This is a genomic window from Flavobacterium sp. GW821-FHT11G01 (assembly GCF_058808175.1).
The window spans coordinates 29,498-87,168 of the sequence record NZ_JBXARK010000005.1; the positions used below are offsets into that span (position 1 = coordinate 29,498).

Consider the following 57,671-nt stretch of genomic DNA (forward strand, 5'->3'; position numbering starts at 1 on the left):
GAACCTAGAAAGACTGCACCAAAAACAGTTGTGTTACCATTACACCATAGACCAGCAGTGCTGTTAAGCGAGTGCAAAATTAGAAATTTATTTAGTTTACGCAAATTTCAGGAAACTTTTTTTTGCATAAAAAAAGCCTCTCGATTGAGAGGCTTTTTATGTTGGTCTACTAGGACTCGAACCTAGAAAGACTGCACCAAAAACAGTTGTGTTACCATTACACCATAGACCAGCAGTGCTGTTAAGCGAGTGCAAATTTAAAGCTTTATTTAGTTTGTGCAAATTTTTTAACTAAAAAAAATCTTTTTTTTAGGTTTTTTTAAATTTAGAATCCCGCACAACAACAGAAACTACTCACAGACAACGAATTACTTTTCACAGATAGTTTTGTAGAATTTTTTGTTAATGCTAGTTTCTTTACACAAAAAAACATTTTCTTTGTAGGATAGAAAACATACAAAATTTTAACACCTAAATATGGCACAATTCAATTTCAATAAATGGAATACAATTATTGGTTGGTTTGCATTTGCAATCGCTTTAACTACTTATACACTGACTGTCGAACCTACTATGAGCTTCTGGGATTGTGGCGAATATATTGCTACAGCCGCTAAACTAGAAGTTGGTCACCCACCCGGAGCACCTTTATTCCAGATGATGGGAGCTTTTTTTGCCATGTTTGCTATAGATAACCAACATGTGGCGGTAATGGTAAATATGATGTCTGTTTTTTCTAGCGCCTTTACTATTTTATTTATGTTTTGGTCATCTTCTATGATTTTGAAAAAAATTGTAGCTCGCTTTGCAGAAATTGACCAAAACAATTCAATTGTTATTTTAGGAAGTTCATTTGTTGGGGCTCTTGCCTACACTTTCTCTGATAGTTTTTGGTTTAATGCCGTTGAAGCCGAAGTTTATGCGATGGCATCTTTATTAATTGCATTGCTTTTCTGGCTTGGTCTTCGTTGGGAACAAGATATGGATCAACCTAAAGGAAATAAATGGTTGTTAATCATTTCACTTGTTGTCGGGCTTTCATTTGGAGTTCACTTTATGGCTTTATTGACCATTCCTGCAATTGGTTTTCTATATTATTTTAAACATTACGAAAAAGTTACAATCAAAAATTTCATCATTGCAAACGCAGTTGTAATTGCTATTTTGTTGTTTATTTTCAAATTACTTTTACCATTAACCATGGCTTTCTTTGGAAAAACTGAAGTTTTTATGGTAAACAGCATGGGACTTCCTTTTAACTCAGGAACTATATTTGTTGCATTACTTTTTATTGCTTTCTTCTATTTTGGATTAAAATACACCAAGCAAAAAGGATTAATTTTCTATAACACTATTATACTTTGTGTTTTGTTTATCCTGATTGGTTTTTCAACCTGGATAATGCTGCCTGTACGTGCAAATGCCAACACTGTAATCAATGAAAACAAACCTTCTGATGCAACTGAGGTTTTAGCTTATTACAACCGTGAACAATATGGTGTAAACCCATTATTTTATGGCCCTCAATACACTGAAGTTTTCTCAGGACTGGACGAAAAAACGCCTTATTTAGATAAAAAACCAAATTACGAAAGAGATTACAAAACAGGTAAATACATCATTACCAACAATTATAAAAACGCAGATCAAAATTCTGATGACAATCAAAAAACCATACTGCCAAGAATGTGGAGTACAGAAACAGGACATATTCAAAACTATATCAGCTTTACAAATCCTCCTGCATTTAAAATTAATCCTAATTATCCTTATGAAGATGATTTAGCGAAATACGGAATCGATGCCAGTCAATTAAGTGAAGAGGAATACAATAAAGCTACAGCTCAATTAAGAAATGAAGTTGAAAAAACAGTTTCTGAATTCAGAAAAGCTTACGCTCAAAAACAAATTGACAACGAAGGTTATGTTAAGTTCTTAAATAGCTATAAAGATTATTTAATCATTGAAAAACCTTCAACTGCAGACAACTTCAGCTTTATGTTCGAATATCAATTTGGATATATGTATTGGAGATATCTAATGTGGAACTTCGTAGGACGTCAAAGCGACGAACAAGGTAAATATGATAATTTAGACGGAAACTGGATCAGCGGAATCAAAGCTCTTGATTCGTTACATTTGGGTTCTCAGGATAATTTACCTTCAGATGTTTTAAACAACAAAGGAAGAAATGTTTACTTTTTCCTTCCATTTATCTTAGGACTAATCGGAATAATGTATCATGCTAATAAAGATCTTAAAAGCTTTTATGTGCTTTTAGCATTGTTTTTATTTACCGGTATTGCATTGAAAATTTATTTGAACGAAAGACCTTTTGAGCCTCGCGAAAGAGATTATGCACTTGTAGGATCATTTTATGTATTTGCGATCTGGATAGGCTTTGGAGTTTATTCATTATACGAAAGCATCCAAAAATATATTGCTCCAAAAATTGCCGGACCAATTATTATTACCGCAAGTTTATTAGCTGCACCTATTTTAATGGCTTCTCAAAACTGGGATGATCATGACAGATCTAACAAATATACAGCAGTTGCAATGGCAAAAGCTTATTTGAATTCGTGCGACAAAAATGCTATTTTATTTACCATTGGTGACAATGATACTTTCCCATTGTGGTATGCACAAGAAATCGAAGGCATCAGAACAGATGTGAAAATTGTAAATACAAGTCTATTCATGACAGATTGGTATATTGATCAAATGAAAGCAAAATCATATGAATCTGCTCCTTTACCAATATCATTTAACCACGATGAATATGTGGGTGACAAATTAGATTATGTGGCTTATATTCAGAAAATTGATACACGTTGGAACATTAATGACTTTATTAGTTTTATTAAGAATCCAAAATCGACTGTTGGTTTGCAAAACGGGCAAACAATTCATTTTTACCCAACTAATAAAATCAGAGTTCCAGTTGATAAAAATCTAATCATCAAGAACAAAGTTGTTAATCCTAGATATAATGATTCTATCGTTCCGTATATGGATATCGATATAAAAGGAAGTGCAATCTACAAAAATCGCTTGATGATGCTTGACATCTTAGCTAATAACAATTGGAAAAGGCCAATCTATTTTAGCGGTGGTGCTTTTGACGATGAAGATTATTTATGGCTAAAAGATTATTTACAATTAGACGGAATGGTTTACAAATTAGTTCCGATTAGAAATGTCCCTTCAAAAGAAGGCGGACCAATGGATATGGGACAAATTGATGCCGATAAAATGTATGATATTGTAATGAAATGGGATTGGGGCAACAGTGATAGTGATAAAATTTACCACGATCCTGAAACCAGAAGAAACAGTATTACATACCGCACTAATTTATCTCGTTTAAGCGATCAATTAATTGCAGAAGGTAAAATAGACAAAGCTAAAAATGTAATTAATTTGGCAATGACAAAATTACCTGTGGATAAATTTGGATACTATTCACTAGTAGAACCTTTTGCTAATGGATATTACAAAGTAGGAGAAACCGCAAAAGCACATGACTTGTTAAATAAATTAGTTCAGAAATACAAAGAGAACTTAAATTATTATGCAACATTGACTCCAGGTGACCAAACCGATTTAGCAATGGATATCATTACTGACATCGAGCGTTACAGAAGTCTTTTACAGGTTATGGAACATAACAAAGACAAAGCATTCTACGAAAAACATAAAGTCACTTTTAATACTTATGTAAATGTTTTTGAACGTTTTGGACGCGAAAAAGAATAATAATATACGAAAAATATACTGATTAAAAAAATGCAGCGCTTCTAGTTAAATAGCGCTGCATTTTTTATTTTTACATATCTCTAAATCATCTCGCAAATGAGCTTTTATTGGGTAAAAACAAATTCATTTATAAAAAGGGTGTTTTCTAAGTATTGTTGGGATATTCCAAATCAAGAAAAGAAAATATATCTCACTTTTGATGATGGCCCAACTCCCGAAGTTACGGATTGGGTTTTATCTGAATTAAAGAAATTTGATGCAAAAGCAACCTTCTTTTGTATTGGAAAAAACATCAATGCAAATTCGTCTTTGTTTGAAAGATTAATAACAGAAGGTCATTCTATTGGAAATCACACCATGAACCATATAAACGGATGGAAAAGCCAAACAAGTGACTATATTGAGAATGTAAAACACTGCGCTTCTATTTTATCAAATGAAAAAAGACTGAACGGCTTATTATTTCGTCCGCCTTACGGAAAAATTAAAAAAGCACAATCTAAAATATTAAGAAATCTGGGATATAAAATAGTGATGTGGGATGTTTTAAGTGCTGATTTTGACCAAAGCATTACACCTGAAAAATGTCTTGAAAACGTAACAAAAAATGTGCAATCAGGGAGTGTAATCGTTTTTCATGACAGTATAAAAGCATCGCATAATTTAAAATTTGCGCTACCTAAAACTTTGCATTTTTTAAAAGAAAACGGATATACTTTTGATATTATTCATTAAACAATACCAACTAAAGAGGAAAGTTTTATTTACGGATTGAATTGATCCTGAACAATTCCGATAATGGTATTTGCATCAAGTTCTCCTGATTGTCTCCATATCATTTGTCCTTCTTTATAAATCATTAAAGTAGGAAGTCCCTTTATACGTAAGGCTTCAGCAAGTTCCTGATTTTTATCTACATCAATTTTAATTACTTTGGCTTTATCGCCTAGCGCAGCAGCTACATCCTTAATAACAGGATGCATTGATACAGATGATTCGTTCCAATCTGTGTAAAAGTCTATTAACACTGGAACTTGGGCATTTATAAGTTCTCCAAATTTTGACATAAACCAAAAATTTAATTCTTTTAATCTATTAAAAAGAGATAATTAATACAAATGTAGCATTTTTAACGAATTAAGCCACATTCTTACCTTTTTTTAGTTCAATGACTGTTATTTCAGGCATGATACCAACTCGTCCCGGGTACGCATGGAAACCAAATCCGCGATTTACGTAAACGTATCGGCCCACATTTTCATACAATCCAGCCCATTGTTTGTAAATATATTGTGCCAGACTCCATTTAAAATAGCCCGGAATTTCTATTCCAAATTGCATTCCATGGGTATGGCCTGACAATGTTAAATGAAAGTTTTTAGGATGTTCTTTAATTTCAGCCTCCCAATGACTTGGGTCGTGACTCATTAGAACTTTAAAGTCATCCTGATGAACATTTTGAGATGCTTTATTTAAATCGCCGGCTTTTTTAAAATTAACTCCCCAATTCTCTACTCCAATTAAGGCAATTTTATCATTGCCTTTTTGAATATAGGTATGTTCATTTAGCAAAAGTTGAAATCCTATTTTCCCATAAAGACTTTTAATCTCCTGAAAGTTTTCGTCTTTTTGCTTTTCAGACGGCCATGTAACATATTCTCCATAATCATGATTCCCTAAAACAGAAAACTTACCATATTTATATTCTTTAATTCTATTAAAAGTTTCCAGCCACGGATGCATTTCTTTTGCATGTGTATTTACAATATCGCCAGTAAATAAAATCATATCTGCTTCTTGTTCATTGATCAGATCAATCGCATAATTTATTTTATCTGGATTATCAAAACTTCCACTATGAACATCTGAAATCTGAGTGATTCTAAAACCATCAAAAGCATCTGGCAAATCAGGAAAAAAGACGGTTTGTTTAAATACTTTAAAATTATATTTTCCTTCAAAAATTCCGTAGATCAGTGATAAAAAAGGAACAGCCGCTAAACCTAATGCGATTTGACTGACAAACTTTCGTCTATCTGGCATCATTTCTTTTCTTGGAGCATTGTACATGAAATAATTTAAAAGACTTGCACCTATTCTAAAAATATCTTCTCCAAACATTATAAGCGTTAATACAATTTTAGGCACATAAACCAATAACATCAAACCCATTGTAAACATAGTTTGCTTGGTTTGCCCAACAGAACGATCAAACTGTGTAAAGGAATAAATAATAAAAACCAGAAGCAGTAAGCTTATAATTTGATAACTAATCAAAGCCCATCTTAACTTGATTAACGTTCGAAAAGCCTGATAAGAATAAAACTCAATAAATAGAAATAGAGCACAAAGAATTACAAAACGAAGGATCATGTAGGTATAGTTTTAAGCAAAGTAACAAAGAATGAAAATCTTATCACTTTTTATTATCAAAAATTTAACTCAAATAACAACAAAAAAGCTGGTAAATTTCTCTACCAGCTTTTTCTCTACCAAATTTTTTAAAACCTTTTAATCCACAATAAAGTTTACAAATAAACTTATGCTTTTTTATTTTTGAGCTTTTGCCGCTTCTGGCTTGGCTTCTGCTTTTTTGGTTTTTTTATCTGCTTTTTTGTCTTTTTTAGGAGCTTTAGCTTCTTTTGCCGGAGTTGTTTGAGCTGGAGTTGTTTGAGCGCTTACCATTGCAGTTGTTCCTAAAACAGCTGCTGCTAACATTAATAATTTTTTCATGATTTAAGTTTTTATGATTACTATCTTATTATTTATAGCTCAAAGATATAATCCGAAAATGAAGACAAAATGAAGATTGAGATGGTTTTAAAAATTTAACTTTTAATTATGCAAATGCACTTCAGGAAACAAAAGTGTAAAGTTTGTTCCTTCATTTATTTCAGAAGTAACTTTAATTTCAATATGGTGAAATACTGCAATACTATCAGCTATAGCAAGTCCTAAACCCTGACCGTCCTGATCAGAACTTATTCGGGCAAATCTGTTGAATATCTTTTCTATTTGACTAGCGTTCATTCCAATACCTGAATCTTTAATAGTAATAAAATAATGATTGTTATAAAAACCATCTTCAACTATTATACTACCTTTTGTCTTGTTATACTTTATAGCATTAATTACCAGATTATAAATCAGTATATGAATCAATGTTTTATTTCCTGTAAAAATAAAATCCTGTTTTATATTGTTTGAAAACTGAATTTCTCTGTCCTCAATTCTGTCTTGTAAATCTTCCTCTAAATCTTTTAAGATATCTTTGAAATTGATTTTTTCATTAGACTCGTACTGATTGTTTTCGATTCTGGAAATCAACAATAAGTTATTGATGATTTTTTTTAGCATATCTAAGGTTCTTAAAGCGCCAGCAATTTTATCGAATGCATTATCATCTAAAGATTCATTCTGTAATAAATTTTCAAACTTATTTTTCAGTAAAGCAATTGGCGTTAGTAATTCATGAGAAACATTAGATATAAATTGTTTTTCTTTTTTGAAAAGCTCGGCAATTCTATCCATCATTTGATTTAAAACCAAATCCAGTTCACGAAAGTCTCTTGATCTTGCATTAATTGGAGTATGGTCAAAAGCTTCAGGCTCATTGACACGCCTGATCTTAGTATCAATAATTTTATAAAAAGGTTTAAGTAAATATTCGATATAAACCGTATCTGCCAGAAAGGTGACTAAAAGAATAACAACCAATACAATGATAATAAACAATCGAATAATAAAAGTAAGATCATTTACTTCACTTAAACTACTTCCAATTTCTAGCTGATAACCTTGATTTTCGTAAGTAAAATGATATTGCAAGATTCTATATTCATTTTCTTCACCTTCAATAACCCGGTAATCATTGCTGAAAATTGTTTTCTTTTGATTTGGTTTCAAAGGAATTTTAGAAAGCACTAAAAATTCACTGTGTAAGGTAGAGAACTGCGAATACGTTTCGGTAGAATCATCTGAGTTTTCGATAAAATCATTGATTTCTTTTTTGTTTAGATGATCAATAAATTTTTTCTTTTTCTCTACCAGTCCATTATTAATGTGTCTGTAAACCACATTTTCAACTAAAATGGGCAACATTAACCATAAAACAAGAATCACCAACAATCGTGTTAGTGCATTAAAAATGGCTAATTGGTGTTTTATTTTCACAGAAAATTATTTACTCGTTTATACGATAACCCACATTTCGAACCGTTTCAAACCAGTCTATTGAAGTATGTTTATCCAGTTTTTTTCGAAGATTTCGAACATGAACATCAATAAAATTTGAATCCGAATTAACCTCCAGAATATCTCCCCATATATGTTCCGTTAATTGCAATCGGGTAATTACGCGACCTTTATTCAAAACAAGATATTGAAAAATATCAAATTCTTTTTTCGTTAGATTAATAGGGATCTGATCATAAGTCACTTTATAATCCTGCAGCTGTAATAAAAACCCGTGCACTTCTAAATTGTTCAAAGTAAAACTATGAATTCTTCGAATAACCGCAAACAATCTTGCACTTAATTCGGTCAGGGCAAATGGTTTTGTCAAATAATCATCGGCACCCAAATGAAGACCATTTATTCTGTCATCTAATTCACCACGCGCTGTCAAAACAATTACAGCCATTTTAGATTTGGTTTTACGAATAGTTTTCAAAACATCAAAACCATCTCCGTCAGGCAAACCAAGATCCAGCAGCATCGCATCGTAATCGTTACTACTTACTTCTTCAAGAGCGTCACTGCAATTATTTGCTATTTTGCATATGTAACCAACATTACACAAAAAATCATAAACCTCTACAGCAAGTTCTTTATTATCTTCAACAATTAAAATATTCATAAAAACAGCGTTTAAGCGCAACTAAATTTAAGCAATAAAAAAAAGTGTTGTTGCGTATTATTAAAAAATTAACGAATCAAAAAAAGCTGACAAATTTCTTCATCAGCTTTCTCATCCACATTCCATAACCATTATTCCTGTTTTGTTTCCTTTAAAATTCTTCGAAAACAAAACAAAAGCAATACTTATTTTTTCACTTTCGGAGTTTCTGCTTTCGGAGTTTCTGCTTTCGGAGTTTCTGTTTTTGCTGATTTTGCTTTTTTATCCGTTTTGTTTTTAGGATGTTTTGTTGCTTTTACTTCTTTTGCAGGAAGCTCTTTTACTTCTTTTGCAGGACCAACTTTTACAGCAGGCGGAAATGCATGTACCATTACACTTGTTCCTAAAACTGCCACTAGTAACATCAATAAATTTCTCATGATTTCTAAAGTTTAAATTAATACTTTTTATTTTACAGATCAAAAGTACCTCTGCAAAATGAAGGAAAAATGAAGAATTACATCAGACTGAATACTTTAACTTGATATTAACTATTTAAATATTTTTCACCATATAAGTTATATCAGTTCATTAATCAATTTTGCAGAATCCAGACCTAATATATTTTTTATGATGATAAAAAATACGTTTCATGACATTTTTTCTGAGCTGAAAAGACACACGGCAGTGTGTCTCTACTAAAATGAACTTATATAACTCATATGGTGGAAAAAAAATCTTCCTAGTTTGATTTTTGAGAACCCAATTGTTTATTTTTACAGACTAATATTTTTTTTATGTCAACTCAAAAACGTCTTTTTCTTCTCGATGCTTACGCTCTAATTTTTCGTGGTTATTATGCCTTTATAAAAAACCCGAGAATTAACTCAAAAGGAATGGATACATCAGCAATCATGGGATTCATGAATTCGCTTTTGGATGTTATTAAACGTGAAAAACCAGATCATTTGGCCGTTGCTTTTGATAAAGAAGGAAGCCAAGTCAGAACCGAAATGTATTCTGACTATAAAGCCAATCGTGATGCTACGCCTGAGGCGATTAAGATTGCGATTCCGTACATTCAGGATTTATTAAGAGCAATGCATATTCCTATCATTGAAATGGCCGGATGTGAAGCAGATGATTTAATTGGAACTATTGCCAAACAAGCTGAAAAAGAAAACTACAAAGTTTTTATGGTTACTCCGGATAAGGATTTTGCGCAATTAGTTTCTGAAAATATATTCATGTACAAACCAGCCCGAATGGGGAATGGTATCGAAATTTGGGGTGTTCCCGAAGTTTTGGCAAAATTTGAAATCGAAAGACCGGATCAGGTTATCGATTTTCTTGGAATGATGGGAGATGCTGTTGATAATATTCCGGGATTGCCAGGTGTTGGTGAAGTTACAGCCAAAAAGTTCCTGAAAGAATTTGGTACGATGGAAAACCTTTTAGAAAACACACATTTACTAAAAGGTAAAATGAAAGAAAACATCGAAGCTAATAAAGAAAAAGGGATTTTATCTAAAAAACTGGCTACTATTATTTGTGATTGTGATGTTGTTTTTAATGAAGATGACTACGAACTTTCACGTCCTGATATTGAAAAAACTGATGCTATTTTTCAGGAATTAGAATTCAGAAGAATGGCAGAACAATTTGATAATTTATTTAAAATTGGTGGCGGAAATGAATTAGCAACTTCATCAACTCCAGCTTCTGATGCTAAATTATACAAAAAACCACAACCTAAAAATGAAGACCAATTTGATCTGTTTGGAGGCGGGGGAACTTCTGATGAGAATTCTGAAACTGAAAGAACTTCATTTTATAATACTTTAGAAAACACACCTCACTCCTATCAGGCTATTGAAGGTGATTTAGGAATTAAATTGCTTTTGCAGAATTTACAAAAACAGACTGAAGTTTGTTTTGACACTGAAACTACTGGTTTAGATGCTTTGCATGCGGAATTGGTTGGTATTTCATTTTCTTATGAAAAAGGAAAAGGGTATTATGTTCCATTTCCGGAAAATCAGGAAGAAGCCCATACCTTAATTGAAAAATTCAGACCTTTTTTCGAGAATGAAAACATCGAAAAAATTGGCCAGAATTTAAAATACGATTTAAAAATCCTTTCTAATTATGGCATTAATGTAAAAGGAAAACTTTTTGACACAATGATTGCGCATTATCTTATTAATCCGGATATGCGTCATAATATGGATATTTTATCTGAAACGTATTTAAAATATTCTCCAAAATCAATTGAAACTTTAATTGGTAAAAAAGGTAAAAATCAAATTACAATGCGCGATGTTGCCCTTGAAGATATCAAGGAATATGCTGCTGAAGATGCTGATGTTACTTTTCAATTAAAAGAACTCTTCACAACAGAATTAGATAAAACAGAAACCAAAAAGTTATTTGATGAAATCGAAATTCCGTTAGTAACTGTTTTGGCCGCTATGGAAACTGAAGGAATTCGTCTAGATGTTGATTTTCTGAAGCAAATGTCAACTGAAATGGAGGTTGAAATTAAATCTTTGGAACAAAAAATATACGAAACTGCCGGTGAGAAATTCAATTTGGCTTCTCCAAAACAATTAGGAGACATTTTATTTGATAAAATGAAAATTGGCGGGGCGAAACAAAAGAAAACCAAAACGGGTCAATATGCGACTGGTGAAGATGTTTTAACGTATTTAGCCAATGACAATCCAATTATAAAAGAAATTCTGGATTGGCGCCAAATGGTAAAATTACAAAGTACTTACATTTTGGCTTTGCCAGAACAAGTAGACAAAAAAACATTACGCGTTCATACCGATTATATGCAGACTGTTGCTGCAACCGGACGTTTGAGTTCTAATAATCCGAACTTACAAAATATTCCGATTCGTACAGAAAGAGGCCGTCAGATTCGTAAAGCTTTCGTTGCACGTGATGAAAACCATACTTTAATCTCTGCCGATTACTCTCAGATAGAATTAAGAATTATTGCTGCTTTAAGTGGTGAAGAAAATATGATTAAGGCTTTTCAGGACGGAGAAGATATTCACAAAGCAACTGCTGCTAAAGTTTTCAATGTTCCTTTAGAAGAAGTTTCTCGCGAACAAAGAAGTAATGCAAAAACAGTAAACTTCGGAATTATATATGGCGTTTCTGCTTTCGGATTAAGCAATCAAACTTCATTATCTCGTAGTGAAAGTGCTGCTTTAATTGAAGCGTATTACAAAACATACCCTAGATTAAAATCTTATATCAGTGAACAAATTGAATTTGCACGCGAAAAAGGATACGTACAAACGATTTTAGGTCGACGTCGTTATTTAAAAGATATAAACTCGGCAAATGCTGTAGTTCGAAGTGCTGCTGAACGAAATGCTGTTAACGCACCAATTCAGGGAAGTGCTGCCGATGTCATTAAAATTGCAATGATCAATATTCATAAAAAACTAACAGAAGAAAACTGGAAATCTAAAATGTTGCTTCAGGTTCATGATGAGCTTGTGTTTGATGTGCACAACGACGAATTAGAAAAAATCCAACCAATGATCAAACACGAAATGGAAAATGCTTTTATGATGAGCGTTCCCTTAGATGTGGAACTTGGTTTGGGTGCTGATTGGTTGGCGGCGCATTAAATAATTTTAGATTTTAATTCATAATGAATGATAGACAATTTTAAGCCCCCAATAAAAAGCAGAACCACTCAAGAGCTTTTAAATATTGTTGGTTCTCCAAAGAAATGGAACCGTGATGCTCTTTATCTTGCCAAATATGAATTGGCAAATAGAAATGTAGATACTTCGGAAATAGAGAATGCAATCAAATCAGCAAATGAAAAAGAGGAAGTAGAAAGATTAAAAAAGGCAAATAAAAGTTATCATATTTTGGATTTTATTTTAACTCCAAGAAGTACCTTATTTGAATTACTATTTACTTGGGAGTTAAAAAAAGACGGCTACATCTTAAAAGCAAAACAACAAAAGACCTTTAGAATTACTCTTTTAATTGTGATTCTTTTTGTCTACTTAATAAAATTCATTCAGGAAAACTAAAAAAAATCCATCTGCCGCGGCTGATGGATTTTTTTTACTATACTTTTCTTGTCGACTCTCGTTCTTTCAATTTTGTTTTGATAACGATAGTTTCATAATCTGAGGTTTCATCTTCAGATTCTTCCAGTCTTTCTATTAGTTTTTTGGCTGCAACTTCTCCAATTTCAATTCCGTGTTGACTTACAGTTGTTAAACTTGGAGACAAACGTCTTGAAGCTAAAATTCCGTCAGCAAAACCTATTATCGAAATATCTTCCGGAACTTTGTATCCCTTTTTTAAACTCACTCTTAAAGCGGCAACTGAATCATTTTCATCCAAAGCAAAAATCGCATCAATTTTATTATCAAAAATCGCATCAATTTTACTCTTCATATCATCTTCAGAATCGGTACGAAGAATGATTTTTTCGTTTACCGGAATATTATTATCAGCCAAAGCTTTCAAATATCCGTCAGCTCTTAATTTTCCAACACTTAAATTATCTACTGAAGAAATTAGAGCAATATTTTTACATCCTAAATTGATTAAATGCTGTGTTGAATTTAAAGCTGAATCAAAATCATCAACTACAACTTTATCACATTCTACTTCATCTGCAATTCGGTCAAACATTACAATTGGAGTTCCGTCATTAATAATAGCAGAGAAATGACTGTAATCTTGTAATTTTTGAGCTTCCTCAGAAACTGAAAGAATAAATCCGTCAATTGTTCCGTTGCTCAGCATTTCAAGCGTGTGAATTTCTTTCTCTAAAGATTCATTAGAAATACAGGTAATTACATTATATCCTTTTTTATCGGCTACTTTTTCGATACCACTAAAAACCTTTGCAAAAAAGGAATTTAATATATTAGGTATAATTACACCGATTGTTTTGGTTTTTCGATTTTTCAGATTCAGACCAATAACATTAGGCTTATAATTTTTGAGTTTGGCATACTCCTTAATCTTCACCTTCGTTTGCTCACTAATTTCCGGACTATCATTTAGCGCCTTAGACACCGTAGATACAGAAACACCAAGTTCTTTCGCAATTTGTTTTAGAGTTGCTTTAGCTTTCATCTATTAATATTTTATGTAATTAATACAAATATAGTAGAATTACCTAAAATAAAACAAAAAACACCCACCAGTATTTAAAAATATAAGGCCTTTCCGAAATAAAACAAAAATAACTCCATTTCTCAAAACCGCACTTACAAAAATCTCGTTAATACCTTAATATATGTTATTAACCTTTTAAAAGACCTTGATTATGAAAAACGAAGTTAAAATTCATGAAGTTGACCCTTCACTGAATAACAGAAGAAGCTTTCTAAAGCTCAGCGGCTTAACACTAGTTGGCGCAGGTTTGGTTTTAGCTGGCTGCAGCGACAATGATAATGAAGATAATATGCAGGACAATACCCTGCCTGGAATAAAAAATGGTGTATTTGATTTAGGCTCTGGAGATTTTGGAGTTTTGACATATGCATATGCTTTAGAACAATTAGAAGCTGATTTTTATACTAAGGTTGTAAATGCCTCAAATTTCAATACCACTTTTAACACTATTGAAAAACAAGTTCTAACTGATTTATATCATCATGAAGTAATTCACAGAGATTTTTTTAAAGCCGCTTTAACCGGAGCACTTCCTGATCCAAGTTCACAATTACTTCCTTCATTGGCTTTTAATTATGGCTCTCTAAATTTCAATAGCCGTACTGAAGTTCTTGCTACAGCAAAAGCTTTGGAAGATACCGGAGTTGCCGCCTATAACGGAGCCGGAAAACTGATTAAAAGTGCCGACTATTTATTATTGGCCGGAAAAATTGTTTCGGTAGAAGCCAGACATGCTTCAGCAATAAGAAGTTTGATTAATCCAAATTCTAATGATTTTGCGGGTGATGATATTGTAAATACTTCTACAGGTTTAGACGTTGCAAGCGATCCTTCTAAAATTTTACCAATTGCCGGAGGTTTCATTACTACAAAATTTACTGCCAAATATTTACCTTAATCCTAACTAGCTAAAAATTAGAAATTATGAATATCTTAAAATTTATAGAAACCTTCACTGACGATAGTTTAATGAGAAGCACTGGCTCAAGAAGAGACAGTTTTAATCAGTTTGGGAATATTGGAAAAAATCTGGCAATGGCTTCTATTCCATTCGGATTATCGGCCTTAGCTAATAAAGCATTAGCAAAAGACATTACTGCAACACCGGCAACTCCTATTGGAGCTTTGCAATTTGCATTAACCTTAGAATATCTTGAAAATGAATTTTATGCCATGGCGCTAGATTCAGGAGTCATTCCGGCATCTGAAAACGGCGGACGTGACAGAAAGGTTTTTCAACAAATTGCTGCACACGAATCAGATCACGTAAAATTCTTAATTGCAGGACTGGGCGGAACGATGAGTGCTAATTTTGTTCCGAAACCTACTTTTGATTTTACCGTAGGTGGTGCATTTAATCCTTTTGGAGATTACCCAACCTTTTTAGCATTGGCACAAGCCTTTGAAGATACAGGTGTCAGAGCTTACAAAGGTCAGGCGGCGAATTTAATTTCAACTCCGGATTTATTAACTGCAGCGCTACAAATTCATTCTGTTGAAGCGAGACATGCTTCAGAAGTAAGAAGATTACGTGGACTGAAAGGCTGGATTTCAAATGCAGAAAGAGGCGCCGGAATGCCTGCAGCCACACAAGCCGTATATGATGGCGAAGGCGTTACCATGCAGGCTGGCTATAATACTGCCAGTTTATTTGGAGCCGCCGCAGGATCAGAAGCTTACGACGAGCCACTTACAACACAACAAGTTGTAGATATCGCAAATTTGTTTATTGTTTAGTCAAAAATAAACTTAATTTTGAACCGCCCTCGCGTTATTGTGAGGGCGGTTTTTTTTATTGTTTTAAATAAAAAACTGAATGCCTGATTTTCAGTATATAAAATATTCTTTTCAGGTATTTGGTTTTAAAATAATTAATTGTACTTTTGCATCCCCTTTATTGGGGATGGAATGTTTAATTAAAATAATATTATGGACGCATTAAGCTACAAGACAATTTCAGCTAGCAAAGCCACTGTAACTAAAGAGTGGATTGTTGTTGACGCTGAAGGTCATAACTTAGGTCGTCTTGCTTCAAAGGTTGCGATGATCTTAAGAGGTAAGTACAAACCAAGTTACACACCACACGTTGACTGTGGAGATAACGTAATTGTTATCAACTCAGAAAAAATTAACCTTACAGGTACAAAAATGAATGACAAAATTTACATGCGTCATACAGGTTACCCAGGAGGACAAAGAACTTTAACTGCTAAAGTATTGCAATCTAAAAACCCTGCATTATTAGTAGAAAAAGCTGTAAAAGGAATGTTACCTAAAAACAAATTAGGAGCTGAACTTTTTAGAAATCTAAATGTTGTTGTAGGTGCTGAGCATACTCACGGAGCTCAAAAACCTAGAACTGTTAACCTAAACGATCTTAAGTAATGGGAGTTATTCACAAAATCGGTAGAAGAAAAACCGCTGTTGCACGTGTATATGTTTCTGAAGGAACAGGAAAAATCACTGTAAACAAAAAAGAATTCGCAACTTACTTTCCAACTGCAACTTTACAATACAAAGTTTTACAACCAATGTCTATGACAGAAAATGTAAACAACTTTGACGTAAAAGTAAACGTTTACGGAGGTGGTTCAACTGGTCAGGCAGAAGCTGTAAGAATGGCATTGGCACGCGTTATGTGTGAAGTAAATGCTGAAAACAGAGCTATCCTTAAACCAGAAGGTTTATTAACAAGAGATCCAAGAATGGTTGAACGTAAGAAATTCGGTCAGAAGAAAGCTCGTAAGAGATTCCAATTCTCTAAACGTTAATATTACCTGTCTTGTACATATGGTACAAGACATGATCAATTATTTATTGAAATTAAAAAACACAGTTGTTGTTGCTCTCCTATCGAGGTAGGAAATAGTTTAGCATCTAAATGTATAAAGCCTGGGAAACCGCCATTTATACATTGCTAATCAACAGAACGTAAACTAGTACAAAAATGGCAAACAAAATAGAAGTAAAAGACTTACTAGAAGCAGGTGTTCACTTCGGACACATGACTAGAAAATGGGATCCAAACATGGCTCCTTACATTTATATGGAGCGTAATGGTATTCACATTATCAATCTATATAAAACTGCAGCAAAAATTGAAGAAGCTAACGAAGCTTTGAAAAAAATCGCTGCATCAGGTAGAAAAATCTTATTCGTAGCTACCAAAAAACAAGCAAAAGACATCGTTGCTGATAAAGCAAAGGCTGCAAACATGCCTTACATCACTGAAAGATGGCCTGGTGGAATGCTAACTAACTTCGTAACTATCAGAAAGGCAGTTAAAAAAATGTCATCTATTGATAAAATGAAGAAAGATGGTACTTTCATGACGTTATCTAAAAAAGAGCGTTTGCAAGTTGATCGTCTACGTGCTAAATTGGAGAAAAACTTAGGTTCAATTGCTGATATGTCTAGACTACCTGCAGCATTGTTCGTAGTAGATATCAAAGCTGAACACATCGCAATAAAAGAAGCACAAAAATTAAACATTCCAGTTTTCGCAATGGTTGATACGAATTCTGACCCAAGAGAGGTTGATTACGTTATTCCTGCAAATGATGATGCTTCTAAATCAATTGACAAAATTTTATCTTTAGTAACTGCTGCTGTAATCGAAGGTCTTTCTGACAGAGGTTCTGAAAAAGAAACTGAAGCTACTGAAGAAGTTGCTGCTGCTGTTGAAGCTGCACCAGCTGCTGAAGCTGCTCCTGCAACTGAAGAATAAATCAAATTTAAATTCCAAATTTTAAGTTCCAAAATCCAAGAATAATTAAAAACGTTATGTTGATAATTTATTAAAATTGGAATTTGGAATTTAAAAGATGGAATTTTTACTTTTAACATTAAAATTCAAAATATTATGGCAACAATTACTGCTGCAGACGTAAATAAATTAAGACAAACTACAGGTGCCGGAATGATGGACTGTAAAAAAGCTTTAGTTGAAGCTGATGGAGATTTCGATAAAGCTATACAAAACCTTAGAGAAAAAGGACAAAAAGTTGCTGCTAACCGTTCTGACCGTGAGTCTTCTGAAGGAGCTGCTGTTTCTTTTATCAATGCTGACAATACTAAAGGAGCTATCATCACTTTAAACTGCGAAACTGATTTCGTAGGTAAAAATGAGGCTTTCGTAACTTTGGCTAAAGAATTAGTAGAAAGAGCTATTAACTTCTCTTCTAAAGAAGAATTTTTAGCTTCAGATTTCAACGGAATTACTGTTGCTGAAAAATTAATCGAGCAAACTGGTGTTATCGGTGAAAAAATCGAAATCGGTGGTTTTGAAATTTTAGAAGGTGCTTTCGTTGGATCATATGTTCACGTTAACAAAATTGCTGCATTAACTGCAATTTCTGCTGCAATTCCTAATGCTGACGTTTTAACTAAAGATGTTTCTATGCAAGTTGCTTCTATGGGAGCTGATACATTATCTTACAAAGATTTTGATCCTGCTTTCGTTGAATCTGAACTTGCTGCTCGTATTGCTGTAATCGAAAAGGATAATGAAGAAGCAAAACGTTTAGGGAAAACTTTAAAAAATGTTCCTAAATATATTTCTTACTCTCAATTGACTGAAGAAGTTTTAAAACAAGCTGAAGAAGATGCTAAAGCTGAATTAAAAGCTGAAGGTAAACCAGAGCAAATTTGGGACAAAATCATCCCAGGAAAAGTTCAACGTTTCATCTCTGACAATACAACTTTAGATCAGGAAAAAGCTTTACTTGACCAAAACTTCATCAAAGATGACAGTAAAAAAGTTGGCGATTATGTTAAAGGATACAATGTTGAAATCACAGGTTTCAAAAGAGTTACTTTAGGTTAATATATTATTATTTCAATATAAAAAGTCCCGAATATTCAGTTATTCGGGACTTTTTTTGTTTATGTCTTATAGCATAAAATTGAATTAAAGTAAAAAAAAATCGGAACAGTATAAAACTGTCCCGATTCCATAATTCCATTAATATTCCTTAGAACATTAATTTCTTATTTTTTATTAGTAATAGGAAAATTTCTTGCACGCATTAAAGCATCAGATTTTGGTGCTCTTCCTCTGAAGTTTTCGTACGCTTTTTCCTGATCGATCGTATTTCCGACGCTAAAAACACTTTCATAAAGTCGTTTTGCAACTGCTTTATCGTATGGTCCTTTTCCTTCTGTAAAAGCCTCCCATGCATCAGCATTGATAACATCGGCCCATAAATAACTATAATATCCGGCAGCATATCCATCACTAGAAAAAATATGTCCAAATTGTGGGATACGGTGACGCATTACAATTTCTGATGGCATATGAAGTGCATCTAAAGTTTCTTTTTCAAATTTATGAGGATCAATTTTAGTAGTGGTCAAATGCAGTTTCATATCTACTAAAGAACTCGAAATAGTTTCTACAGTAGAAAATCCTTCACCAAAATTAGCAGCTTCTTTAATTCTGTCTACAAGAACTTGTGGCAATGGCTGGTTTGTTTTGTAGTGTAAAGCAAACTTATTCAATACTTCCGGAGTTGCTAACCAGTGCTCCAACAGTTGAGATGGAAACTCTACATAATCGCGCGCAACTGATGTTCCGGCTAAACTTGGGTAGGTTACATTTGAGCATAATCCGTGCAATGCATGCCCGAACTCATGAAATAAAGTGGTTGCATCTGTCCATGAAATTAAAACCGGCTCATTTGCTGTTCCTTTAATAAAATTACAGTTATTAGATACAATAGTTAATACATCTCCATCTAGTTTTTCCTGATTACGGTATGCGTTCATCCACGCCCCAGAACGTTTTCCTGCACGCGCATAAGGATCAAAATACCACAAACCAACTTTTTTACCTGTTATTTTGTTGGTTACTTCCCAAACACGAACATCAGGGTGATAAACAGGAACATCAGTAATTTGCTTAAAGCTCAGATTAAATAATTCTCCGGCTACCCAAAACATACCTTCACGTAAGTTTTCTAACTGAAGATAAGGTTTCACTTCATTTTGATCTAAATCGTATTTTGCTTTTCTAACTTTCTCTGCATAATAACGGTAATCCCAAGGCTGAATTTTAAATTTTCCTCCTTCAGCATCAACAATCTTTTGCATTTCGGCAACATCTTTATGTACCTGAGCAACAGCCGGCTCCCAAACAGATTCCATAAGTGCTAAAGTCTTTTTAGGATCTTTTGCCATTTTGTTAGACAAACTCCAGTCTGCAAAAGTTGGGTAACCTAATAATTTTGCTTTCTGAGTACGCAATTCCAAAATAGAAACAAGTGTTGCATTGTTATCATTTTCGTTTCCGTTATCGCCACGTTTTACAAAAATATCAAATGCTTTTTCTCTTAAATCTCTGCGTGTCGAAAAAGTTAAGAAAGGCTCAATAGACGAGCGCGTGTTTGCAATACAACCCAAAGCATCAATCTTACGGTTTTTTGCTTCAGCAATTGCTGCATTTTTAACTTCTAATGGTAAACCATCAAAATCACTTTCCGTTTTTAATGCTACATACTGATTATTTTCTTCCGCTAATAAGTTTTGACTGAAACGAGTAAAAAGCGATGCCAAATCTTTATTTATTGCCGCTACTTTTACTTTATCAGCATCATTTAACTTTGCTCCCTGGCGAACAAAATTGGTATAATACAACCAAATTAAACGTTGTTGTTCACCTGTAAGTTTACTTTTTTCTTTTGAATTGTAAACCGCTTCAATTCTGGTAAACAATTTTTTATTCTGATTTATCTTGTCTGAAAACTCAGAAAACTTTGGTGATAATTCTCTATCAATTGCACTAAATTCAGGGCTGCTTAGGTTTGATCTGTAAATTCCGTAAACCGTCATAATGCTTTCAATTGTTTTCCCGGAACGCTCCAACGCAACAATAGTATTTTCAAAAGTTGCCGCTTTTGGATCATTTGCAATAGCATCTACTTCGTTTAGTTTTTCCTGAATAGCAAATTGAATTGCCGGTTTAAAATCTGACACCTTATACTCATTAAAAGCAGGAACTCCTCCGTAAGGACCAGTCCATGGTTTAAGCAATGGGTTATCAGAATTGTTTTGTGCGGTAGCCGCAAAAAAGGTTGTACCCATGATAAAAATTGACATTAATTTTTTCATTCTCATTAATTTTATTTTAAATAATAGAACTTGTTCTTGTTTCAAAAGTACCTAAAAATTACCAATCAAAAGCAAATTCAATTATCTTAAAAAAGATTGATCGCATAAACCAGCACAGTTCTCAAAGGCCATTTTTAGTTTTTAAGAAAATACCTTATAAAAAACAAAGAAAAAGTAAAATTCATAAACGAAAAGACCGCAATCTATTTTATATTTGTTTAGCAAAACCACTAAACCAACCCTCTTGAAAAAACTACTTTACATCTCATTACTAATAACTTCAGTTCTTCAGGCGCAAAACAAAAGTTTATTTTGGGAAATATCCGGTAACGGTTTAACCAAAAAATCTTATATATACGGAACTATGCATGTTAACGATAAAATTTCGTTTCATTTATCAGATTCGTTTTTTACAAATCTTCTGGGTTCTGACATTGTGGCCAATGAAAGCAATCCTGAAACATGGGGAGATTTGAATGATCTGATGAAAAGTAATGATTTTAATTCCTATAAAAAGTTTTATACAGAATTCTATTTGTTTCCGACAACAAAAGAAAATATTCAAACCATTTTTATTAATGATAATGGTAAATACTTTAGAAACATGTTATCGGGAGCTGAGGGAGATCAGGCAGATTTTCAGGAAGACACCGTATTAGATATGTTTATTTTTCAAACCGGAAAAAAATACAAAAAGAAAATTGTTGGTTTGGAAGATGCCAAAGAATCAATGCTTTCGATATTACAAATTATTGATGAAGACGCAAAACCAAAAGAAGAAAACAAACTTGCGCTAGTAAAAATATTAAAAAACAGAAATCCGCAAGAGGTTTTAAAAGAATATTACAGAGAGAAAGACATTATAATGCTTGACTCGATTTATAAATTAATATTTTCAAAAAAAGCACATGATGCCCTTATCGTTAACCGCAATAAAATAATGACCAAAAGCATTGATTCTATTGCCAAAACAGGTAGTTTATTCTCAGCAGTCGGAGCAGCACATCTTGCGGGTAACGACGGTATAATTACGCTTTTAAGACAAAAAGGTTACACAGTAAAACCTATAATTGACACTTTTACTGAAAACGGAAAAAATCAAAAGAAAACTATTGAGGCTTATTTCCCAAATCCAAATTTTACTGTTTCGAATACTAAAGACAAAATGGTACAATTGCCATTATACAAAACTACTATCGAAGAAAACGAAAGTATGGGCTCTCCAGATTTCACTAACGGTGGCGCCATTACAATAAAACGAATTCCTCTAAATTATTTTCTAAAAAATACTGGTGTTCCATATAATCCAAAATCATTGGATAGTTTGTTTTTTGAAAAAATTCCGGGAGATATTATTGAAAAAAAATATGCCGAACAGCCCAATTATTCAAGCTTTGATATAAAAAACATTACAAAGACAGGAAACGCTCAGCATTCTAAATTTTACATCACGCCTTTAGAAATCATTTCTATTTCGATGACCGGACCGGCAAATTACGTTCGACAATATGAAAATGAAGTTTTTGATAATATCAAAATAAAGCCTTTTAAAAACGAATGGGAAAAGATCAAACCTTTGAAAGGCGGTTTTGAGGCAGAAATTCCTTCATTTAATTTTGTCTTTGGAAACAGTATCGCAAAAGGAACTAATATTGATATTCAGGCATACGACAATCAGGAAAAAGCTTATTATTTTTTAAAAGAAAAAACATTGAATGATACCAGTTTTCTTGAAAATTCTGAATACGAGCAAAAGCAAATTCACTATCAATTTTATCTTCAACAAAATCAGGATTCAACCGCTACGCAATATAATAAAACAGAAAATTCTTTTGTTTCAACCTCTAAAATTGGTGACCGAAGTATCAAATTAAAAACAATTATTTCTGGTAACAAATATTATTTATTGGGTTCTGTAAATGCATCAGAAGTGAACACAAATCGATTTTTTAATTCATTTGTACTTACTCCGTTTGATTACAAATCTAAATCGAAAGTTTTGATAGATTCAACAGCGAACTATAAAATAGAAATTCCCGAAAAGGAAAACGAAAATCTATTTTTAAAGTTAAACAAAAACAAACGTGAGACAAAAAATGCATTTAAGGTTGTAAATCAGTTTCAGACATTTAATTCTGAAACAGGTAGAAAAATTAAATTAGCCTATCATAAATTCCCAAAATACGAACGAACATTATCGATTGATTCTGTTCAGCGTATGCTTAAAAAAGAATTTCTAAATCAATATGAAAATGATTCTGAACAAAATTATTTTGAAGCAGAAGATGATGAAATTTACGAAACGGCAACTTCATTACTAAGTCCTGAATTGTTTCTTAAAAAAGGATTCTCACAATCTTTATGGGATGAAATTCTTGCTGGCAAAAAAGACAATTATGAGTTTTTATCGCAAAGCACCACTTTTAATAAAGACCAAAATAGTTATACTATCAATGCCGTCATTACAAAAGCAAACGCAACTCAAGCCATCAAATACAAAGTTCTTTATAAAAATAATACGTATTATTTGCTGAATACTTTGGTAGCAAAAAACTATAAAAATGACGATCCTTTTATCGAAAAAACTTTTAACTCATTAGATCTTGTTGACAACATCAAAACTGATATAACAGAGGACAAAGTAAAACTTTTTATAGAAGACGCTAAAAGCGAAAAAGACACTATTCGCTATTCTGCTTTAAACACAATAGACAATCTGGATATTACAAAAAATGATTTTGAAACTATTACAAATTTCATCAATACTTTTAATTTTAAAGAAAGTGAAACCGATGCCATAATTTCATTGCTGGAAAAAATTGGCAAAATAGAGGATCAAAGAGTAATTCCGTATCTGGAAAATTATTATAAAAAAGAATCTACTAAAACAGATGTACAGATTAGTATCTTAAAAAGTATTTCGTACCAAAAATCAAAAGCAGCATACAAAAAAATCAATGAATTATTAGAGTATGATTTACCGATTTCCGATTTACAATATGAGATTGGAAGTCTTTTTTATACGTTTGAAAGAGACCCGGAAAACAGTAAAGAATTGTTTCCTGAAATTTTTCAGTATTACAGTATCAAAGAATACAACAAACCAATCATTAGCTTTTGTAATTCATTATTAGAGAAAAAATTGATTTCGGTTAAAAAATTAAAAGCATTCAAAAAAATAATCCTGACCAACACAAAACTTGAATACAAAAGGGTAGCAAGCTGGAATGAAAAAAACAAGGCTACACAAGCTGCTGCGACAGCAGAAGACGAAGTGACATTTTATTCTGAATCATCAAGATCATTAACTGATTTGATAAATTACACGAATTTAATTTATAATTACGCCGATGATAATGCTGTTAAAGAAGTATTGAAAAAAATAAAAACCCTCAATATTCCAGAATTAAATATAGAATTAGCCCGATTAGGAATTACACATAACACCTTAAATAAGACCGAAATTGAAGGCTTTTTAAATGATCCTAAAACGGAATTTATTACAATCAATTTATTATTAAATCAAAATAAAAAAGATTTAATTCATTTTACAGATGATGAGATTGCAAAATCTGCTGTTTTAAATTTTCAAAATCTTTCTAAAAAGGATTCTATAACTTTATTAAAAAAGCAAATTGTAGAAAAAGACAATCATGAAATTTCGTTTTATTTTTATCAAATCCAAAGGAAAAATGACGAAACAAAAACGATTAAAAAGCAATTGTACACTATTGCCTTTTTAAATGAAAACAAAAAAATAAATCCTTTGGCTTATACTACCTCTCCAATAAAAACAATAGATATAGAAGCGGATCCCGAGAAAACATACGCTCTTATTATCAATGAAACTTTGAATGGCGATCATATTAGAGCCAGTTTTGAAAAAGAAAAGGAAGAAGAAGAGTTATCACTTGGTGAAGAATATTAAAGCTATTTTCAGCATAAAATAGTTAACTTTGAAGTATCAGATTTTATAGTACGTATTTATGTTCAAAACCAAAAAAGAAATTGTTTTTGTAATTCTGGCGGGAATTTTTATAACAAATGCAGTTGTCGCAGAGCTTATTGGAGGAAAATTAATTCAGATTGGGCCATTTGTAATGAGTATTGGTATTTTGCCATGGCCGGTAGTTTTCCTGACAACCGATTTAATAAATGAATATTTTGGAGAAAAAGGAGTTAAAAAACTCTCTTTTATAACAGCGTGTTTAATTGCATATGCCTTTTTAATTTTATTTATGGCAATTGTAATTCCGGCAGCAAAAGGAATAAGCCCTGTAAATGATGAACAATTTCAGGCCGTTTTTGGACAAAGTATGTGGATTATCGTCGGAAGTATTATCGCTTTTATGGTTTCGCAGCTTATAGATGTGAGTATCTTTTGGTTCTTTAAAAACCGAACAGGTGATAAGAAAATATGGCTTCGAACGACAGGATCAACTGTGATTTCGCAATTGTTTGATTCGTTTATTGTACTTGGAATAGCTTTTTGGCTTCCGGGAAAAATTGACTTTGATACCTTTCTTTCCTCAGCATTGATAGGCTATACATTTAAATTATCTATTGCCATTTTATTGACACCATTAATTTACGCAGGACATCATTTGATTAAAAAATATTTGGAAGGAGACATTTCTAATAAGGATTAAAAACATTTATTGTTATGAAAAAAACTAATTTTATATTACTATTTTCAATAAGTTGTTTCTTTTGTAGCTGTGGCAGCGATGATAAAAAACAACCAAATAAAAAAGTATATCCTGTTAGTTCTTTAAAACCTGCGCCTCAAAAACCACTCGATCCTATTCCTTCTAAAATAGTAGTCGCAGAAGACAATAGCAATGATTCACCTCTTAACAAAAACAAAGTTTTTACTGTAACTAAACCCATTGTTACAGCAGAAATTCCGATTGCAAAAACTACAGCAGAAAAAGCTCCAACTCCTCCAAAAAAGGAAGAAAACGATTTAATGAATTTTGTTAATCTCCGCAAAATCTTTTCAGGAACTAAAATTGGCCAAACCATGACTCAAAAGGATTTGACACAAAATTTTAAAATACCCGAAGAAGCGGTTAAACTGGTTAAAAGCGTTACGCGAATTGCCCACGATGAACTAGCAGTAAAATGGCGTTCGACCTGGCTTGTTGAAAAAGCATCTGATGCTGAACTTGAAGATGGCAATATGAAAGTTAGATTTCAGGCCAATAAAATGTTCATGTCAGGCAAAGCAATTGGCATTAAATACAATAGAAAAGTGTATAATGATTTAATAATCATAGGCCATTCCGCCTATATACCAAGCGTAAAAGGGTATCATTGGCAAATTGGTAAATAATGGAAAACGAAAATTTAATTCGATGTGGCTGGTGTACTTCCAGCGATTTATATAAAAAATACCACGACGAAGAATGGGGCGTTCCTGTTTACGACGATCTTACCTTGTTCGAATTTTTAATTTTAGAAACTTTTCAGGCCGGTTTAAGCTGGATAACTATTTTAAATAAAAGGGAGAATTTCAGAAATGCTTTTGATCATTTCGATTATAAAAAAATAGCTCATTATTCTGAAGATAAAATCGAAGAATTAATGCAAAATCCCGGAATCATCCGCAATAAATTAAAAATAAAAGCTGCAGTTTCTAACGCTCAGGCTTTTATGAAAGTCCAGGAAGAATTTGGCAGTTTTTCTGATTATATTTGGAAATATACCAATGGAAAACCCATTATAAATAACCTTAAAACTTCAAAAGACGCTCCGGCCACTACTCCACTTTCTGACGAAATCAGTAAAGATTTAAAAAAAAGAGGTTTTAAATTTGTTGGTTCAACCGTTATTTATGCACACATGCAAGCCACCGGAATGGTCAATGATCACGCCGAAGATTGCTGGAAAAGAACTAAATAAACAGTCGCAGTTTTCAATTTTCAAAGACAACCTGAAACCTGAAACTTGAAACTTTTTTAAACAACCAAACAAAATTTTATTACATTTGCTTCACACTTTAGGGGTGTCTGCTAAAAAAGCAGGCTGAGATTTTACCCTCTGAACCTGATCTAGTTCATACTAGCGTAGGGAAAAGTAAGATGACTTCTGCGCGCATTTTTATGCGTTTTTGTAGCCATTCCTAAGGTAGAGATTCACCGCAGTGAATCTTTATAATCTCTAAATCAGATGGAATGGAACTAAAAATCAACCAACAAATTAAAAATTTCAATGCTGAATCGCTTAGCGTTCAATCATTGCTCGATCTCGAAATTCCCAATAAACAAAACGGAATTGCTGTTGCCATTAACAACACTATTGTTCCAAGAATTAATTGGAACCAACATCTCGTACAAGAAACCGACGAAATTCTGATTATTTCTGCTACTCAGGGAGGCTAAAAATTAAATTCCAATCCCAAAGCCTCGGGATAAAATTCCAATTTCATACAGAACGTAGACGCACTGCTGTGCGTCTCTACAATAACTTATAACTCATAACTTCTTTCCTTATGACAACAGAAGAACAAATTTCCAGAACCCCTTTTCCGAATTCTAAAAAAGTTTATGTCAATGGCGAAATTCATCCCATAAAAGTGGCGATGCGTGAAGTCATTTTAAGCGACACCAAACTTTCAAATGGCGGAATTGAGAAAAATCCACCTGTAACGATTTACGACACTTCAGGTGCTTACACAGATCCAAACATTGAAATCGACATTAGAAAAGGATTGCCACGCTTACGCGAAAGCTGGATTCTAAATCGAAATGATGTCGAAATTCTAAATGAAATAACATCAGATTATGGTCAAACCCGATTGAAAGATGAAAGCCTAAATCATCTTCGTTTCGAATATTTACATCAACCAAAACGTGCTAAAAAAGGAGCAAACGTAACGCAGTTGTATTATGCCAAACAGGGAATTATAACTCCTGAAATGGAATATATCGCGATTCGTGAAAACCAACGCATCGAACTGTTAAACGAGCAAACCAAAGCGATGCAATGTCAACATGCCGGACATAGTTTTGGAGCTAATACACCAAAAAGTAAAATCACTCCTGAATTTGTTCGAAGTGAAGTTGCCTGCGGAAGAGCCATTATTCCAAACAATATTAATCATCCTGAAAGCGAACCGATGATTGTCGGTCGTAATTTTTTGGTCAAAATAAACGCCAATATTGGTAACAGCGCCGTGACTTCGAGTATTGAAGAAGAAGTTGAAAAAGCGGTTTGGGCTTGCCGTTGGGGAGCTGACACCATTATGGATTTATCGACAGGAAAAAACATTCATGAAACCAGAGAATGGATTATCCGCAATTCACCCGTTCCAATTGGTACGGTTCCTATTTATCAGGCTTTGGAAAAAGTAAAAGGAATTGCCGAAGATTTGACTTGGGAAGTTTTCCGTGATACTTTAATCGAACAGGCAGAACAAGGCGTTTCCTATTTTACAATTCACGCCGGAGTTTTATTGCGCTACATTCATTTAACTGCAGATCGTGTAACCGGGATTGTTTCGCGTGGCGGTTCAATTATGGCAAAATGGTGTTTGTTTCATCATAAAGAAAACTTCCTGTACACCCATTTTGAAGAAATCTGCGAAATCATGAAACAGTACGATGTTGCTTTTTCTTTGGGAGATGGATTACGTCCGGGTTCTATCGCAGATGCCAACGATGCTGCACAATTCGCCGAATTAGAAACGCTTGGAGAATTAACAAAAATTGCATGGAAACATGATGTTCAGGTTTTTATCGAAGGGCCAGGTCACGTACCAATGCACATGATTAAAGAGAATATGGACAAACAATTAGAGCATTGTCAGGAAGCGCCTTTCTACACTCTTGGACCATTAACAACAGATATTGCTCCGGGTTATGATCATATTACATCTGCAATTGGAGCTGCCATGATTGGCTGGTATGGCTGTGCGATGTTGTGTTATGTAACGCCAAAAGAACATCTTGGTTTACCAAATAAAAAAGACGTAAAAGATGGAGTAATCACGTATAAAATTTCAGCTCATGCTGCCGATTTGGCCAAAGGTCATCCGGGAGCACAATATCGTGACAATGCTTTAAGTAAAGCTCGATTTGAATTCCGTTGGGAAGATCAATTTAATCTTTCTCTTGATCCTGATACTGCCAGAGAATTTCATGATGAAACACTTCCGGCTGATGGTGCTAAAGTGGCGCATTTTTGCTCGATGTGTGGCCCGAAATTCTGCTCTATGAAAATATCCCAGGAAATTAGAGATGTGGCTGCCGCCGAAAAAGGAATGCAGGAGAAGTCAGAAGAATTTATTGAACAAGGGAAAGAGATTTATATATAGTAGAAAAAAGAGTCAAGAAGAAAGAAAAAAAGATATGATTGTAATTACAAATCCTTCTGTCATTTCTAACGAAATCAGCATTATTGATTCTTTATTTGAAGAAGGATTGTCTTTGCTTCATATTCGGAAACCTGAATTTTCTAAAATTGAAATGGCTCAATTTATTAATCAGATAAAAATAAAATTCAGAACTAATTTGGTTTTACACAGTCATCATCAAGTAGCAGAAGATTTTGGGATTAATCGAATTCATTTTTCTGAAAAAGAGAGAAAACATTCTCAAAACTTTCCTACAGGGTTTTCAAAACCTTGTAAGTATTCAACGTCAACTCATTCTATAGAAGATTTTAATTCCTTAGAAAAAGATTTTGAATACGCATTGCTAAGTCCTGTTTTCAAAAGCATTTCTAAAGTAGAATATTATCCCGAAAAAGATCTTTTTGAGGCTTTAAAACTAAGAACAAATTTTAATGCAAAAGTTATCGCTTTAGGCGGAATTGATGCTGAAAATATCAAAAGAACTCTTGAAAACGGTTTTGATAATGTTGCGCTTTTAGGAAGCATCTGGAATAGTAAAAACCCTGTAAAACAATTTAAATTATGTCAGCAAATCGCCCATTCGTACTTAGCATAGCAGGATTTGATCCTTGTGGTGGCGCAGGTGTTTTGGCAGATGTTAAAACATTCGAGCAACATCGGGTAACCGGTTTTGCTGTGGTAACGGCCAATACAATTCAGACAGAAAATCGCTTTTATGAAATTCAATGGACCTCTTTAAGTTTTGTAATTCGTTCGATCGAAACCTTATTTCTAAGTTATAAAATCAAAACAGTAAAAATAGGAATTATGCCAAGCCTGCATTATTTAAACCGAATTCTGTCGACGATAAAACTGTTATCTCCAACTACTAAAATTGTATGGGACCCGGTTTTAAAATCAACAACAAAATTCGAATTTTTGAAAGTCGAAGAAGATTCCGATCTTAATCAGGTACTTTCAAAAATTGAGCTAATTACGCCAAATTACAACGAAATTGAAATTTTATTTCCTGGTTTTATTCCAAACAAACTTTGGCTTCAAAATGAAATTCCAACCAACATTTTACTAAAAGGAGGACATAACGAATCGGAAATTGGCACTGATCGTTTGTTCTTAAAAAATGAAATTATTGAATTAGCCCCTTCCCAAAAAAAATGCTTTGAAAAACATGGTTCAGGCTGTGTTTTATCAGCCGCAATCGCCGCAAATCTGGCATTAGATCAAACTTTGCATGAAGCTTGTAAAAATGCTAAAACCTACATAGAAAAATACCTGAGTTCAACATCAACTTTAATTGGATATCACTATGTACAATAAACTGCAATACATTTCGCAAGGAAATACAATCGAAGAACAATTACATAATATTCATCTGGCCTTAGACGCCGGATGCGATTGGATACAGCTGCGTTTCAAAAATCAAACGGCCAAAAATACTTTTGCTTTAGCGGAAGCGGTAAAATTTTTATGCGAAGAATATCTCGCCAATTTCATCGTAAATGACAATTTATATCTCGCACAACAAATCGCTGCAGATGGTGTTCATTTAGGTTTAACCGACATGAATATTGCAGACGCAAGGGCAATTTTAGATAATACAAAAATTATTGGCGGTACAGCCAACACATTTGAAGACATTGAAAATCATGTAAAAAATGGTTGTGATTATATTGGATTAGGTCCTTTCCGGTTCACAAGTACAAAAGAAAAACTGAGTCCCATTTTAGGCTTATCAGGTTATTATACTATTCTTCAAAAAATGAAAAACAGTAAAATAAAAATTCCGGTTTATGCCATTGGCGGACTCACAATCAATGACATAAATCCGCTAATGGAAACGGGTATTCATGGAATAGCTGTTTCCGGAATGATTACAAAAAGTGATCAAAAAGAAAAATTAATTCAACAACTCAACGAAAAATTATATGCAAATGTCATTGTTTAATATTGGCGATAAAAGCTTTAAATCCCGTTTGTTTTTGGGAACAGGAAAATTTGGTTCTAATATCCAGATGGAAGAAGCTATTTTGGCATCAGAAAGTGAATTGGTAACGGTCGCCTTAAAACGTATCGATCTAGAAACAGATACCGACGCTATTTTATCTCATTTAAAACATCCAAATATCAATTTATTACCCAATACTTCAGGAGCCAGAAATGCCAAAGAAGCCATTTTTGCTGCACAGTTAGCAAGAGAAGCGCTCGAAACTAATTGGGTAAAGCTTGAAATTCATCCGGATCCAAAATATTTAATGCCCGATCCAATTGAAACTTTAAAAGCAACGGAAGAATTAGCAAAACTGGGATTTTTTGTATTACCCTACATTCATGCTGACCCTGTTTTGTGCAAACATTTAGAAAGTGCAGGCACAACTGCGGTAATGCCTTTAGGCTCGCCAATTGGAAGTAATAAAGGTTTAAAGACCATAGATTTTCTCGAAATTATTATCGAACAAAGTAATGTTCCGGTAATTGTAGATGCCGGAATCGGAGCGCCATCAGATGCCGCAAAAGCAATGGAAATTGGCGCTGATGCTGTTTTGGTTAATACTGCAATTGCCGTTGCCGGAAATCCAAAATTAATGGCTGAAGCTTTTAAAGAAGCCGTTATTGCAGGACGAAAAGCTTTTGAAGCTAAAATTGCTAATCAACAAAATTATGCTGTGGCTTCTAGTCCTTTGACTTCTTTTTTATATGAGTAAATTATTTAACCGCGAAGGACGCAAGGGTTTTACGCAAAGGACGCAAAGCTTTGCGAACTTTTCATCAAAAACAAAAAACACAAAGCTTTGCGTCCTTTGCGTAATCCTTAGCGCACTTTGCGGTTAAAAAACACAATCCAATGAAAACATTTAAAGCAATATTTGAGCAATATGATTGGGATAATATTCAATCTAAAATATACCAAACAACTTCACAAGATGTTGAACGTGCGTTATCAAAAACCAAACGAAATCTCGATGATTTTTTAGTTTTGATTTCTCCTGTTGCTCAAAATTATTTAGAGCAAATGGCACAACAATGTCATGAAGTCACCAAAAAGCGTTTCGGAAAAACAATTCAAATGTATGCACCGCTTTATTTAAGCAACGAATGCCAAAACATTTGTACCTATTGTGGTTTCAGCTTAGACAATAAAATCAAGCGCAAAACACTCACTGATAGTGAGATTAAACTCGAAGTTGAAGCATTAAAAAATGTTGGTTTTGATCATGTTTTATTGGTTACCGGCGAAGCAAATTACACGGTAAATATTAATTATTTCCTGAACGCAATTGCCTTAATAAGAGAGCAATTTTCGATTATTTCTGTGGAAGTGCAGCCACTTTCTACCGAAGATTATGAACGTTTGCATGAAGCTGGCGTTTATTCTGTTTTAGTCTATCAGGAAACCTATCATCAGGAAGTTTATAAAAAGTATCACACTAAAGGAAAAAAATCAAATTTTGATTATCGACTGGAAACTCCTGACCGAATTGGAACTGCCGGAATTCATAAAATAGGCTTGGGTGTTTTATTAGGTTTGGAAGATTGGCGAACGGATAGTTTTTTTAACGCGCTGCATTTACATTATCTTCAAAAGAAATATTGGCAGACGAAATATTCTGTTTCTTTTCCGAGATTACGTCCGGCTGAAGGCATTATCGAGCCTAATTTTATTATGGATGATAAAGATTTGACACAACTTATTTGTGCTTATCGTTTATGGAATGAAGATCTGGAAATTTCCATATCCACTCGTGAAAATGAAAAATTTAGAAATAATATTATTCCGATTGGTGTAACAAGTATGAGCGCTGGTTCTAAAACAAATCCCGGTGGTTATGTGGTAGATCCGCAATCTTTAGAGCAATTTGAAATTAGTGACGAAAGATCTGCAAAAGAAATATCAGAAATCATAAAAAATTCTGGCTACGAACCGGTCTGGAAAGACTGGGATAAGAGTTTCACTTCATCAATCTAAAATCTAAAATCTAAAATCTAAAATCTAAAATTAAAATGAGTATCATACAAGAGTTTCTCCGTTACAACAGACAAACCATTCTTCCTGAAATTGGCGATGAAGGTCAGGAAAAATTAAAAAAAGCAAAAGTTTTGGTAATTGGCGCCGGTGGTTTAGGCTGTCCTATTTTACAATATATTGCAACGGCAGGAATTGGTTTTATTGGAATTATAGATTTTGACACTATCGAAATTCACAACTTACATCGACAGATTTTATATACTGAAAATGAAATTGGAAAAGAAAAAGCACTTGTTGCCAAAGAAGTTGTTTCAAAACTAAATCCCTTAATTGAAGTTGAAGCTATGAATGCGAAATTGACAAGTGAAAATGCCGCAATAATCATTCAGCAATACGATGTTATTGTTGATGGGTCTGATAATTTTACGACACGTTATTTAGTAAACGATACTTGTGTACAATTTCAGAAGCCTTTGATTTACGGAAGCATTTTAAATTTTGAAGGTCAGGTTGCTGTTTTTAACCATAACGGAAGTAAAAACCTGCGCGATTTATTTCCTGAAATGCCCGATCCAAAAGAGGTACCGAATTGCAATTTAAATGGCGTTTTAGGAACTTTGCCAGGAATTATTGGAACTATGATGGCGCATGAAACACTTAAATTGATTTTAGAATTGCCAACTTTAAAAAATGAATTGGTACTTTTTAATACTTTGGATTGGAATTTTACAAAATTGAATTTTTAAAAAACAACCTCATCACCAACCTGAATCATTCCTGAATTCAAACTCACAATATTAGTTCCGAATAAAACCGAGTTATTTACATTTCGATACTTACTTAAAGTTTTCAAAGGTTCTTTTTTCACGACACCTTTTTGCGGATCATTATTTACCATAATACATCTGCCGCAAGGTTTTACATTTTTAAATTGAACTTCACCAATTTTGAAAGTATCAAAATTGTCTTCTTCATGTTCTTTTTGAGTACTAATTACAATGTTTGGACGAAATCTTTTTATTGTAATTTTTTCTGCCAATTTATTATTCAAGAAATCAAGGCTTTCTGTACCGATTAACAAATACGGATATCCATCAGCAAGACTTACATTGAAAGTTTCTTTTAGTCGGGAACTTTCATGTTTGCGATCTCCGTTTTTAATGATTTTAACCAACTTACATTCAAAACCTAATTGTTTGCTAAACCATTTTGAGGTTGATTTATTTACCTCAACAACTTCGCTTTTATCATCCCAAACATTTACTTCTATTGAATTATTTAAATGCTCCGTTGTAGAAAATTCATGTTTTTCATCCTTAAAAATAATACTAATTTTTCCATCAGAAATTTGCGGATAAAACTGACTCATAATAGGATATTCCCTTTGCGTTATCATTTGATTTTCTGCATTCAGCAACATCCAACGGCGATCATTTTCAAACCCCATTTCTTCTGCTTTAGCATTTTTACAGCTAATTCCCGCCAAACTTTTTATTGGATAGATATAAATTTCTTTTACAACATGAATTGCACTCATTTTATTTACTTTTTAAAATAGATATAAATTCATCACGATCGATTTCGCGACAGCCTAAACTCTCTAAATGTGGATTATAAACCTGGCAATCTAATAGTTTATAATTTTCCTTTTCTAACTTATTTACCAAAGCAATAAAGGCAACTTTTGAAGCATTGGACACTTTTGAAAACATACTTTCTCCACAAAAAATATCTCCTAAATCAATTCCATACAAACCACCAACCAAAACCTCATCTTGCCAAACTTCAACTGATTTTGCAATTCCCTGAGTATGCAATTTGCAATACGCTTTAATCATTTCGTTCGAAATCCATGTTCCATTTTGACCGTCTCGTTTTATCTTTTGGCAATTCGAAATTACATCTTCAAAATTTTGATTAAAAGTAACTTTAAACTGGTTTCGATTTAAAATATTACGCATGCTTTTGGACACGATTAATTCATCCAAAAACAAAACCATTCTGGGATCCGGCGACCACCACAAAATTGGTTCTCCTTCATTAAACCAGGGAAAAACACCACTTTTGTAAGCTAGCTTTAATCTTTCTGGATTTAAATCTCCACCAATTGCCAAAATACCATCTTCATCGGCTTCTGAAACGGGAGGGAAAAATAAATCTTCACGTAAATAATACATCTTTTAAATAATCAATCTTTAAATTCCAAATTCCAATTAATCATTGTCTTGTCATTTTGACGAAGGAGAAATCACACTAGAAACTCTACAAAAATTGGCTATTTTTTTTGCGGAATTACTTGTGTGATTTCTCCTTCGTCAAAATGACAAAAAATGAGATCAATATAAAAAATTCCAAATCCCAAATACATAGGAATGATTTGGAATTTGGAATTTATAACTTTAAAATTTACTCTTTTTTAGAAAGGTAAATCGTCTGGTTCGTCTTCGTTTAAGTTTGTTGCCGGAGCAAAAGCTTCTGCAGCTGGCATTGGTGCAGTCTGTGCAGGACCTTCCGGAGCTAATCTTTCGATTCTCCAACCTTGAATACTATTAAAATATCTAGTTTCTCCTTGTGGATTAACCCATTCTCTTCCTCTTAAATTGATAGAAACTTTTACTGCCTCACCTTGTTTGTAGCTGCTTAACAAATCGCACTTATCCTGAGTAAATTCAATCAAAATATGTTGAGGATATTGTTCGTCTGTAGTAACAACCAACTCTCTTTTTTTGAATGCAGCACTAACTTGTTGCTCTGGATTAACCACTTTTACTTTTCCTGTAACTTCCATCTTCGTCTATATTAATTATTGTTTCTATTCTTATTTTTTAGCTAAAAGCACTTTCCAAGCCGATGAAATATCATCAATATTCAGGTATTTTTTGGCTTCTAAATGAATTTTTTCCTGATCATCTGAGCTCAAAACTCCTTTCACTGAAAAATTTTCTTTCACAAATATACTAACTTCTTCTGTTGTAGGCAAGGCTTCTATATTACCTAATTTTCCAAGATCATTTCCGTTAAAAACGGGGCTTTCTTTGATGAAATTCGGAATTACGTCTACTCCAACTCCCAAAGTTGTTAGTGGTTTTGGCACTTCAAAAAGTCCTTGGTTCGATCTTGAGTACCAATTATTTCCAAGTCTTGAAACCAAATCAATTTTATGTTGATCAATACCTCCATTTTCATCTAAAACAGATTCGTGAATATGCATTTTTACCACTTCACAAAGTATCAAATTTCCTGCTCCGCCTTCAGTTCCTAACGGAATAATCTGCGTGACTTTGCACTCAAACTGCACCGGAGACTCTTTTACACGATACGGCTTTACCAAATCTGACGGGATTTGTGTTAACCCTGCCTTAATAAATTCGTTTATACCTTCTGCATATTCTGTACTGGCCAAAGAGGTTTGTTGTACTAAATCGTAATTAACCACATTAATCACTACTTCGCGTGTTGCTTCGACATTGATTAAAGTATGTTTGACAGTATTATCTCTTACGCGTCGTGCCGGCGAAAAAACCAAAATTGGTGGATTGGCACTAAAAACATTAAAGAAACTAAAAGGCGATAAATTCGGAATTCCTTTTTCGCTGATTGTACTGGCAAAAGCAATTGGTCTTGGTCCTACAGCACTTTGCAGATAACCGTGTAATTTTGCCGTTGGAATCTCTTTTGGATTAATGCTAATCATATCTTTTGGTTTTAACCGAACCTCATTTCGGTATCTGCAAAAGTAGAGAAATCGTTTAATCCAAAGAAATACTTTAGCACATAAAAACAAAAATCTTTAGCAAATAACAAAATATAAAATGTGTTTATTTCGTTATATTTATACCTCAAAAAAATACCTATGTCTTTTTCCGAAAGAAGAAATACTACCCGTTGGATTATCATTTCCATTTCCTTTTTAATCATTTCTCTGATTCTTTGGAATACCTATATCTTTTTTCAGGTTTTCAAAAATGAAGAAAGATTAAAAATGAATCTTTTAGCCAATGCACAGAAGGCGTTGGTCAATGCAGATGAAAACACAGATTTGGATTTACCACTTGAGATTTTAAACAATAACCATTCGGTTCCGGTAATGCTAACGATGTACGGCGATAAAATTATCAGTTCTGTCAATGTGCCGGAAAAAATAATGGAAGACGAAGAAAAATCGCTTTCCTATTTAAATAATCTAAAGAGAGAAAATGATCCTATTGTTATTGAATACGCTCCGGGGAAATTTCAAAAATTATATTATGGAAATTCGGAGTTAATCAATAAACTCAAATATTATCCAATTGCATTATTGCTGATTATCTTTTTGTTTGGTGCATTGATCTACAATTTTTATAAAAGCACCAAAATGGCTACTCAAAATAAGCTATGGGCCGGTATGGCAAAAGAAACCGCCCATCAAATTGGTACGCCTCTTTCTTCTTTAATTGGTTGGGTTGAAATTTTAAGAACAGAAGAAATTGATCAATCAATAACAATTGAAATTGAAAAAGATATTGAACGATTACAAACCATTACAGATCGTTTTTCAAAAATTGGTTCAGTTCCTGCTTTAGAAGTTCATGATATTGTTTCTGAGACTTTAAGTAGTTATGAATATTTGCAATCACGATTTTCAAAACAAGTCACTTTTTCTTATGATGCTCCAAAGGAACCCGTTTTTGCCATGATCAATCCAACACTTCATAGCTGGACGATTGAAAATTTGGTTAAAAATGCGATTGACGCTATGAAAGGAAAAGGAACTCTAGATCTTCATATTGAGCAAGATGCACATCATGTCAAAATAAACATCAAAGATTCTGGTACCGGAATTTTAAAAAAACAATTCAAAACCATTTTTGAACCTGGTTTTACAACCAAAAAGCGAGGTTGGGGATTAGGACTTTCATTGACCAAAAGAATTGTAGAAGAATATCACCGGGGGAAAATAAAAGTTTTGCATTCTGAAATTGGAAAAGGAACTACATTTCAGATTTCTTTAAATACAAAAGAGCAGTAAATAATTACTGCTCTTTTTTTATTTTATCTCAGAATTACTATTACAAATTCGCCTGAATGTCTTTTGCCAAAGCCTCAAATTCATCTTTAGAAAGTGATACTTTATTTTGGAAACGCATTTCATCCATATGATTTAAAGGAATCAAATGAACGTGTGTGTGAGGAACTTCTAAACCAACAACCGCCATTCCGATTCTTTTGCAGGGAACCGTTTTTTCTAAAGCAATTGCTACTTTTTTAGAAAACTTCATTAATCCTAAATATAATTCATCATCCATATCAAAAATCTTATCGATTTCTTGTTTTGGAATACAAAGCGTATGTCCTTTTGCATTTGGATTTACATCTAAAAAAGCTAAATATTTATCGTCTTCAGCAATTTTATAGGAAGGAATTTCTCCGTTTACTATTTTCGTGAATATAGAACTCATCTTTTAAGCTTTTTAATCTCTTGAGATTTCAAGAATTTCAAATTTCAAAACTCCGTTTGGAACTGTAATTTCGGCAACTTCTCCAACAGATTTCCCAAGTAAACCTTTTCCAATAGGAGATGTTACTGATATTTTTCCAGTTTTCAAATCAGCTTCGCTTTCAGCAACAAGCGTATATTTCATTTCCATTCCGTTGCTTTGGTTCTTAATTTTTACATTAGAAAGCACCAATGCTTTCGAAACATCCAATTGTGATTCGTCTATTAATCTGGCGTTAGAATACACTTCTTCCAGTTTAGCAATTCTCATTTCTAATAAACCCTGTGCTTCTTTTGCTGCATCATATTCGGCGTTTTCAGATAAATCACCTTTATCTCTTGCTTCTGCTATATCTTGAGATGCCTTCGGACGCATTACACTTTTTAAATGCTCCAACTCATCTTTCAATTTTTTTAATCCTTCTGCTGTATAATAAGATACTTTACTCATAACTTCATCGTTTATATAAATACAAAAAATCCCATCGGGACGGGATTTCTTATTACAAATATACTATTATTTTTAATAGTACATAATTATATGTTAATCATATAAAATTCAAAACTAAATAATTTATTTTTGTTTCACCAATTCTTATTAAAATCAATGAAAAAATTCTGGCTCTTAATCGTATTTGTTTCTGTGCTTTTCTCTTGTAGTAACAGCGAAAGAAGCAATAACAATCCTAACATACCAAATTATTCTGTTAATTTGTCTGTAGATATGAATCTACCAGCTTATTCAAATCTCAAATTTCCAAGTAATGGTGTGATTGTTCCGAATTTTGGAGCAAAAGGGGTTATCATTTTTAACTCAGGAAGCAGTTATAATGCTTTTGATGCTGCATGCCCAAATCAGGCTTTAAATTCGTGCACTGCGATGACGATTGATGGCATTAATGCCGTTTGTTCTTGCGATAAGACAGCATATAGTTTATTTACCGGACTTGGCGGCAAGGAATATCCCCTAAAACAATATAGAGTTGAAGTTATCGGAACGCTGATTCACGTTTATAATTAAAAACAAAAAAGCCTGAAAGTTTAAATTTTCAGGCTTTTTTATTTTTAAAATATTTTAGAATTTCAAAGTCAGTCCGGCTAAGAAATTAATTCCTGCCTGCGGATAATAATATGGATAAACATCCCACATATATCCGTTTGAAACATATTTTTTATCTAAAATATTATTTACCAAACCTGTAATCATTATTGATTTGAAAACAGATTTTGGTTTTATTTCATAAGATACATTCAAATCATTCACAAAATAATCAGCCAGTTTTGCTGATGGCAATTCGATATTATTCATGTATTGTTCGCCAACGTATTTCTGTAATAACGAAATGTGTAAACTTTGAATCGGGCTGTAAACAATTATGTTTCCTACAATTACTTCTGGCGAATACGCAATATCTTTTGTTCCGTAATTTTGTCCTTCAACATCTAAATCAACATTCTTGTTACTGCTTAAAGTGAAGTTTGGACGAAGCATAAATTTATCAGAAAGTTTAATTGTCGCATCAACTTCAAAACCTAAACGGTAGCTTTTTTCACTGTTTGAACGAATTGGCGCACCAACATCATCTAATGTTCCGGTTAAGATCAATTGATCTTTATAAGCCATATAATAGAAATTCGAATTCAATTGAAATTTCTCAGAATTGAATCTCCAGCCTAATTCAAAATCATTTAGTTTTTCCGGTTTCACATTTCCGCCTTCATAATCTGTCCTGTTAGGTTCACGATTGGCTCTTGCGTATGAAAAATAAAGGGTATTTTTTTGATTGATTTCGTAATTTAAACCCGCTTTCGGATTAAAGAAATTGAAATTATCATCAACTAAACCTGTTTCTGCACTATTGGCTTTGTATTTTACATTTCTGTATTGAAGATCTCCGTAGAAACTTAATTTTTCTGTGAATTGATAATTTGCTTTCGCAAAAATATTTCCGTCCGTTTTAGTCGAAAAATCATCGTAATAATGATCTCCCAATTCTGACTGAGAAGCATATCGCGCCCAGATTACTTTTCCGAAATGATCACCTTCGTATTTGTTCCAGCCTCCACCAAAAATAACATCCAGTTTTTCATCTTTATATTTTACAGAAAAAGTAGTTCCGTAAAAATCATTGTCTAACCATTTCTGGCGTACTAAATCAGTTGTTGTTATTGCTCCAACTGGTAGTAAATTATAATCTGCCATGTCGGCATCTTCTTTATAATTTTCATAATACCCTTTTCCTTTTGTATAATGAACCGCTAAGTTCGAGCTCCATTTATCAGACAATGATTCGCTCCAATGCAATTGATAATGATCTTGCTGATAGTTATCAGTTTCATTGTCGTAAAAACGAATATTTCCGGCTTCATCAGTATACATTCCGGCAGAATTGAAAGTACGATTTGTATTTAGGGTTTCTGCATCAATTCCATTCCAGGATTGGTATGTTTTTTCTGTTCCTCCAAAAACCAAAGCTTTTATTAAAGTGGTTTTTCCAACGTAAGTTCCCTGCAAGAAATACGATTTCAAATCAGAACTTGCTCTGTCTACATAACCATCAGATTTGATTCTGGAGAGGCGTCCGGCCAGTTCAAAATGATCATTTAATAAGCCCGTACTAAATTTTACTGTATTTTTTTGAGAATTAAAACTTCCGTAAGAACTTGATATTTCGCCATTTGCTTTTGAAGCATAATTATCTGTCAGCATATTTAAACTGGCACCAAAAGCAGCAGAACCATTTGTTGAAGTCCCAACACCACGCTGCAATTGTAAACTTTCTACAGAAGAAGCAAAATCAGGCATATTTACCCAAAATGTTCCCTGACTTTCAGCATCATTATATGGAATTCCGTTTATAGTAACATTAACACGTGTTGCATCGCTTCCGCGGACGCGAATTCCGGTGTAACCCATTCCGTTTCCTGCATCAGAAGTTGTCACGACAGATGGCAGATAATTCATTAAAATTGGAATATCCTGACCCAGATTTCTATATTTGATGTCTTTTTTATCCAAATTACTAAATGTAACCGGCGTTTTTGTAGTAACACGAACCGCTGAAACCAAAACCTCATCAAGAGAATTTACTTTGACAGAATCCTGCTCTTGAGAAAAAGAGAATAGAGAATAGAATAAAGAAAATAGAGTAAAGAAAATAGATTTAGTTCGTGTAATTTGAACCTTTGTGGCTTTGTACCTCAGCAACTCAGTACCTTTAAAAAATGTTTTCATCCGTAAAAAAATTACGAATAAAAGGGGGAATTATTCTTTTTTGTTAAATTAATAAATGTGTTTCTTACGACAAGATATAGTGTGCACGCTAACAATTGTCGTTTTTTCCCTTAGCGACATTACTCGCTCAGGTTCTTTGGGTATGATCTCAGCTCGTTATTTAGAGCACCCCTTTGAGACAGTGCAAATGTAATGCATAAAAATCAAATTCCAAATGTTCAAATTCCAAATTCCAAAAACTCACTTTTAAATGATTTTATGTTGGAATTTGGAATTTAATCTATGTTTGGTTTTTTCCGGGATTGTTTTATTTCAGAAATATTCTTTTTATCCTTAATCCGTTTTTTGATAACTGACTTTGGAATCTTAGTTGCTTTTCTAACTTTTGGAACATGCAGTCCTTTTTTAATAATCTCTAAAAAACGCTTTACAACAATATCTTTATTTTTAAGCTGGCTTCGGTCTTCATCACAATTTAAAATCAGGATATTTTCAGTCGTTAACCTTGGCGCAATATTCATCAATAAAAGCGATTTTTCTTCTTCAGACAAAGCCTGAGAAGTATTCAAATCAAAAGTCAAAACTACTTTTGAAGACACTTTATTAACGTTTTGCCCACCGGCACCACTACTTCGAACAGCTTTAAAACTTAACTCTGATATGATTTTTTCAATATCCATTATTGTGGCTGATGTGCTGCTTTTAATAAATCATTTACCGTTTTTACAGGATTAAAAGTTATTAAAGGAACCGCAACAAAGATCGTTAACCAGTTCGCCATAGCGCCATTCCATAAACCTGGCAATTCATAACTTTTAACTGCTTTCCCTTCAAAATTCTTTTCGACAATAAATCCTGCATTTTGATCTACAAATTGTGTTAAATCAAATTTTTCTCTTTTAAAATTTTTAATCCCACAAACTAAATCAACCGGATTAAAATGTGTTGCTTCTCCCAAAATTGCACGCTGCTTTTTATTTGAAGAATCAACCTGAGAAGCTTCTACAATTTGCAATGAAATCTTTCCTTTATCATTCATAACCCAGAATGGTCCTCCTCCTGGTTCTCCTTCATTCTTTACCATCCCACAAACCCTTATTGGTCTGTCAAGCAAATCCTTAATTTTTATAATTTTATTTTCAAAAGTAAATTTATAAAAATCATTAGTTATCTGAATGTTTAATTTCTCTGTCAAAAAAGTAACAATATCTTCAATATTTTCTTCTTTTACCTCCTGATTTTCAATCGACCTCAAATAAACAAAAATCTTTTGTTGCATTTCAATCAAAATTCCCGCCAAGGCTTTTTTGTATAACGTAATTTTATCAATATGATTTTGAATTACATTATCAATATTTTTAATAAAAATAACATCAGAATCAAGCTGATTCAAATTTTCAATCAAAGCACCATGCCCTCCTGGTCTAAAAACTAATGCTTCATTATTATCCCGTACAATTTCATTATCAATATCAACAGTAATAGAATCTGTATTTTTATTTTGATAAGAATATCCAATATTAATTTGAATTCCAGAATCTCTTTCTACTTTTTCCTTAAGTATTTCCACTTCCTTTTCAAACAACTCCTGATGTGCTTCAGTAACTGTAAAATGAAGATTAGAAACTAAATTTGATGAAGCATAATGCGCACACTCATTCAAATGTTCTTCTATTGGATTTGCAATATGATCCTTATATTTATGAAAAGGTAAAACTGCTTTTGGTTTATTGGCAAAATCAAAATAATCAGAAGATAATAGTAATTTTATAAAATAGTAATTTTTATAATCTCTGTCTAAAGTTTCGAAATCAGGATAAAGCACTTTTAACTTTTTATCTACAGCTTTAAAAAACGGAAACTTATCCATTGCCACAATAAAAATAGATAATTCTTTATCTTTCTTTCTATTAATATAGGCATTTATAGTCTCTTTTTCAATATTGAAATCGTTCAAAAAAGTTCGCAAGAACTTAAACATTCTTGTTGCTGCCCCTGAAGCCGGAACAAATTTCTTTATTTTTAAATTTGATTTTTGAGCGTCAAAAAAATCACTCTTTTCTTCGAATTCTTTCTCTGATAAACTTAAAATTCCATTATTAATTGTAACCGGATTTACCAAATTACTTTTTGTAATTCCGTTTTTTAAAATCTCTAATTGTTTTAATATAGTAGCAAAAGGAATTCCCTTATTATAAATATAAACAAAATCAGCTGAAGAAAAACCACGATCTTTAGCTATAGCCCAATTATCAACAATTGAAGTTGCTTTTGCTAAGCGACTTTCTTTATCTCCCGAAAGAGTAATAAATGGCTTATTAGTATCTATAAGACTCTGTTTGAAAACCGAAAATACTGTTTCCCGACCATTCGGAGTATCCCTTATATCATCTTTTTCCCAGGGAACATCAATATCTGTCAGAAAAAATAAATCATACTCGTGTTTCAGCGCGGCTTCATTTAATAAAGGATCACAGAAACCATAATACATTTCAGAAAAAACTTTTGTAACCATTAAGTTGGTATCGCAAAAAAGATATTTTTTAGCTAAAGAAAGTTTTTCGTTTTCTAATGTAGTCTGGCCGTATGCAATAGGAAGCATATCATCAGCTACACAAATATGTTGATTTTCTTCCCACTTTTCCTGTAAATAATCGCGTGCAAACTCTTGAACCCATTCCGTTTCATAGTAATCTGCAAGTTGTTTTGCTAAAGTGGTTTTCCCTGTACTCTCAGGTCCAAATAAAGCAATTTTTATGATATTTGTTTTTTGCTGTCTAAGATTTTTCTCCATTCTAAATAAGCTGAAATAGCCAAAATTGTAAAAATTAAATACTGAAGTGACAACATCCCTAAGCCACGATAAGCATAGAGAGGCACTACAATAATGTCGCCAATGATCCAAAGTGTCCAGTTTTCGATCTTTTTCCTGGCCATGTACCACATTCCTGCGAAAAATATTCCGGATGAAATCATATCGACATAATTGTCTGGATTGATTTTATAATCGAAATATTTATAAATACCGAAAACTACAAAAACAGTAACAAAAAATAATACGATTCCAATTATTTTTTCATTAAAGTTTGTGCGTGTAATCGGTAAATTATCCTCAGTTGATCCACCTTTTGCCCACACATACCAACCATAAACACTCATAATCGAGAAATATCCGTTGATAATCATGTCACCAATATAACCTGCAATATATAAAAGATATACTGAAATTACAGTAGCAATTAATCCCGTAGGATAAACCCAGATATTTTCTTTTTTAGCAAACCAAACACTCAAAATTCCACATACAAAAACTAAAAACTCCAAAGCAATATGCCATAAAGGAGCATTTTTGTAACTATCCAAAAAAAAATCAATCATGCGGTTGGTTATTTGTTATGGTTTATGATTCAAAAAAATGACTGTCGTTTTCAAAAGCGGTTCCAATAACCACTAAATCAGCACCAGCTTTATAGGCATTTTGAATTCCGTGCAAATCTACAATTCCTCCTCCAACAATAATAGGAATTTCTATATTTTGCGCAATTAACTCTATCATTGTCAACGGAACTGCATTTTTAGCTCCGCTCCCAGCCTCCAAATACATCAATTTATTTCCTAACATTTCTCCCGCTTGTGCCGTTGCCAAAACCAACTCAAAATTTTCCCTATTCAGTGGTTTTGTTTTGCTCACGCGCGCTACCGCTGTTTCGTTGCCGCTTTCTATCAAAATATATCCTGTAGAAATGACTTCTAAATTTGTTTTTTTAAGAATTGGTGCTGCCTGAACCTGATATTCAATTAAATAATCCGGATTACGACCTGATAATAAGGACAAAAATAAAATAGCATCAGCCTGAGGCGAAATTTGCGACGGATCACCCGGAAATATAACAACGGGCAAGCTGGTATTTTGTTTTAATTGGGTAATTAAATCTTCTAAAATTGTAGCTTGTACAATACTTCCTCCAACAAAAATATGTGTAGCAGGAGACTGCTTTATTTTATCTAATAAATGATCTAAATTTTCCCATACGATTTTATCCGGATCTAAAAGTATAGCCAGCAATTTTTGCCCCCTATTTTTAGCTTCTAAAATCTGTTGGTATATATTGGATATTTTTTGTTTCATAACGGCCGTAAAAGTAAAAGTTTTTTAATGCACAAGAACTATTTTGAATCAATTATATTTGTACAATCGCTTTTGATAACTAAAGAAATGAATGTATGATTGCTCCTGAATTGTTAGAAAAATATGGCGCTGTAAAGAAGTCGTTCGACAAAAATGAAATTATTTTTGAGGAAGGAAATTTACCCATAAATTATTATCAGATTATTTCAGGAGAAGTAAAAATGAGCAATTATAATGATGATGGCAGGGAATTCATTCAGGGAATTTTTTATACAGCACAATCTTTTGGGGAACCGCCTTTATTCTTAAACCAAAATTATCCTGCAAATGCTATTGCTGTCGAAGATGCAGAAATTTTACTGCTTTCTAAAAACAATTTCATGAAATTGCTGGAAGAAAATCCTCACATAAGTATTAAAATAATCGAAAATTTAGCCCAACGATTGTATTATAAATCGGTTATGGCAGCAGAAATGTCTACGCATGAACCAGAACATCGCGTTCTAAAATTAATTGATCACGGAATAGCTTATTTTAATTTTAAGAAAGATGCCAATGGTTATCTTATTAATTTTACCAGACAGCAAATTGGAGATTTAACCGGTTTGCGTGTCGAAACTGTCATTAGAACGATTAAATCTTTGGAAAAAAAAGGCCTTTTGAAGATTATAAACAGGAAAGTATACAGATAAAATAATTCTTGTTTTATGATTAAAGTCATAAAACACAACAGTATAGTGAAAGTATCTTTGCGGTATAAAAATCACAATATCATGACACTATATCAAACAACATTCGAAAATTTCAATAAAAATTACATGGGTTCTGCAGCAATGGCTGTAATTGGACAAAGCTGTTTAGGTGGCGCAGCTGCCATGTATATTCTTTCACACGGAACCTCTATTGGACAAATGGTACAACTGGCAATTATTGTATTGGCCTGTGTTTTTGCCAACACTTCAATTTTAGCACAAATGAAACATAAAGTAGTTTTTAATCTTATTATTTTAAGCGCTATATTGAGTGTTTTACTAATATTTCTGAATAGTTTTGTACTATGAAAAAGCAAATAGAAAATAGAACTGATGTCGAATTTTTAGTACATCAGTTCTATGCTAAAATAAGAGCCGATAAAGAGATTGGTTTTTATTTTAATAACATAATAAAAGATTGGGATGCACATCTCGAAAAACTGACTGATTTTTGGGAAACCAATTTATTTGCAGTCAAAAAATATAAAGGTAATCCGCATGCAGTGCACAATGAAGTTGACGAACATTTTGGAAGCAAAATTACAGCTTACGAATTCGGAATCTGGCTGAATCATTGGGCGCAAACTTTAGACGAACATTTTGAAGGCGAAAATGTAGAAACCTTAAAAAGACGTGCTCGAAAAATGAGTACTTTTTTGTTTGTGAGTATGTTTGAGCATCGCAAAAAAGAAAGCGAAGTTTAAATTCTAAAAACTGTGACTGAAAAACTACTTTTCAAAAGCATACACCAAAGTAAAAGTTCCTTCAAAATTATTTGATTTAACTTCCTGATAATGTACATCAAAGTCTTTCACCAAATCATCGAAGTGAAGACTTGCTTGCGTTTGGGCTTTATCTAAAGAAAAATCTTCAACCCAAATATGATCTTTAAAACTGATTCCTTTTTCGTTTCTGATTTTAAAGATTGCTTCTTTTGCACCCCAGATAACGGTAAGCTTTTTAATATATTTCTGTGTAGATTCTGGTTTTAAATAACGGCATTCAAAGTCCGTAAATTTATCAGCAATTTTCTGAATTTTTTCACGCTGCAATTCCATATCAATTCCTACAGTTTCATGGCTAATGATTATAGCCGCAAAATGGTACGAATGTGTAATTGAAATATAATTATGGCAATCAAAATAAGGTTTCCCGAATTCGTCATAATGTAAATCTTTATCTGTAAAACCCATTTCCTGAATCAGCATACGAACACTTAAAAAAGCACGCTGATGCATTTGCGATTTCATTCCGTCCAGTCTTTTTTGTGTTTTTTCTTTCAACACAACTTTACTCAATAATTCTTCGAGAGATTCTGTTATTTCCCAAATTAAAATTTTTGTCGTTTCGTTAAATTGTATAGTCTGAAATAAAGGCATTTTTTAATTATGAATTATGAGTTGTGAATTGTGAATTTTTAAACCATATATGTAATATAAGAAAATATAATTTTAGAATCTAAAAAAATACGCTTAGTAAATTTACGCAATTAGTATAGATAGAGCATTCTAAAGAATCTTTTTTAAATGAACTTATATCACTTATATGGTTTAAAACAATTTACAAACTAACCTTCTAAAGATTAAGAAATTAAAGATTTCACAAATCTTAGAGAAATTAGTAAAATTCAAAAGGTATTCCGTAAATTTGCAAAAAATTTACAATTATACAAATATAATATAAATGAGTACTACAACTACGCCATATGTGGCTTTCAAAGTAAAAGACATTTCTCTAGCGGCTTGGGGAAGAAAAGAAATTGAACTAGCTGAAGCTGAAATGCCAGGTTTAATGGCACTTCGTGCTGAATATAAAGATGAACAACCTCTTGCAGGTGCACGTATCGCTGGATGTTTACACATGACGATTCAAACTGCAGTTTTGATCGAAACTTTAATCGCTCTTGGTGCTGAAGTTACTTGGTCTTCTTGTAACATTTTCTCTACTCAGGATCAGGCTGCTGCAGCTATTGCTGCTGCAGGAATTCAGGTTTACGCTTGGAAAGGTCTTGATGAGCAATCATTTGACTGGTGTATTGAGCAAACTTTATTCTTTGGTGAAGACAGAAAACCATTAAACATGATTTTGGATGATGGTGGAGATTTAACAAATATGGTTATTGATCGTTTCCCAGAATTGGTTCCTGGAATTAAAGGTTTATCTGAAGAAACTACAACTGGTGTTCACAGACTTTACGAAAGAGTAAAAGCTGGAACTTTACCAATGCCTGCTATCAATATTAACGACTCTGTTACTAAATCTAAATTTGATAACAAATACGGTTGTAAAGAATCTGCTGTAGATGCAGTTCGTCGTGCAACTGACTTAATGTTAGCTGGGAAAAGAGTAATCGTTTGTGGATATGGTGACGTTGGAAAAGGAACTGCTGCTTCTTTTAGAGGTGCAGGATCTATTGTAACAGTTACTGAAATCGATCCAATTTGTGCTTTACAAGCTGCAATGGACGGTTATGAAGTTAAAAAATTAAACACTGTAATTGCTAATGCTGATATCATCATTACAACTACAGGAAATAAAGATATCGTTCTTGGAGAGCACTTCGAGCAAATGAAAGACAAGACTGTTGTTTGTAACATCGGTCACTTCGATAACGAAATTGATATGGCTTGGTTGAACAAAAACCACGGTGCATCTAAAATCGAAATCAAACCTCAGGTTGACAAATATACTATCGCTGGAAAAGATATCATCATTTTGGCTGAAGGTCGTTTAGTAAACCTTGGTTGTGCTACAGGACACCCAAGTTTTGTAATGAGTAACTCATTTACAAACCAAACTTTGGCTCAAATCGAATTATGGAAAAACAGCGCTGCTTACAACAATGACGTTTACATGTTACCAAAACATTTAGATGAAAAAGTTGCTGCTTTACACTTAGCTAAATTAGGAGTTGAATTGGAAACTTTACGTGACGATCAGGCTGCTTACATTGGTGTTCCGGTTGAAGGTCCATTCAAACCAGAATACTACAGATACTAAATAAATTTTAGATTTCTGAATTTAGATTTTAGATTTCTTTATATATCAAACCCGACAGATTTTAAAAACCTGTCGGGTTTTCTGTTTTTTAAATAATAAATGGCTCCCTATTTTAGGAACAAAAAAAGATTTCTATCAAAAAATATACTTTTTTAAGAATAACTGCTTAATTTTAAGAATCCAAATAAGTCCTTATTTCTCAACTACATAAACATTGTAAACTTGAAAAAAACATCTTATTTATTCGTCTTCTTTTTTTTATTGTGTCTTCCACAAATTATTTTTTCTCAGGAAAAAAAGCCTAAAGTCGTATTAGTTTTAAGCGGCGGCGGCGCAAAAGGAATTGCACATATTCCACTTTTGCAAAAATTAGACTCTTTAAATATTGTTCCAGATCTTATTGTTGGAAATAGTATGGGAAGCGTCATTGGAGGCCTATATGCCATGGGATATTCTGGTGATAGCATTGAAAAATTAACCAAAAGTATTAATTGGGATAAATTACTCGGCGGCGGCCAGTCATTAAAATCAGTAAGTGTAGAAGAAAAAAGAGAATTTCAGAGATATTTAGTTGGAATAGGAATTAAAGACAAAAAACTAAACAGTATTGGCTCTCTTTTAAATGATCAAAATTTAAGAGAATATCTTTCCGTATTAACCTACCCTGTATATAATATTAGAGATTTTGACAGCCTTCCTATTCCGTTTCGAGCCATGGCAACCGATTTGTCAGAAGGAAAAGAGGTTATTTTAAGCAAAGGAAGTTTAGCATATGCCATGAGAGCCAGTATGTCATTGCCCGCTATTTTCAAACCCATGTCTTATGAAAAAACAATATTAGTAGACGGAGGCGTTTTGAATAATTTCCCAACAGATGTTGCCAAACAAATGGGCGCTGATATTATTATTGGAAGTGATGTTGGTGGCGGATTGGAATCAATAGACAAACTGAATAATGTTATCACAATACTAACGCAAACCAGTATGTTTCCGAGTAATATTAAGAATCCTGAAAATCGCAAACTCTGCGACATTTTAGTTGATCACCTGCCAAACCTTCGTTTTTCTACTGCTGATTTTGCAGATAGCGAGGAAATTTACAAAGACGGTAAAATTGCAACAAATCAAAATCTTCCGGCATTAATTGCATTAGCAGAAAAATTAAAAGGCTATCCACAACGAATTCACAAATTACCACAGATGCCCTCAGAAATTATTCTTGATACGATTGTTTACAAAAACATCAGTCCGGAAAATATGCCTTTGGTCATAGGAAGAACAAATCTTAAAACACATACAAAATATACCACCAAAGATTTAATTGATGGCATTAACAGGGCCATGGGAACCAATCTTTTTGAAGAGATTACATACAGCTATTTCGTTAAAAATGGTGACAAACTGGGAATTACAATATTTGGACATGAACGTGCCAAAAACCAACTCAACACCTCAATACATTATGACACTTACAGAGGTGTCGGAATTATTTTTAATTACACTGGAAGAAATATTCTTGCAGACGCATCCCGACTTCTTATAACTGCAGATATTGCAGAACAGCCAAAAGTGAGAATCAATTATCAGAAAAATTTTGGAGGAAACAGAGAATGGTGGTGGGCATCTGAACTTTATGGAGCCTTTTTAAGGCAAGAAATTTACATCGGTGGAAAAGCATCAGACAATATACTTTATAACGCTTTTGAATTCAACAATGAGGTTAACAGAAATTTGAATTCTCTGAAAAGTTATTTTGGTTTTGGCCTAAACTACAGCTACACCAATTTAAAACCAAAATACGACAGAGAATACAATCCAAACTCCGTCAGCATAAACAACTACAGCTTTAATAATATCGAATTCAATATGCATTATTCTTATAATGACATGGATAAAGTTTACTTTGCTACAAACGGAACCATTATAAAATCAAATGTATCACGATCATTCCTTACCGATATTGAAGCCTCTTTTTCTGATCCAGACCTAACAAGTGTTTCCGGTTCAACCAATGGCTACACAAAATTTGGCTTTGGTATTGAAAAGAGAGTATCCTTAAAAAAGAAAATTACAGGAATCGTCGGGTTTGATTCTTATTTTATTTTTCAGGATAAACTTAAAAATGATCAAATTCCGTTTTCAGGATTTGGTTATGCTTCAAAATATTTCTTAGGCGGTATTATTCCGAGTTCTGGCAGTAATCGTTTTTCATTTCCGGGTCTGCATGAAGACGAACTCAACGTTACACAATATATGGGCGTTAAACTTGCATCTCAAATAAATCTTATCGGAAAAATTTATCTCACTCCGCATTTTAATATTGCTACTGTAGGTTTTGACACCTTTGACGATTATATAGATCATGCACTTAGTCCAAAAGGAAATTGGGATGATAATATCGAACCAAGCCTTGTAATATCAGGAGGAGCTGCTATTTCCTATCAGTCTATTTTAGGCCCAATCCATTTTGATACTTCATGGATCAATAATATCGACAAAGTAAGATTGTTTTTTAGCGTAGGATTGTCACTCAACCCGTAGTAAATTTTAAAGTCATTTTTTTAAATCTAAAATCACAAATCTAAATTCTAAAATAATTAGGGCGTGCCATAATTTAAAAAAAGGCCTAAATATGCTTTGCGCGCATTAGGCCTTTTCTTAAATCATGTCGGGCTATCCGGGCTACTTCGGTAGCTTCCTCCTATCCCTCACGCAGTCGAAATCACAAAAACCTCTCAAGTCTATTCTTTTACAATCAACATACTTTTCACATCTCACTTCAAAACAAAGATTAACTTTGTAAAAATATGAAATATGAAAAACTTCTTCTTTCTGGGAATTGCCATAATTTTCGAAATCATAGCAACTTCGGCATTAAAAAAATCTTCAGAATTTACTAAATTAATTCCAAGTATTATTACCGTTATCGGGTATTGAGGTGCTTTTTATTGTTTAAGTTTTGCGATCAGAACTATTCCAGTAGGTTTTGCTTACGCCATTTGGTCTGGCGTCGGGATTGTTTTAATTACAGCAATTGGTGCTATTTTCTTCAAAGAAATACCAGATTTGCCAGCGATAATTGGGCTGAGTTTGATTGTAATTGGTGTTATTGTAATTAATGTTTTTTCTAAAACAGTTGCGCATTAATTTCTAACTTTATGAAGTAAGTTTCATAAAGAGGTTAAATAATTTGTTTCAGGTTTCAGGTTTGTGCGGAACTTGAAACTTGAAACCTGAAACAAAACAAACAAAAACCTATTTCCGCAAGTTTCGGATTTTATTCCCGCAGAAACCAAACGATCTTTGTATTATAAAATGGAATAAAAATGAACACACAAGAAACCATTAATTATAATCGGATCGCAGAAGCTATCGATTATATCAAAGCAAATTTTAAAGAGCAACCCAATCTTGATGAGGTTGCGGAGAAAGTGCATTTGAGTCCGTTTCACTTTCAGAGGCTTTTTAGCGATTGGGCAGGCACAAGTCCAAAGAAATTTTTGCAGTATACCAGTTTGGAACACGCGAAGAAATTACTTAAAGAAAATCAGGCAACTATTTCTGAAACAGCTTACGAAACTGGGCTTTCAGGAACCAGCCGCCTTCATGATTTATTCGTCAACATTGAAGGAATGACTCCGGCAGAATACAAAAATGGTGGGAAAAATTTGGAAATTAATTTCAGTTTTGCCGAAAGTCCGTTTGGGAATATTATTGTCGCTTCAACCCAAAAAGGCATTTGTTTTATGGCTTTCGCCGAAAACGAAGAAACTGGTTTTCACGATTTAAAAAACAAATTTCCAAACGCAACATTCTCTCGAAAACTGGATTTAGTACAACAAAATGCTCTTTTTATTTTCCAAAATGACTGGAGTAAATTATCTGAAATAAAACTTCATTTAAAGGGTACCGATTTTCAATTGAAAGTTTGGGAAACGCTACTAAAAATTCCGATGGGACAACTTTCAACTTACGGTTCCATTGCACAAAAAATAGAAAAACCAAACGCTTTCAGAGCAGTAGGAACAGCTATTGGAAGTAATCCGGTTGCGTTTTTAATTCCGTGTCATCGCGTCATTCAATCTTCAGGAACTTTTGGCGGTTATATGTGGGGAAACACACGTAAAACGGCTATAATTGGCTGGGAAGGCGCGCAACTAAATCCGTAGTTTTTTCCGCCACGAATTCACGAATTAAAATAATTCTATTCGCATAGATTTTAAAAAATAATTCGTGAATTCGTGGCGGAAAAAAAATCACAATCTAAATCATTATGCAAAATATACAATCAAAAATTGCTTCTCAAAATTGGGAAAGCATCACCGAATCTATGCACGAAAATGGATTTGCAATCATTTCAAATTTACTTAATAACGAACAATGCGAAGATTTAAAATTCGATTATGATAATCCAAATTTATATCGCAAAACAGTTGTTATGGAACGTTATCGGTTTGGTTTGGGCGAATATAAATATTTTAATTATCCTTTGCCGGATCTAATTCAAAACATTCGTTCAGCCATTTATCCAAAGCTGGCTCCAATTGCAAATTTGTGGATGAAAGTCTTAAATATAGATACTATTTTTCCAGAAACGCACGAAAAATTATTAGCACAATGTCACGCTAACAATCAACTAAAAGCAACTGTTTTAATTTTAAAATATGGTAAAAGTGGTTTTAATACTTTGCATCAGGATTTATACGGAGATGTTTATTTTCCTATTCAAATAGTACTTTTTCTAAACGAACCCGATGAAGATTTTACGGGAGGCGAATTTGTTCTAACGCAACAAACACCAAGAGCGCAATCGAAAGCGATTGTTTTAAAACCTAAAAAAGGCGATGTTTTGATTTTTACCACCAATTTTAAACCTGTAAAAGGTTCAAAAGGATATTATCGCGTGAATATGAAACATGGTGTTAGTGAGATTCATTCGGGCGAGCGACATACATTGGGAATTATATTTCATGATGCGTTATCGTAAAAAAACCAACGCATCGTATATCGTAGAGGCGCACAGCAGTGCGTCTCCGCAAAGATTGTCAACAAAGATTTTCACGGAAATACGTGACGTTAGACGCACTGCTGTGCGCCTCTACGATAAAAAATATCCATTTAAATAAAATGATAAAACATATTGAAATATCCGATTCAGATCTTCGCATTAAAATTAAAAATGCGGAAATTTGTTTCGGTGGAAACCAAAAACTAAAAATCTACGGAACACTAAAATGCAGTTCAGGAAAAAGAATGAAACGCGAAAATCGGGTTTTCTTTTTATCTGAAAACGAAGCCAAACAAAATGGTTTCAGACCTTGCGGGCATTGTATGAAAACCGAATATCAAAACTGGAAAAATGGACTTATTTAATCCTGAAACTGACGAAAACACCAATCTGCTTCCGAAAGATGGAACTGTAAATTATTATGGAAAATTATTCTCCAGAGAAGATTCAAATCATTATCTAGACATTCTATTGAATACTATTGAATGGAAAAATGACGAAGCCATCATCTTTGGAAAATTAATTTTAACCAAACGAAAAGTAGCCTGGTATGGCGATCAGGAATTTGAATATACTTATTCGAACACCACTAAAAAAGCACTTCCGTGGACAGCAGAACTTTTGGAATTAAAAAAAATTATGGAAGAAAAAACGGGAGAAACTTTCAACTCCTGTTTGCTTAATTTATACCATTCCGGTGACGAAGGAATGGCTTGGCACAGCGATGCAGAAAAAGATTTAAAAAAGAATGGCGCTATTGGTTCTGTAAGTTTTGGCGCTGAACGTAAGTTTGCCTTCAAACATAAAGAAACCAAAGAAGTTGTTTCCTTAATTCTGGAACATGGAAGCTTATTAGTAATGAAAGATGAAACACAAACACATTGGCTGCATCGTTTGCCTCCAACCAAAACAACTTTAAAACCTCGCGTAAATTTGACTTTCAGGACGATTGTCAGATAAAGAATTACTTCTTTTTTGAAATTACATTTTCATAAGATCGTATCAAAGCATCTTCAAACATTTCAGGTCTTACTTTTGAAAGTTCGACAATTGTCCAACCTTGTTTTCCCCACTTATTGGGAATTGGATAAAAAATCATTTCACTTGAAGCACAAAAAACAGATTGATCGATTTCGTTTAATTTTAAAACTGCACGATTATTCTTTTCATCAAAAGTGGCAAAGATTTTCTTTTTGACACGAAATGAGGTTTTCTCAAAATGAGGTTCTTCAGTAGCATTTGGAAAAGACATGGCTATTTTTCTAAAAGTTTCAATTGAGACCATAATCGCTATTTTTAAAGTTAAACTCTAATTTTCACCAACCTTGATTTAATCCATTTTTAAGAACTTCTTCGTATTTATCTTTATCAAAAGTATACAAATTTGGTGCTTTGTGCGCGACGTTGCTTTTCTTTTCGTCCAGTTTTGTCAGGATTCCAATGTTAGTTATTTTTCGGAGAAAATTTCTTCTGTCTAATTTTTTATCCAAGATTGTTTCATATAATTTTTGAAGTTCCGGAATGGTAAATTTCTCTGGCAATAAATTGTATCCAACAGGCATTAGATTCAGTTCCGTTCTTAAAGTATCTAAAGCTTTATCGAGGATTTCCTTATGATCCAGGATAAGTTCCGGTACTTCTTTATGATCAATCCATTCAATCACTTCATCTTTATTGGCCGGCTTCGGAATTGTTTTTAAAAAATCAACTAAGGCATAGTAACCAATTGTTACAAAACGACGCATCAGCCATTTACCTTTTTCTTCTTCTATCTTTAAATATTCTAAGATTTTTTTATCAAAGTGCTGCTCATTTCGTTTTACTTTTCCAAAAGTTGCAAATTGTCTTAAAAAAATACCTTCAACCCCAGTTCTTTCATTTAAAACTGTGACCGCGGCCGTATCAATATCCTGGTCAATTGGAATAAATCCACCTGGCAAAGACCAAGTTTGACTATGTGGCACCTTAATCAGCAAAACCTTAAGCTGATTATCGTGAAAGCCAAAAATCACACAGTCAATTGACAATCCTGGCTGATAATTTTCATTATTTTCTACAATGTCTTTTAACATTCAATTTCAATTAAATACAACTTTCGTACTTCAAATTATCTCGCAATGTAATTCATTTTTATAAAATGGAAGCATTTTTCCTCCAATACAAAAACTTCATACATAAAAACAACTTGTTAATAAAGAAGTGTATGCACCACAATTTTAACTTAAAATTAAAATGCAATTTAAAAAAAATAAGTACATTGCGTCATAATAACACAATTAAAAAATATTTGTTATTTTTTCAAATAAAAAGTAAGAATAATTTTATATTTATATCATTTAAGAAAAGAAAAAAGTTAGTGCAAGAGATATGAGTACCAATCCGTTAAAAAATATAAATCAAAAAATCAGAACCAAAATCTGGACTTCATTCGGATTTGTTTCTAAAACATATCTTTTAGAAGAATCAATAAAATATAGTCAGCAACAGGAAAAAATTTTCAACCAAATGATTGTTGAAAATAATGCTAAAGATAAAAAAGCAAAACGCGAAGCATTTGATAAAGCGTTATATGCAACTTATAAAGGAATTGGCGCTATGGATTTTATAAATACAGTTTTGAAATAATTCAAAACCTTTATAAAATCCATAACGCCAATTTTAATTGACTTCTTTTATTGTACTAATTCAAAGTCAGATCTTAGTTTAATATCTGCTGACGAAGCTCCAATCATTACTTCGAAATCTCCCGGTTCAGCCACCCATTCTAATTTATTATTATAGAAAGAAAGTTTTTCTTTGTCAATTGTAAATTCGATTGTTTTAGATTCTCCCGCATTTAATTTTACTTTTTGAAAATCTCTCAATTCTAAAACTGG

Annotated in this window: 57 protein-coding genes, 1 tRNA gene, 1 pseudogene and 1 riboswitch (1 of these 60 cut by a window edge); of the genes and pseudogenes, 35 read left to right on the plus strand and 24 right to left on the minus strand. The window is 33.1% G+C overall.

The window, feature by feature from the left end; genetic code table 11:
* Window positions 1-161 precede the first annotated feature (161 nt).
* Window positions 162-232 (minus strand) — tRNA-Gln (locus tag AC1RRN_RS10825).
* 245 nt (window positions 233-477) lie between these two features.
* Here AC1RRN_RS10825 and AC1RRN_RS10830 point away from each other — a divergent pair.
* Both AC1RRN_RS10830 and AC1RRN_RS10835 read left to right on the plus strand, forming a co-directional pair.
* A complete protein-coding gene (locus AC1RRN_RS10830) occupies window positions 478-3,759 on the plus strand; it encodes a glycosyltransferase family 117 protein (RefSeq protein WP_492967319.1) in 3,282 nt (1,093 codons plus the stop codon).
* 96 nt (window positions 3,760-3,855) lie between these two features.
* Window positions 3,856-4,494 carry a polysaccharide deacetylase family protein gene (locus AC1RRN_RS10835; protein WP_492967320.1) on the plus strand — a complete coding sequence of 213 codons (639 nt, stop codon included), beginning with the start codon at window positions 3,856-3,858 and terminating at the stop codon, window positions 4,492-4,494.
* Between the two features lie 29 nt (window positions 4,495-4,523).
* Here the strand turns inward: AC1RRN_RS10835 and AC1RRN_RS10840 are convergent, their stop codons facing one another.
* From AC1RRN_RS10840 to AC1RRN_RS10865, 6 genes are all read right to left on the minus strand, one after another.
* Window positions 4,524-4,826: a thioredoxin family protein gene (locus tag AC1RRN_RS10840; RefSeq protein ID WP_492967321.1), complete on the minus strand. Its 303-nt coding sequence runs from the start codon at window positions 4,824-4,826 to the stop codon at window positions 4,524-4,526.
* 70 nt (window positions 4,827-4,896) lie between these two features.
* A complete protein-coding gene (locus tag AC1RRN_RS10845; RefSeq protein ID WP_492967322.1) occupies window positions 4,897-6,132 on the minus strand; it encodes a metallophosphoesterase in 1,236 nt (411 codons plus the stop codon).
* Between the two features lie 177 nt (window positions 6,133-6,309).
* Entirely contained in the window at window positions 6,310-6,492 is a 183-nt protein-coding gene (locus AC1RRN_RS10850) for a hypothetical protein (protein ID WP_492967323.1), read from the minus strand.
* Window positions 6,493-6,594: 102 nt separating this feature from the next.
* The gene (locus AC1RRN_RS10855) at window positions 6,595-7,932 is read right to left on the minus strand and encodes a sensor histidine kinase (RefSeq protein WP_492967324.1); all 1,338 of its coding nucleotides are present in this window, start codon (window positions 7,930-7,932) and stop codon (window positions 6,595-6,597) included.
* A gap of 10 nt (window positions 7,933-7,942) precedes the next feature.
* The gene (locus AC1RRN_RS10860; RefSeq protein WP_492967325.1) at window positions 7,943-8,617 is read right to left on the minus strand and encodes a response regulator transcription factor; all 675 of its coding nucleotides are present in this window, start codon (window positions 8,615-8,617) and stop codon (window positions 7,943-7,945) included.
* A gap of 185 nt (window positions 8,618-8,802) precedes the next feature.
* Window positions 8,803-9,036: a hypothetical protein gene (locus tag AC1RRN_RS10865; RefSeq protein WP_492967326.1), complete on the minus strand. Its 234-nt coding sequence runs from the start codon at window positions 9,034-9,036 to the stop codon at window positions 8,803-8,805.
* A gap of 357 nt (window positions 9,037-9,393) precedes the next feature.
* Here AC1RRN_RS10865 and polA point away from each other — a divergent pair, with 357 nt between their 5' ends.
* Both polA and AC1RRN_RS10875 read left to right on the plus strand, forming a co-directional pair.
* Entirely contained in the window at window positions 9,394-12,246 is a 2,853-nt protein-coding gene (gene polA, locus AC1RRN_RS10870; RefSeq protein ID WP_492967327.1) for a DNA polymerase I, read from the plus strand.
* 27 nt (window positions 12,247-12,273) lie between these two features.
* Window positions 12,274-12,663, plus strand: coding sequence for a hypothetical protein (locus tag AC1RRN_RS10875; RefSeq protein WP_492967328.1), 390 nt, complete (start codon window positions 12,274-12,276; stop codon window positions 12,661-12,663).
* Window positions 12,664-12,700: 37 nt separating this feature from the next.
* Here AC1RRN_RS10875 and AC1RRN_RS10880 read toward each other — a convergent pair whose 3' ends face one another.
* Entirely contained in the window at window positions 12,701-13,726 is a 1,026-nt protein-coding gene (locus AC1RRN_RS10880) for a LacI family DNA-binding transcriptional regulator (RefSeq protein WP_492967329.1), read from the minus strand.
* Window positions 13,727-13,919: 193 nt separating this feature from the next.
* On the opposite strand from AC1RRN_RS10880, the gene AC1RRN_RS10885 reads away from it, so the two are divergent.
* The 6 genes from AC1RRN_RS10885 to tsf all read left to right on the plus strand — a co-directional run bounded on the left by AC1RRN_RS10885 (window position 13,920) and on the right by tsf (window position 18,593).
* On the plus strand, window positions 13,920-14,666 hold the full coding sequence (locus AC1RRN_RS10885) for a ferritin-like domain-containing protein (RefSeq protein ID WP_492967330.1): 747 nt from the start codon (window positions 13,920-13,922) through the stop codon (window positions 14,664-14,666).
* Between the two features lie 26 nt (window positions 14,667-14,692).
* Window positions 14,693-15,505, plus strand: coding sequence for a ferritin-like domain-containing protein (locus AC1RRN_RS10890; protein WP_492967331.1), 813 nt, complete (start codon window positions 14,693-14,695; stop codon window positions 15,503-15,505).
* Between the two features lie 192 nt (window positions 15,506-15,697).
* Window positions 15,698-16,153 carry a 50S ribosomal protein L13 gene (gene rplM, locus AC1RRN_RS10895; protein ID WP_026983738.1) on the plus strand — a complete coding sequence of 152 codons (456 nt, stop codon included), beginning with the start codon at window positions 15,698-15,700 and terminating at the stop codon, window positions 16,151-16,153.
* Window positions 16,153-16,539, plus strand: a complete 387-nt coding sequence (rpsI, locus tag AC1RRN_RS10900; RefSeq protein ID WP_007808909.1) for a 30S ribosomal protein S9 — start codon at window positions 16,153-16,155, stop codon at window positions 16,537-16,539. Before rplM ends, rpsI begins: the two co-directional genes overlap by 1 nt.
* A 176-nt stretch (window positions 16,540-16,715) precedes the next feature.
* Window positions 16,716-17,495 (plus strand): 30S ribosomal protein S2, encoded by a 780-nt coding sequence (gene rpsB, locus AC1RRN_RS10905; RefSeq protein WP_155101233.1) that lies wholly within the window; start codon window positions 16,716-16,718, stop codon window positions 17,493-17,495.
* 135 nt (window positions 17,496-17,630) lie between these two features.
* On the plus strand, window positions 17,631-18,593 hold the full coding sequence (gene tsf, locus AC1RRN_RS10910; protein ID WP_492967332.1) for a translation elongation factor Ts: 963 nt from the start codon (window positions 17,631-17,633) through the stop codon (window positions 18,591-18,593).
* A gap of 164 nt (window positions 18,594-18,757) precedes the next feature.
* Here tsf and AC1RRN_RS10915 read toward each other — a convergent pair whose 3' ends face one another.
* Complete coding sequence (locus tag AC1RRN_RS10915; RefSeq protein WP_492967333.1) at window positions 18,758-20,875, minus strand: M3 family metallopeptidase; 2,118 nt, start codon at window positions 20,873-20,875, stop codon at window positions 18,758-18,760.
* A 244-nt stretch (window positions 20,876-21,119) separates the two neighbouring features.
* On the opposite strand from AC1RRN_RS10915, the gene AC1RRN_RS10920 reads away from it, so the two are divergent.
* From AC1RRN_RS10920 to AC1RRN_RS10975, 12 genes are all read left to right on the plus strand, one after another.
* Complete coding sequence (locus AC1RRN_RS10920; protein ID WP_492967334.1) at window positions 21,120-24,803, plus strand: TraB/GumN family protein; 3,684 nt, start codon at window positions 21,120-21,122, stop codon at window positions 24,801-24,803.
* Between the two features lie 58 nt (window positions 24,804-24,861).
* Entirely contained in the window at window positions 24,862-25,524 is a 663-nt protein-coding gene (locus tag AC1RRN_RS10925) for a queuosine precursor transporter (protein WP_492967335.1), read from the plus strand.
* A 14-nt stretch (window positions 25,525-25,538) separates the two neighbouring features.
* Window positions 25,539-26,210 carry a hypothetical protein gene (locus tag AC1RRN_RS10930; protein WP_492967336.1) on the plus strand — a complete coding sequence of 224 codons (672 nt, stop codon included), beginning with the start codon at window positions 25,539-25,541 and terminating at the stop codon, window positions 26,208-26,210.
* The gene (locus AC1RRN_RS10935; protein ID WP_492967337.1) at window positions 26,210-26,779 is read left to right on the plus strand and encodes a DNA-3-methyladenine glycosylase I; all 570 of its coding nucleotides are present in this window, start codon (window positions 26,210-26,212) and stop codon (window positions 26,777-26,779) included. The genes AC1RRN_RS10930 and AC1RRN_RS10935 overlap by 1 nt, the downstream gene beginning before the upstream one ends.
* Window positions 26,780-26,868: 89 nt before the next feature.
* Window positions 26,869-26,967, plus strand: a riboswitch (TPP riboswitch).
* Between the two features lie 84 nt (window positions 26,968-27,051).
* A complete protein-coding gene (gene thiS, locus AC1RRN_RS10940) occupies window positions 27,052-27,258 on the plus strand; it encodes a sulfur carrier protein ThiS (RefSeq protein WP_492967338.1) in 207 nt (68 codons plus the stop codon).
* A 110-nt stretch (window positions 27,259-27,368) separates the two neighbouring features.
* Window positions 27,369-29,192, plus strand: coding sequence for a phosphomethylpyrimidine synthase ThiC (thiC, locus tag AC1RRN_RS10945; protein WP_492967339.1), 1,824 nt, complete (start codon window positions 27,369-27,371; stop codon window positions 29,190-29,192).
* 34 nt (window positions 29,193-29,226) lie between these two features.
* Window positions 29,227-29,826 (plus strand): thiamine phosphate synthase, encoded by a 600-nt coding sequence (locus AC1RRN_RS10950; protein ID WP_492967340.1) that lies wholly within the window; start codon window positions 29,227-29,229, stop codon window positions 29,824-29,826.
* Window positions 29,793-30,548 carry a hydroxymethylpyrimidine/phosphomethylpyrimidine kinase gene (locus tag AC1RRN_RS10955; protein ID WP_492967341.1) on the plus strand — a complete coding sequence of 252 codons (756 nt, stop codon included), beginning with the start codon at window positions 29,793-29,795 and terminating at the stop codon, window positions 30,546-30,548. Before AC1RRN_RS10950 ends, AC1RRN_RS10955 begins: the two co-directional genes overlap by 34 nt.
* The gene (locus AC1RRN_RS10960) at window positions 30,538-31,176 is read left to right on the plus strand and encodes a thiamine phosphate synthase (RefSeq protein ID WP_492967342.1); all 639 of its coding nucleotides are present in this window, start codon (window positions 30,538-30,540) and stop codon (window positions 31,174-31,176) included. Before AC1RRN_RS10955 ends, AC1RRN_RS10960 begins: the two co-directional genes overlap by 11 nt.
* Complete coding sequence (locus AC1RRN_RS10965) at window positions 31,163-31,933, plus strand: thiazole synthase (protein WP_492967343.1); 771 nt, start codon at window positions 31,163-31,165, stop codon at window positions 31,931-31,933. Before AC1RRN_RS10960 ends, AC1RRN_RS10965 begins: the two co-directional genes overlap by 14 nt.
* Before the next feature lie 140 nt (window positions 31,934-32,073).
* Complete coding sequence (gene thiH / locus AC1RRN_RS10970; RefSeq protein ID WP_492967344.1) at window positions 32,074-33,195, plus strand: 2-iminoacetate synthase ThiH; 1,122 nt, start codon at window positions 32,074-32,076, stop codon at window positions 33,193-33,195.
* A gap of 35 nt (window positions 33,196-33,230) precedes the next feature.
* Complete coding sequence (locus tag AC1RRN_RS10975) at window positions 33,231-33,941, plus strand: HesA/MoeB/ThiF family protein (protein ID WP_492967345.1); 711 nt, start codon at window positions 33,231-33,233, stop codon at window positions 33,939-33,941.
* Here the strand turns inward: AC1RRN_RS10975 and AC1RRN_RS10980 are convergent.
* The 4 genes from AC1RRN_RS10980 to AC1RRN_RS10995 form a co-directional block, all read right to left on the minus strand.
* Window positions 33,938-34,732, minus strand: coding sequence for an MOSC domain-containing protein (locus AC1RRN_RS10980; RefSeq protein WP_492967346.1), 795 nt, complete (start codon window positions 34,730-34,732; stop codon window positions 33,938-33,940). The two genes, AC1RRN_RS10975 and AC1RRN_RS10980, sit on opposite strands and share 4 nt — an antisense overlap.
* A gap of 1 nt (window position 34,733) precedes the next feature.
* Complete coding sequence (gene aat, locus AC1RRN_RS10985; protein WP_492967347.1) at window positions 34,734-35,372, minus strand: leucyl/phenylalanyl-tRNA--protein transferase; 639 nt, start codon at window positions 35,370-35,372, stop codon at window positions 34,734-34,736.
* 239 nt (window positions 35,373-35,611) lie between these two features.
* A complete protein-coding gene (locus AC1RRN_RS10990; RefSeq protein WP_026983757.1) occupies window positions 35,612-35,983 on the minus strand; it encodes a DUF3127 domain-containing protein in 372 nt (123 codons plus the stop codon).
* 30 nt (window positions 35,984-36,013) lie between these two features.
* On the minus strand, window positions 36,014-36,889 hold the full coding sequence (locus tag AC1RRN_RS10995; RefSeq protein ID WP_492967348.1) for a flavin reductase family protein: 876 nt from the start codon (window positions 36,887-36,889) through the stop codon (window positions 36,014-36,016).
* 159 nt (window positions 36,890-37,048) lie between these two features.
* Here AC1RRN_RS10995 and AC1RRN_RS11000 point away from each other — a divergent pair, with 159 nt between their 5' ends.
* A complete protein-coding gene (locus AC1RRN_RS11000; protein ID WP_492967349.1) occupies window positions 37,049-38,203 on the plus strand; it encodes a sensor histidine kinase in 1,155 nt (384 codons plus the stop codon).
* Window positions 38,204-38,243: 40 nt separating this feature from the next.
* Here AC1RRN_RS11000 and AC1RRN_RS11005 read toward each other — a convergent pair whose 3' ends face one another.
* Window positions 38,244-38,633, minus strand: a complete 390-nt coding sequence (locus AC1RRN_RS11005) for an HIT family protein (protein ID WP_492967350.1) — start codon at window positions 38,631-38,633, stop codon at window positions 38,244-38,246.
* 12 nt (window positions 38,634-38,645) lie between these two features.
* Window positions 38,646-39,122, minus strand: a complete 477-nt coding sequence (greA, locus tag AC1RRN_RS11010) for a transcription elongation factor GreA (protein WP_029271926.1) — start codon at window positions 39,120-39,122, stop codon at window positions 38,646-38,648.
* A 156-nt stretch (window positions 39,123-39,278) separates the two neighbouring features.
* Between greA and AC1RRN_RS11015 the strand changes: the two genes are divergently transcribed.
* A complete protein-coding gene (locus tag AC1RRN_RS11015; protein WP_492967351.1) occupies window positions 39,279-39,692 on the plus strand; it encodes a Rieske (2Fe-2S) protein in 414 nt (137 codons plus the stop codon).
* Between the two features lie 54 nt (window positions 39,693-39,746).
* On the opposite strand, the gene AC1RRN_RS11020 is transcribed toward AC1RRN_RS11015, so the two are convergent.
* The 5 genes from AC1RRN_RS11020 to AC1RRN_RS11040 all read right to left on the minus strand — a co-directional run bounded on the left by AC1RRN_RS11020 (window position 39,747) and on the right by AC1RRN_RS11040 (window position 46,035).
* Window positions 39,747-41,906, minus strand: coding sequence for a TonB-dependent receptor (locus AC1RRN_RS11020; protein ID WP_492967352.1), 2,160 nt, complete (start codon window positions 41,904-41,906; stop codon window positions 39,747-39,749).
* A gap of 275 nt (window positions 41,907-42,181) precedes the next feature.
* Window positions 42,182-42,586 carry an alternative ribosome rescue aminoacyl-tRNA hydrolase ArfB gene (arfB, locus tag AC1RRN_RS11025; protein WP_492967353.1) on the minus strand — a complete coding sequence of 135 codons (405 nt, stop codon included), beginning with the start codon at window positions 42,584-42,586 and terminating at the stop codon, window positions 42,182-42,184.
* Window positions 42,586-44,700, minus strand: coding sequence for a DUF4301 family protein (locus AC1RRN_RS11030; RefSeq protein WP_492967354.1), 2,115 nt, complete (start codon window positions 44,698-44,700; stop codon window positions 42,586-42,588). The genes arfB and AC1RRN_RS11030 overlap by 1 nt, the downstream gene beginning before the upstream one ends.
* Window positions 44,661-45,284: a nicotinamide riboside transporter PnuC gene (pnuC, locus tag AC1RRN_RS11035; RefSeq protein ID WP_492967355.1), complete on the minus strand. Its 624-nt coding sequence runs from the start codon at window positions 45,282-45,284 to the stop codon at window positions 44,661-44,663. Before pnuC ends, AC1RRN_RS11030 begins: the two co-directional genes overlap by 40 nt.
* 22 nt (window positions 45,285-45,306) lie before the next feature.
* Window positions 45,307-46,035 (minus strand): phosphoglycerol geranylgeranyltransferase, encoded by a 729-nt coding sequence (locus AC1RRN_RS11040; RefSeq protein ID WP_492967356.1) that lies wholly within the window; start codon window positions 46,033-46,035, stop codon window positions 45,307-45,309.
* A 95-nt stretch (window positions 46,036-46,130) separates the two neighbouring features.
* Here AC1RRN_RS11040 and AC1RRN_RS11045 point away from each other — a divergent pair, with 95 nt between their 5' ends.
* The 3 genes from AC1RRN_RS11045 to AC1RRN_RS11055 all read left to right on the plus strand — a co-directional run bounded on the left by AC1RRN_RS11045 (window position 46,131) and on the right by AC1RRN_RS11055 (window position 47,491).
* On the plus strand, window positions 46,131-46,727 hold the full coding sequence (locus AC1RRN_RS11045) for a Crp/Fnr family transcriptional regulator (protein ID WP_492967357.1): 597 nt from the start codon (window positions 46,131-46,133) through the stop codon (window positions 46,725-46,727).
* A gap of 81 nt (window positions 46,728-46,808) precedes the next feature.
* Complete coding sequence (locus AC1RRN_RS11050; protein WP_492967358.1) at window positions 46,809-47,096, plus strand: hypothetical protein; 288 nt, start codon at window positions 46,809-46,811, stop codon at window positions 47,094-47,096.
* Window positions 47,093-47,491: a group III truncated hemoglobin gene (locus AC1RRN_RS11055; protein WP_492967359.1), complete on the plus strand. Its 399-nt coding sequence runs from the start codon at window positions 47,093-47,095 to the stop codon at window positions 47,489-47,491. Before AC1RRN_RS11050 ends, AC1RRN_RS11055 begins: the two co-directional genes overlap by 4 nt.
* A gap of 24 nt (window positions 47,492-47,515) precedes the next feature.
* Here the strand turns inward: AC1RRN_RS11055 and AC1RRN_RS11060 are convergent, their stop codons facing one another.
* Window positions 47,516-48,166, minus strand: a complete 651-nt coding sequence (locus AC1RRN_RS11060; RefSeq protein ID WP_492967360.1) for a 4'-phosphopantetheinyl transferase family protein — start codon at window positions 48,164-48,166, stop codon at window positions 47,516-47,518.
* 304 nt (window positions 48,167-48,470) lie between these two features.
* Between AC1RRN_RS11060 and ahcY the strand changes: the two genes are divergently transcribed.
* The 7 genes and pseudogenes from ahcY (at window position 48,471) to AC1RRN_RS11095 (ending at window position 55,755) form a co-directional block, all read left to right on the plus strand.
* A complete protein-coding gene (gene ahcY, locus AC1RRN_RS11065; protein ID WP_026983772.1) occupies window positions 48,471-49,787 on the plus strand; it encodes an adenosylhomocysteinase in 1,317 nt (438 codons plus the stop codon).
* A gap of 222 nt (window positions 49,788-50,009) precedes the next feature.
* Complete coding sequence (locus AC1RRN_RS11070) at window positions 50,010-52,328, plus strand: patatin-like phospholipase family protein (protein ID WP_492967361.1); 2,319 nt, start codon at window positions 50,010-50,012, stop codon at window positions 52,326-52,328.
* 273 nt (window positions 52,329-52,601) lie between these two features.
* A pseudogene (locus tag AC1RRN_RS11075) lies at window positions 52,602-52,934 on the plus strand (DMT family transporter).
* A gap of 179 nt (window positions 52,935-53,113) precedes the next feature.
* Window positions 53,114-53,956, plus strand: a complete 843-nt coding sequence (locus tag AC1RRN_RS11080; RefSeq protein WP_492967362.1) for a bifunctional helix-turn-helix domain-containing protein/methylated-DNA--[protein]-cysteine S-methyltransferase — start codon at window positions 53,114-53,116, stop codon at window positions 53,954-53,956.
* Between the two features lie 104 nt (window positions 53,957-54,060).
* Window positions 54,061-54,774: a 2OG-Fe(II) oxygenase gene (locus AC1RRN_RS11085; protein WP_492967363.1), complete on the plus strand. Its 714-nt coding sequence runs from the start codon at window positions 54,061-54,063 to the stop codon at window positions 54,772-54,774.
* Window positions 54,775-54,914: 140 nt separating this feature from the next.
* Entirely contained in the window at window positions 54,915-55,160 is a 246-nt protein-coding gene (locus tag AC1RRN_RS11090) for an Ada metal-binding domain-containing protein (RefSeq protein WP_492967364.1), read from the plus strand.
* Window positions 55,147-55,755 (plus strand): alpha-ketoglutarate-dependent dioxygenase AlkB family protein, encoded by a 609-nt coding sequence (locus AC1RRN_RS11095; RefSeq protein WP_492967365.1) that lies wholly within the window; start codon window positions 55,147-55,149, stop codon window positions 55,753-55,755. Before AC1RRN_RS11090 ends, AC1RRN_RS11095 begins: the two co-directional genes overlap by 14 nt.
* Before the next feature lie 4 nt (window positions 55,756-55,759).
* Here AC1RRN_RS11095 and AC1RRN_RS11100 read toward each other — a convergent pair whose 3' ends face one another.
* Together AC1RRN_RS11100 and AC1RRN_RS11105 are read right to left on the minus strand one after the other, a co-directional pair.
* Window positions 55,760-56,080, minus strand: coding sequence for an MmcQ/YjbR family DNA-binding protein (locus AC1RRN_RS11100; RefSeq protein WP_492967366.1), 321 nt, complete (start codon window positions 56,078-56,080; stop codon window positions 55,760-55,762).
* A gap of 31 nt (window positions 56,081-56,111) precedes the next feature.
* Window positions 56,112-56,867, minus strand: a complete 756-nt coding sequence (locus AC1RRN_RS11105) for an NUDIX hydrolase (protein WP_492967367.1) — start codon at window positions 56,865-56,867, stop codon at window positions 56,112-56,114.
* A 295-nt stretch (window positions 56,868-57,162) separates the two neighbouring features.
* Here AC1RRN_RS11105 and AC1RRN_RS11110 point away from each other — a divergent pair, with 295 nt between their 5' ends.
* A complete protein-coding gene (locus AC1RRN_RS11110; RefSeq protein WP_492967368.1) occupies window positions 57,163-57,420 on the plus strand; it encodes a hypothetical protein in 258 nt (85 codons plus the stop codon).
* 47 nt (window positions 57,421-57,467) lie between these two features.
* Here AC1RRN_RS11110 and AC1RRN_RS11115 read toward each other — a convergent pair whose 3' ends face one another.
* On the minus strand, window positions 57,468-57,671 hold the 3' portion of the coding sequence (locus tag AC1RRN_RS11115) for a glycoside hydrolase family 3 N-terminal domain-containing protein (protein ID WP_492967369.1). Its footprint extends 2,025 nt past the window's final position; only the last 204 of its 2,229 coding nucleotides appear in the window; its start codon lies off the right edge, out of view — the gene reads right to left on this strand; it ends in the stop codon at window positions 57,468-57,470.

Coding starts and splice junctions, on each gene's coding strand:
- AC1RRN_RS10840 (WP_492967321.1), bottom strand. CDS start 4,826: ATGTCAAAATTTGGAGAACTTATAAATGCCCAAGTTCCAGTGTTAATA.
- polA (WP_492967327.1), top strand. CDS start 9,394: ATGTCAACTCAAAAACGTCTTTTTCTTCTCGATGCTTACGCTCTAATT.
- thiH (WP_492967344.1), top strand. CDS start 32,074: ATGAAAACATTTAAAGCAATATTTGAGCAATATGATTGGGATAATATT.
- AC1RRN_RS11050 (WP_492967358.1), top strand. CDS start 46,809: ATGACACTATATCAAACAACATTCGAAAATTTCAATAAAAATTACATG.
- AC1RRN_RS10980 (WP_492967346.1), bottom strand. CDS start 34,732: ATGAGTGCAATTCATGTTGTAAAAGAAATTTATATCTATCCAATAAAA.
- AC1RRN_RS11055 (WP_492967359.1), top strand. CDS start 47,093: ATGAAAAAGCAAATAGAAAATAGAACTGATGTCGAATTTTTAGTACAT.
- AC1RRN_RS11085 (WP_492967363.1), top strand. CDS start 54,061: ATGCAAAATATACAATCAAAAATTGCTTCTCAAAATTGGGAAAGCATC.
- AC1RRN_RS10975 (WP_492967345.1), top strand. CDS start 33,231: ATGAGTATCATACAAGAGTTTCTCCGTTACAACAGACAAACCATTCTT.
- AC1RRN_RS10925 (WP_492967335.1), top strand. CDS start 24,862: ATGTTCAAAACCAAAAAAGAAATTGTTTTTGTAATTCTGGCGGGAATT.
- pnuC (WP_492967355.1), bottom strand. CDS start 45,284: ATGATTGATTTTTTTTTGGATAGTTACAAAAATGCTCCTTTATGGCAT.
- AC1RRN_RS11100 (WP_492967366.1), bottom strand. CDS start 56,080: ATGGTCTCAATTGAAACTTTTAGAAAAATAGCCATGTCTTTTCCAAAT.
- AC1RRN_RS11110 (WP_492967368.1), top strand. CDS start 57,163: ATGAGTACCAATCCGTTAAAAAATATAAATCAAAAAATCAGAACCAAA.
- AC1RRN_RS10960 (WP_492967342.1), top strand. CDS start 30,538: ATGTACAATAAACTGCAATACATTTCGCAAGGAAATACAATCGAAGAA.
- AC1RRN_RS10885 (WP_492967330.1), top strand. CDS start 13,920: ATGAAAAACGAAGTTAAAATTCATGAAGTTGACCCTTCACTGAATAAC.
- AC1RRN_RS11000 (WP_492967349.1), top strand. CDS start 37,049: ATGTCTTTTTCCGAAAGAAGAAATACTACCCGTTGGATTATCATTTCC.
- AC1RRN_RS10875 (WP_492967328.1), top strand. CDS start 12,274: ATGATAGACAATTTTAAGCCCCCAATAAAAAGCAGAACCACTCAAGAG.
- ahcY (WP_026983772.1), top strand. CDS start 48,471: ATGAGTACTACAACTACGCCATATGTGGCTTTCAAAGTAAAAGACATT.
- AC1RRN_RS10965 (WP_492967343.1), top strand. CDS start 31,163: ATGTCATTGTTTAATATTGGCGATAAAAGCTTTAAATCCCGTTTGTTT.
- AC1RRN_RS11060 (WP_492967360.1), bottom strand. CDS start 48,166: ATGCCTTTATTTCAGACTATACAATTTAACGAAACGACAAAAATTTTA.
- AC1RRN_RS11005 (WP_492967350.1), bottom strand. CDS start 38,633: ATGAGTTCTATATTCACGAAAATAGTAAACGGAGAAATTCCTTCCTAT.
- AC1RRN_RS10830 (WP_492967319.1), top strand. CDS start 478: ATGGCACAATTCAATTTCAATAAATGGAATACAATTATTGGTTGGTTT.
- tsf (WP_492967332.1), top strand. CDS start 17,631: ATGGCAACAATTACTGCTGCAGACGTAAATAAATTAAGACAAACTACA.
- AC1RRN_RS10850 (WP_492967323.1), bottom strand. CDS start 6,492: ATGAAAAAATTATTAATGTTAGCAGCAGCTGTTTTAGGAACAACTGCA.
- AC1RRN_RS10990 (WP_026983757.1), bottom strand. CDS start 35,983: ATGGAAGTTACAGGAAAAGTAAAAGTGGTTAATCCAGAGCAACAAGTT.
- AC1RRN_RS11040 (WP_492967356.1), bottom strand. CDS start 46,035: ATGAAACAAAAAATATCCAATATATACCAACAGATTTTAGAAGCTAAA.
- rpsB (WP_155101233.1), top strand. CDS start 16,716: ATGGCAAACAAAATAGAAGTAAAAGACTTACTAGAAGCAGGTGTTCAC.
- AC1RRN_RS10845 (WP_492967322.1), bottom strand. CDS start 6,132: ATGATCCTTCGTTTTGTAATTCTTTGTGCTCTATTTCTATTTATTGAG.
- AC1RRN_RS10955 (WP_492967341.1), top strand. CDS start 29,793: ATGTCAGCAAATCGCCCATTCGTACTTAGCATAGCAGGATTTGATCCT.
- AC1RRN_RS10835 (WP_492967320.1), top strand. CDS start 3,856: ATGAGCTTTTATTGGGTAAAAACAAATTCATTTATAAAAAGGGTGTTT.
- rplM (WP_026983738.1), top strand. CDS start 15,698: ATGGACGCATTAAGCTACAAGACAATTTCAGCTAGCAAAGCCACTGTA.
- AC1RRN_RS10935 (WP_492967337.1), top strand. CDS start 26,210: ATGGAAAACGAAAATTTAATTCGATGTGGCTGGTGTACTTCCAGCGAT.
- AC1RRN_RS10950 (WP_492967340.1), top strand. CDS start 29,227: ATGATTGTAATTACAAATCCTTCTGTCATTTCTAACGAAATCAGCATT.
- AC1RRN_RS10860 (WP_492967325.1), bottom strand. CDS start 8,617: ATGAATATTTTAATTGTTGAAGATAATAAAGAACTTGCTGTAGAGGTT.
- AC1RRN_RS11080 (WP_492967362.1), top strand. CDS start 53,114: ATGAACACACAAGAAACCATTAATTATAATCGGATCGCAGAAGCTATC.
- AC1RRN_RS11095 (WP_492967365.1), top strand. CDS start 55,147: ATGGACTTATTTAATCCTGAAACTGACGAAAACACCAATCTGCTTCCG.
- aat (WP_492967347.1), bottom strand. CDS start 35,372: ATGTATTATTTACGTGAAGATTTATTTTTCCCTCCCGTTTCAGAAGCC.
- AC1RRN_RS11020 (WP_492967352.1), bottom strand. CDS start 41,906: ATGAAAACATTTTTTAAAGGTACTGAGTTGCTGAGGTACAAAGCCACA.
- AC1RRN_RS10890 (WP_492967331.1), top strand. CDS start 14,693: ATGAATATCTTAAAATTTATAGAAACCTTCACTGACGATAGTTTAATG.
- AC1RRN_RS10915 (WP_492967333.1), bottom strand. CDS start 20,875: ATGAAAAAATTAATGTCAATTTTTATCATGGGTACAACCTTTTTTGCG.
- AC1RRN_RS11045 (WP_492967357.1), top strand. CDS start 46,131: ATGATTGCTCCTGAATTGTTAGAAAAATATGGCGCTGTAAAGAAGTCG.
- rpsI (WP_007808909.1), top strand. CDS start 16,153: ATGGGAGTTATTCACAAAATCGGTAGAAGAAAAACCGCTGTTGCACGT.
- arfB (WP_492967353.1), bottom strand. CDS start 42,586: ATGGATATTGAAAAAATCATATCAGAGTTAAGTTTTAAAGCTGTTCGA.
- AC1RRN_RS10865 (WP_492967326.1), bottom strand. CDS start 9,036: ATGAGAAATTTATTGATGTTACTAGTGGCAGTTTTAGGAACAAGTGTA.
- thiC (WP_492967339.1), top strand. CDS start 27,369: ATGACAACAGAAGAACAAATTTCCAGAACCCCTTTTCCGAATTCTAAA.
- AC1RRN_RS11105 (WP_492967367.1), bottom strand. CDS start 56,867: ATGTTAAAAGACATTGTAGAAAATAATGAAAATTATCAGCCAGGATTG.
- thiS (WP_492967338.1), top strand. CDS start 27,052: ATGGAACTAAAAATCAACCAACAAATTAAAAATTTCAATGCTGAATCG.
- AC1RRN_RS11015 (WP_492967351.1), top strand. CDS start 39,279: ATGAAAAAATTCTGGCTCTTAATCGTATTTGTTTCTGTGCTTTTCTCT.
- AC1RRN_RS10880 (WP_492967329.1), bottom strand. CDS start 13,726: ATGAAAGCTAAAGCAACTCTAAAACAAATTGCGAAAGAACTTGGTGTT.
- AC1RRN_RS10995 (WP_492967348.1), bottom strand. CDS start 36,889: ATGATTAGCATTAATCCAAAAGAGATTCCAACGGCAAAATTACACGGT.
- greA (WP_029271926.1), bottom strand. CDS start 39,122: ATGAGTAAAGTATCTTATTATACAGCAGAAGGATTAAAAAAATTGAAA.
- AC1RRN_RS11030 (WP_492967354.1), bottom strand. CDS start 44,700: ATGGAGAAAAATCTTAGACAGCAAAAAACAAATATCATAAAAATTGCT.
- AC1RRN_RS11090 (WP_492967364.1), top strand. CDS start 54,915: ATGATAAAACATATTGAAATATCCGATTCAGATCTTCGCATTAAAATT.
- AC1RRN_RS10930 (WP_492967336.1), top strand. CDS start 25,539: ATGAAAAAAACTAATTTTATATTACTATTTTCAATAAGTTGTTTCTTT.